A 54,300-nucleotide genomic window follows, 5' to 3' on the forward strand; every position below is an offset into this window, starting at 1 on the left:
CGCGCTGGGCAGGTACGAAGAGGCGCGGGCGCTGCTCTCCAAGGGCACGCAGGGGCCGCTGGCCATGGACTTCGAGCTGGCGCTCGGGGCCGCGGGTCGCGCGGCGGGCAAGCTGGAGGCCGCGCAGCAGGCCTATGAGGCCGCGCTGAAGCTGCAGCCCAAGAGCGAGGCCGCGAAGGAGGGACTGGGACGCACGCTGCTGGACCGCGACCGCGAGCGTGAAGCGCTGCAACGGCTGGACGCGGACAGTGGGCGCAAGGTGTCGCTGGTCCGCGGTGCGGCGTACGCGCGGCTGGGGGACTGGAAGCGCGCCCGCGTGGAGCTGGGCCGCACGCGCGTGAACGACCGCTATCCTCCGGAGGCCGTCGCGTGGCTGGCGCTGGCGGATGCCAACGAGGGCAACGGCGCCCAGGCGCGCGACGTGCTGGAGAAGGCGCTGGCGAAGAAGCCCCGCACCGACCTGCGCGTGGCGCTGGGGCAGGTGTACTGGCGTGAGCGCGCGCTCGACAAGGCGCAGGGCCAGTTCGACGAAGCGCTGAAGGATCCTCGGGACTACGAAGGTGCGTGCTCGCTGGGGCGGCTGCTCCTGTCGCGCGGCCTGCCGGACATGGCGGTCAAGCCGCTGACGCAGGCGGTGGAGCGCAATGGTTCGCACGGCGAGGCCCTGGACGCGCTGGGCCGCGCGCTCCTGGCGCTGGGGCGCACGCCGGAGGCACTGAAGCAATTCGAGGCGTGGCAGTTGGACAACCCGGGCAACGCCGCCGCGCAGAAGGGCTTCGCGCTGGCCCTGTACCAGTCCGGCCGCCGCAAGGAGGCCGAAGGGGCGTCGGGCCGGGCGGTGAAGCTGGCCCCGGACGACGCGGAAGGGCAGCGGCTGCGCGCGGCGCTCCTGTTCTCCAACGGCGACGCCAAGGGCGGCTTCGCGGCCCTGGAGCGTGCCAACAAGCTGGACTCCAAGGACCCGGACACCTTCTGCGAGATCGCCCAGGCGTTCCTGCGCCAGGGCCAGGTGGAGAGCGCGGACGCGGCCTTCGCGGCGGCGCGGCGCGAGGGGCCGGATGCGACGTGCGGCCGCGTGGGCGAGCTGTACACGCAGCTGCCCGGCGGTGGACGTGGCGCGGCGCGCACGCTGCAGGACCTGGCCGACAAGGCGCACACCGTCTGGGACAAGGCGTTCGCCCAGGTGACGCTGGCGCGCGTGCTGCTAGGCGCGGGGGCGATGAAGGAGGCCCGCGCGGCGGCGGACGAGGCCGTGCGGCTTGCCCCCTACAGCGGGCGCGCGTACCTGGCGCTGGGACTGGTGGCCTTCAAGCAGCGGCAGGAGGCCCCTGCCCGCGAGGCGCTGGCCAAGGCCGTGGAGCTGGAGCCCACGGACGGTCTGGCGCATCTGGCGCTGGCGGACGTGCTGGTGCGCGAGTCCTCGGAGCTTCCCCGGGCCGTGGAGGCCTACGAGGCCTTCCTGCGGCTCGCCAGTGGGGCGCCGGACGCGAACCGGGTGAAGAAGGCCCTCCCGCTCCTCAAGCGACGGGCGTCGCGGTAGCGTGCCTCAGGTGAGAGAGCGGCCCCCGTCGTCCCCCTTGTTGCAGGTCATGTGGGGCAACGCCTTCCTGCTGTCGGTGCTCTATCTGCTGACGGGCATCGTCGTGGAGGCCATCCGGCGGTGGGACTCCTCGCCCTTCATCGAGCGCCTCTCCATGGCGCTCGACTCGCTGCCGGCGAGGGCGCTGGAGCTGAGCCACACCATGGAGCCGCTGCGCCAGGCGTACACCAACGGGCAGATCTCCGAACTCGGTGTGCGCGCCGTCTTCGGTGTCGTCACCGTGCTGGTGATCTTCCTGCTCGCGGTGGTGGTGGGCGCCCTGATGGCCGTGCTGCGGTGGGCGGCCCTGCGCGCGACTCGCGGCGACGGCCCCCCGCCGGGCTGACCGGCTAGTGGCGCGTCTTCGCCTTGCGCACGCGAGGGGCCACCGGGGCCACCTGCGGCTCATGGCCCGCAGCGCGCGCCATCAGGCAGATCTCCACCACCTTGGGACCGAAGCGCTCCCAGCGGCTCTCTCCGGTGCCCTTCACCCCGAGGAAGGACTCCCGGTCCACGGGCAGCGCGGAGGCCAACCCCAGCAGCGTCGCGTCGTTGAAGATGATGAAGGGCGCGACGCCCAGGTCCTTCGCCAGGTCCTTGCGCCAGCGGCGCAGCTCCATGGAGGCCAGCTCGCTGTAGACCGTCACCGGCGCGCCAGCGGCGGCCGGCGCGGAGCGCGAGGCTGAGCCCGACGGCTTGGGCATCATGCTGCCCGCGCACCGGTCGCACGTGCCGCACACGGCCGCCGCGTCCGCCTGCCCGAAGTAGCGCAGGATGAACGCGCGCCGGCACTTGGGGGTGTACGCGTAGTCCGTCATGCTCTTGAGCATCAGCAGGTTGCGGCGCTCCTGCTCGCGCACCCGGCTCAGGTCCAGGGACAGCTCGCGGAAGGGGACGCGCTCCAGCGCGCGGATGGAGCGCCCCGCGAACGGCCGACGCACCCGCACCACGCCGGACTTCTCCAGCAGGCCCAGCGCGTGCCGCAAGTCGTCCTCCGACAGCGCCGTGCGCCGCGCGAGGATGGGCAGCTCCGTGGTGGCCTGCCGCCCCACGGGGAAGGTCTCCAGCAGCGAGCGGAGCAGCTTCTGCGCGTCCGCCGCGTGCGGCTGGGCGCTGGCGGCCTTGTCCGTCAGCGTGAGCCCGTACTCGCCCTCGCCCCGGCCGCCGCGCTCCAGCTTGCCCTCGCGCTCGAAGACCTTCAGCGCGGCGGAGACCTCGAACTCGCTGGTGCCCACCATGCCGGCCAGGGCGTGCACGCCCCGCTCGAACTCCTCCACGGCCTGCAGCTGCGCCCACACGTCCGACAGCACCGCCTCGGACGGGTTGCTGCTCTGGATGAGGCGCTCCTGCGTGTACACGTCCGCGTGGTTGAACAGGAGCACCGCCGTGGCGGCGTTGCCGTCGCGGCCCGCGCGGCCAATCTCCTGGTAGTACGCCTCCACGGCCCGGGGGATGTTGGCGTGGGCGACGAAGCGGATGTCCGGCTTGTCGATGCCCATGCCGAAGGCGTTGGTGGCCACCGCCACCGCGTCCTTCGCGGACATGAAGTCCTCCTGCGCCTGGCGGCGGGCGTCGTCCTCCATGCCCGCGTGGTACAGCACCGCCTTCACCTTGCGCGTGACGAGCGCGGAGTGCATCCCTTCCGCCGCCTTGCGCGTGGAGCAGTAGATGATGCCGCTGCCCCCCTTCGCCGCCAGGCTCGCGCACGCCTCCCGGCGCTCCTCGTCCCCGCCGACGTTCACCACGTCCAGGAAGAGGTTGGGCCGGTCGAAGCCCTGGGCGAACACGTGCGGGTCCTTCATGAGCAGCACGCGGACGATGTCCTCGCGCACCAGCGGCGTCGCCGTGGCGGTGAGGGCCACCGTGCGCGGGGGCCGCAGGCGCTTGCGCACCTGTCCCAGCAGCGCGTAGTCCGGCCGGAAGTCGTGGCCCCATTGGGAGATGCAGTGCGCCTCGTCCACGGCCAGCAGCTCCACGCCCAGCTCCGACACCAGCTCCAGGAAGCCGCCGCTGCGGAAGCGCTCCGGCGCGACGTAGAGCAACTTGTACTCGCGGGCGCGCAGCTTGCGCAGGCGCTCCGCCCGCTCCACGTCCGACAAGGACGAGTTGATGTACGTGGCCGGGATGCCCCGCGCGGTGAGCTGCTCCACCTGGTCCTTCATCAGCGCGATGAGCGGTGACACCACCAGCGTGATGCCCGGCAGGAGCAGCGCCGGGAGCTGGTAGCACAGGCTCTTGCCCGCGCCCGTGGGCATCACCACCACGGTGTTGCGGCCGCTCAGCACGGAGCTGATGACGGGGGCCTGGCCGGGGCGGAACTCCGAGAGGCCGAAGTGCCGCACCAGTCCCCGCTGGGCATCTTCGAGGAAGGGCAGGGACTCCGTCATCGCGCGCATGTTCATCATCCTGGGTTGGCCGTCAACGCCAATCCCTTCCGTGGGCACCGGTGCCCCCAGCTCACAGCTCGAGCCCCGGAGGAAGGGGAACCGCCAGCTGGGCCCGTTTCCGCGCGACCTCGCGCCGCAGGGCCTCCGTCCGCTCCAGGTCCAGGCGGCCATCCACGATGACGTCCCCCTCGCGAGCGCCCGGCGGCAGCCGCCAGCGCTCCACCGTGCACGCCTGCCCTCCGTCCGCGCGCACCACCAGGGCTCGCGTGTCCTCCAGCAGCTCCACCCGCACGGGACTCGCCCCCAGTCCCAGCAGCGCCCCCGCTCCCATCACCACCCCCCACCTGGCGTGCCGCACTTGCGTCGCCCCTCCCGCTCGCTGTCCGGCAACAGGCCCCGCTCCAGCATGGACACGTACGCGCCGTCCCCCACCACGACGTGGTCCAGCAGCTTCACGCCCAGCAGCCCCGCTGCCCGCGCCAGGTGCTCCGTGAGGCCCACGTCCTGGACGCTGGGCTCGGGGTCTCCCGATGGGTGGTTGTGCGCGAGCACGATGGCCGTCGCCCGCGACGACAGCACCGCGGAGAACACCTCGCGCGGATCCACCGGGCACGCGCTCAACGTTCCTTCCGCCACCCGGGCGTCGTGCACCAGCACGTTGCGCGCGTTGAAGCACAGCACATGGAACACCTCTCGCCGCAGCGCGCTCAGCGTGGGGTACAGGTATCCGTGAACGTCCTTCGGCGTGCGCAGCCTCGGGCGCTTCTCCGGCGAGCGCTGCGCGCGCCGTCCCAACTCCAGCGCCGCCAGCAGCCGGGACGTGCGGGACGGCCCCACGCCCTTTCGCGCGCACAGCACGCGCGGGTCCTCCTGCACCAGCGCCCTGAGCCCACCCCGGGCCACGCCGTCCGCCGCGTCCTTCAAGCCCCGGGGCCCCTCCGTCCACAACAGGCCCAGCAACTCCAGGTCGGTGAGGGCCTCCGCGCCCAGCCGGAAGAGGCGCTCGCGCGCATCCTCCATGCCGGTGCCGCGTACCCTCACCGACCCTCCGCTCGTGGCCTCCCCACCGACCGTTCCCACCCACGCCTCGCCGCCCTGTTCCATCCCGCCTCCGTCCACGCGGCGGGGGCTTCAGCAAGGCATGTGCCCTTCATGGCGCACTCCGAAGACACGGGACGTGGCCCGTCCAGACCCACGCGAAGAGGCCTCGCGGCGGGACGGACAGCGATGCTCCACCCGCACTCTTGGCGTGCGAGGCGGCAGCGGACCGCAGGCACCCGTCAGAAGCGGGAGATGGCGAAGAAGCCCTTGATCTTCTCGTTCGTCTCGCGAAGCCGCTCGCTCAGCGTGCGGACGAACGTCCAGAGAAGGACGTAGGCCAGGTCCTTGTCCGTGAACATCAGCTGGTCCAGCTTCGCCCGCTCGATGACCCACACCGTGCAGCCGCTGTGGGCGATGGCGTCCGCGGAGCGGGGCGAATCCTCGATGACCGCCATCTCCCCGAAATACTGGCCGGCTTCGAGGATGGCGAGCGCCTCCTCGCCGATGCCCGGCACGGATTTGGAAATGCGAACCTTGCCGTCGGTGAGGATGAACATGTCCTGCCCGGTGTCGCCCTCGCGGAAGAGGTAGTCACCGGCGGAGTAGGTCCTGGACGAGGCAATCCGGGCGACCTTGGCGAGCTGGCCCTGGGTCAATCCCTCGAAGAGCGCAACCTTCTTGAGGACAGCGGCATCCATGGGGTCCAGGTTCGTATCATGGTCAGGACGGCGGTGTCTGGTACGGTCCGGGCCCGTCAACGTATGAGCGCAGGAGGCGCCGTGTCGCAGGACAAGATCCAGAAGGTCACCATCATCGGCTCCGGCCCGGCGGGCTACACGGCCGCCATCTACGCGGCGCGCGCCAACCTGGAGCCCGTGGTGTTCGCCGGCGGCCCCACCCTGGAGCACCCCCAGCGCGTCCCGGGCGGCCAGCTCATGGTCACCACCGACGTGGAGAACTATCCCGGCTTCCCGGAGGCCATCACCGGCCCGGAGTTGATGGAGCGCTTCCAGAAGCAGGCGGAGCGCTTCGGCACCGTGCTGCACATGGAGAACGTCACCAAGGTGGACTTCTCCCAGCGGCCCTTCCTGCTGGAGAGCGAGAGCGGCCTCCAGGTGCGCTCGGAGACGGTCATCATCTCCACGGGCGCCACCGCGAAGTGGCTGGGCGTCAAGGGCGAGGACACCTACAAGAACCGCGGCGTGTCCGCGTGCGCCACGTGTGACGGCGCCTTCTTCAAGAAGCAGGACGTGCTGGTGGTGGGCGGCGGCGACACGGCCATGGAAGAGGCCACGTACCTGGCGAAGATCGTCAACCACGTCACGCTCATCCACCGACGCGACAGCCTGCGCGCGTCCAAGGTGATGCAGGAGCGCGCCCTCAACAACCCGAAGATCTCCTTCCTGTGGAACTCCGCGGTGGAGGAGGTCGTGGGCAACGCCAAGGGGATGACGGGCGCGGTGGTGCGCAACCTCAAGACCGGCGACAGCCAGCTGCTCAACGCGCACGGCCTGTTCGTCGCCATCGGCCACACGCCGAACACGGAGCTGTTCCAGGGCATCCTGGAGACGCACCAGGGCGGCTACCTCAAGACGCAGCCGGGCACCACGCGCACCAACATCGAGGGCGTCTTCGCCTGCGGCGACGTGCAGGACAGCTACTACCGCCAGGCCATCACCGCCGCGGGCACCGGGTGCATGGCCGCCATCGACGCGGAGCGCTGGCTCATCGAGCACGGCGAGTAGGTCCCTACCGGTCCCAGCGAGACGACACGCGCATGAGCAAGAAGCAGAAGACGGTAGCGGTGCACGCGGGCTCCCGGCTCACCGGGAGCAAGGCGGTGCCCGTCATGCCGCCCATCTTCCCGGCGGCGGTGAACTGGTTCGACAGCAGCGACGACCTGTCCGACGCGCTGGACGGCAAGGACTACGCCTACGCCCGCATCAGCGCGCCCAACGCGGCCCTGCTGGAGGAGGCGGTCGCCGCGCTGGAGGGCGCCGAGTCCTGCGTCGCGTACGCCAGCGGCATGGCCGCGCTGCGCTCGCTCTTCGACGCGCAGCCGTGGAAGGCCGGGGACGTGCTGGTGGTGCCGACGGACGGCTACGGCGTCACCCGGCTGCTCTACAAGAACCTGTGCGCTCGCTGGGGCGTGGAGCTGCGCCCGCTCAACCAGACGGAGGCGGACGCGCCTGCCCGCATCCGCGAGTGGCGCCCGCGCATGGTCCTGGCGGAGAGCATCTCCAACCCGCTGCTGCGCGTGCCGGACATCCGCGCGCTCGCGGAGGCGTGCCGCGACGCCGGCGCCGTCTTCGCGGTGGATGCCACCTTCCCGTCACCCTTCGGGCAGCGCGCGCTGGAGCTGGGCGCGGACTACGCGGTGCAGTCCACCAGCAAGTGGCTCAACGGCCACAGCGACGCGCTGGGCGGCACGGTGAGCGGCTCCAAGTCGCGGATGGACCCGCTGCGCTCGGCGCGCGTGCTGTCCGGCGACGTGCTGGGCCCCTTCGAGGCGTGGCTCACCCTGCGCGGGCTGCGCACGCTGCCTGTCCGCATGAAGGCCCACAACGAGCATGCCCTCCACGTGGCGAAGCGTCTGTCGGAGTCGCCGCTCCTGGAGCGCGTCATCTACCCGGGCCTCGCCTCCCACCCGGACCACGCGGTGGCGGGGCGGGTGCTGGAGGGTGGCTTCGGGCCCATGGTGGCCTTTGAAATCAAGGGCGCGGGGCAGCAGGAAGGGGACCGGTTCCTGGAGGCGCTGCGGGTGTGCAAGCCCGGGCCGTCGCTGGGGGACGTGGGCACGCTGGTGATGCACGCGGCCAGCGCCAGCGCCCGCCGGATGACGCCCCAGGAGCGCGCCCAGGCCGGCATCCGCGACAGCCTCATCCGCGTGTCCGTGGGGCTGGAGGACCCGGATGACGTGGCCGACGACCTGCTCGCCGCCGTGGCGAAGGGGGCCGGCCGGTGAAGATGGTGGACGTCGGCGACAAGCCGAAGACGGACCGCGTGGCGGTGGCCACCGCGCGCCTGCGGATGCTGCCCGCCACGCGCGAGCGCATCCTCGCGGGGCAGGTGGAGAAGGGGGACGTGCTCGCGGCGGCGCGGCTCGCGGGCATCATGGCCGCCAAGCGCACCCCGGACTTCGTGCCCCTCTGCCACCCCATCGCGCTCGCGGGCGTGGACGTGACGCTCACGCCGGTGGAGGAGGGCCTGGAGGTCCGCGCGCGGGTGAAGACGGTGGACCGCACCGGCGTGGAGATGGAGGCGCTCACCGCGGCGTGCGCGGCGGCGCTCACCGTCTATGACATGTGCAAGAGCGTGGACCGGGGCATGGTCATCGAAGCCGTGCAACTGGACCACAAGTCCGGCGGACGCTCCGGCACCTGGGAGCGCGAGGCCCCTGCCGCGCCTTCGAAGCCCGCCCCCGCGCCCCGGCCCGGCCGCAAGACGTCCCGGCCTCGCGCCGGGCGGTAGTCCCTAGCGCCGGGCGTCCGCGCGCAGCCGCTCCAGGAAGAAGGCCACCACCACCAGCGAGTGCGTGATGTGGCCCTCCAGGATGAGCCGGGGCACGTCCGAGCGCGGATACAGCTCCACGGCGATGTCCTCGCCGTCATCCGGATGGCCGTCGCTCACGCGCTCGCAGTCGAGCGCCAGGAAGCTGAAGCACCGGTTGGCCTGGAAGGCCGGATTGGGGTGCACGGCGCCCAGCGGCTCCAGCCGTCCGGCGCGGTAGCCCGTCTCCTCCTCCAGCTCCCGCGCGGCGGCCGCGGCCGGGTCCTCGCCCGGATCCACGCAGCCGCCCGGCACCTCCAGCGTCGCCGCGTCGATGCCGAAGCGGAACTGGCGCACCATCACCAGCTGGTCCGCCTTCGTCACCGCGATGACGTTCACCCAGTCCGCGCACTCCATCCGCACGCGCGGGTGCTCCAGGTTCGTGCGCGGGTCGGCCACGATGTCCTCGCGCACCTTCACCACGCTGAAGTCGTGCTCCAGCCCCCGGCGCAGGCGCGTCCAGGGCTTCACCTTCGGTTCGGGCGCGGACGACACGTGCGGGCTTCCTTTCAGTTGAGCAGCTCGGCGCGTTCGCGCAGCTCCCGCGCGGACAGCTCCAGGCGCTCGCGGTCCGGCGCGTCCGGGGACAGCTCCAGGCACCGCTCCACGTCCTTGAGGGCCGCGCGGTAGGCGCCCATGGTGGTGAGCAGCGTGGCGCGCGTGCGCAGCTCGCCCGGGTGGTCCGGCGCCAGCAGCAGCAGCAGGTCCACCACCGCCAGCCCCTGCTCGCTGTCGTCCCGCCCCAGGTACACGCGGCGCAGGTTGGACAGCATCCGGTAGGCGATGAGCTCCACCGGCGCGGGCGCGAGCATCGCCCGGTCGAACTTCAGCTGCGGCGCCACGCGCTTGAGCAGCTCCTCGCAGCCGTGCTCCGTGAGGATGTCGCCGTGGTGGAAGGGGTCCATCACCAGCTTGTGGTCCCCCGCGTCGCACGCCACCAGGAAGTGGCCGGGGAAGGGGACGCCGTACAGCGGGATGCCCGCGCGGCGCGCGACCTCCAGGTAGAGGACGGACAGCGTGATGGGCAGCCCCACCTTCCGCTCCAGCACCCGGTCCAGGAAGCTGTTGTCCGGGGCGTGGTAGTCGTCCTCGTTGCCCCGGAAGCCCTCGATGTCCGCCAGCACGTGGCGCAGGGCGCGCAGCGGCGCCAGGGCCTCGCCCTTCTCCGTGAGCCGCTCCGCCTCCAGCTGGACCCTCACCGCGAGCGCGTCCAGCGTGTGCAGGCACGCCGGGGCGTCCAGGTCCTCCCGGCCCAGCGTGGCGATGGCCAGCGCCGCCAGGTCCAGCCGCGGGGGATCCGCGGCCAGGGAAGACACCAGCCGCTCGCGCGCCAGTGGAGGGCCGAATCCAGAGGGAAAGCTCACGGTGCGCACCAGTACCCCACGGAAGGTCCCCACGGCAAAGGCAGGCAACCGGGCATCATGCCCCTGGCGGCGTCGCGGGCAGCCGGCCCTTGATTTCCGCCCGGATGGCCATGTGCGCGGAGATGAGCCCCGCCAGGATTCCGTCCTCGAATTCGAAGGAGGGGTGCTCCTTCAGCTGGGGGAAGTCGTGCGGGTTGCGCATCTCCTCCGGCCCGATGTTGGGCACCGCCTCGCGCGCCAGCCGCAAGACCTTCGCCTGCTGCTGGGTGATCATCCGCTCGTAGAGCGAGGTGGCCAGGTCCAGGAACTCGTTCGCCGTGTCTTCCGTCATGGTGGTGTGCCTACTCCTGGGCGATGTCCCATTTCATCCGCCGGTAGGTGTAACGGAAAGCGTCCGCGTTCGCTTCGACGGCGTCCCCCTGGGTCTCCCGCCCGTCCAGGAAGGCCACGAAGTCGAACTGCCGGTCGGGCTTGCCGTACTCGGCATCGAAGACGCGCACGATTTCATTCGCCGGCAGCGTCCGCCGCCCCGCCACGCTCACCAGGGGGATGTCCAAGCCCTTCATGTCCTTGGAGGGCGCGTACGACTTCCAGACGAGCTCCGTGCACACCAGCGTCTGGTCGGAGAAGAAGTCGAAGTTGAAGTCGTAGGGCCGGCCCTGGAAGGTGAAGGCGCGCAGGATGGCGCGCGCCTTGTCCACGGCCGACAGGCGCGGGCGCAGCACGCCCAGGTAGTCCACGTGCATGCCGTGCTCCACGCCGGTGAAGCTCACGCCCTCGCTGATGGCCTCGATGATGCGCACCGGGTCTCCGTGCGCGTCCTGGCCGTTGTACTCCTTCCACTTGGCGGGGAACGCCCGGGCCAGGTGGGCGGTGAACGTCTCCGGATGGCCGGGCAGGGTGGCCACCCAGGCCTTCACTTCGGGATCCGCGTCGAAGGCCTGGGCCAGCTCCTGGGCGGTGCCCAGGTAGAGCTCCGCGTGCGGCCAGAAGCCCGGCAGGCCGATGTTGGACAGGAACCAGTTCTGGCGCGCGACCATCACGTCGCCCGGGGCCATGCGCGGAAGCAGCGCGAGCGTCTGCTCGCGGGAGATGAGCGGCCGGCCCACGCGGTACACGCGCGTGTCCCCCATCCACTCCGCCACCGTCTTCTGCACCGGGAACACCGCCCGGGCGGTGGACTCCTGGGTGAGGTCCGCGGCGGCCTTGGCGAAGAGCACCGGGCCGCGCAAGAGCAGCCGCGAGCGCGCGCTCTGGCTGTCCTGCTTCATCGCCTGGAGCAGCGCGGGCACACCGGGCTCGTTCAGGATGCCCGCCTTCGCCAGCACGGGGTTGAGCGTCGCGCGGTAGCCGTCGCCGGTGAACAGCTGCGTGGTGGTGCCCACGTGGACGACCTTCTCCTTGAAGCGGCTGAAGGCGCGCGCGGGCAGGCCGTATTCGGGGCCCGGCTCGTCCAGGAGGACGTTCAGCTGCGCCTGCCCCCCGGCCAGGTCCGCGAAGGCCAGCCCCTGGGCCAGCTCCGAGGCGAGCGCGGCGTGGGTGAGCAGGAAGCCCCAGGCGTGCTTCTTCGGCTGCAGGAGGGAGGGCGCCTTGAGGAAGTCCCAGTAGCGCTGGCGCACCACCTCCGTGGAGAGGAAGCAGTCGAAGAAGGCGGCCCAGGTGGACACCAGCAGCTGCTTCTCCTCCGGGGTGTACGGCACGCCCTGCTCGCGCCGGTACAGCGCCTTGGAGCGGAAGGCCTCCTCGCGCAGCCGGCGCAGCCCCTCCGTGCCCTGGCGCAGCGTCTCCAGGTCGCGGCGGGCCTGGGCGACGAAGGCGGCGTCGTCCAGGGCGTAGACGTCGGCCGGGGCTCGGGTGGGAGGAGGCGTGGGGACGTCGGAGGGCTCGCCGGCCGGTGGGGTGGCGAGCGTGAGCCAGGCGAGGAGCAGGGAGGCAGGGGACATCGGGAGACTCCGGCGGGCGTTGGCGCCGGGGGACTCTACCCTGAAGCGGGCGCGGGCAGGACGGCCGCTCCCCCGCCCGCCCGGCGTCGAAGGGGGTTCGGCGTCAAGCTGGCCCGGGGCGGCCGCCGTCCCCACGTTGTCTCGTGGACGTCGTCCGGGCCTGGGGGCCCGGGCAGAGAAAGGTGGAAGGCACGATGGCTTACGGACTGGCGGAGGATCCGGCGCGCTCCATCACCCCGCATCTGGATGGGGTGGAGTACCCCGCGACGCGCGAGGAACTGGTCGAGGCCGCCGCGGACAACGAGGCCCCGGTCGACATCATCAACATCCTCAAGTCCCTGCCACAGCAGGAGTACATGTTGCGCGAGCACGTGCTGCGCGACCTGGCGGAGGCGGAGCGCCGCTTCGCGATGAACGGCCTCCGGGACGACGACGGCGTGGACCGCGACCGGCGCAACATCGGCCGGGACCGCATCGAGGGCGAGGAAGGCGACACCCGCCACCCGTAGTGTCACCCGCGCGGTGACACCGCGCTTGGACCTTGCAAGACGCTCGCGGGCGCGCCGGCTTTCTGCCAGCGTTCGCGAGCGCATGCGTCCTGGTCCCCTGTGGTGGTGTCTCGTGCTGTCGCTGGCCGCCGGGTGCAAGTCCCGGTATCCGCCGCTCAACCCCGCGCCGGGGCTGCCCCCACCGGTGCGCCTGGACTTCAAGCCCCCCGTGGACCGCCTGCTCACCGAATCCGTGCGCGCCACCCGCGCCGTCCAGCGCCCGGGGCAGCCGGAGGCCCGCGACGAGGCCGCCTTCACCACGGAGACGCGCTTCACCCCCTCCGACGGCGGCTGGCGCGTGACCCAGGCGGTGCGCACCCCGCGGCAGGTCCACGCCGGACAGGACGTGCCGTCGCTGGCCGGCGCCGTGCTGGAGCGCTTCACTTTGCGCATGCAGCTGGCGGCGGACGGCACCTTCGTGAAGCTGGTGGGCGCGGAGGCCGCGGAGGAGGCGCTGCGGCAGGTGGCGCCCTCCGGGCCGGGCGTCGCGGAGGTGGAGCGCTTCTTCGCGCCGGAGGCGCTGGAGATCCGCACGCGCCGCGAGTGGGAGGCGAAGTACTCGGGGCTGCTCCAGCGCAACCTGGTGGAGGGCCAGCGCACGTGGGCGGTGGACTTCGTGTCCGTGGACGGCGTGGAGCGGGCCTACCTGCTGGAGCGCACGGTGGACGGCACGCGGCCCACGATGTTCGGCGACGCGGTGGCGCTGAGCCTCACGTGCCTGGACGCGCTGCCCACCAAGGCCCCGGCGGAGATGCGGGCCGCGTGGTCGGAGGCCGGGTCCCCCGAGCTCTTCAAGGGCGTGACGTGTGAAGGCGAGCAGGTGATCGCGCGCGGCCGGTTCGTGCCGGTGCGCCGGCTGCTGAAGGTGAAGGCGGTGGGGGAGGGCGGGACCGTGACGCTCACCACCGAATCGCAGGCGGAGACGCTTCAGGAGGAAGGGCCATGAATCACGCGGAGTACCTCATCGAGGACGAAGCGGGCGTGAAGCGCGTGGTGCAGGACGCGCGGCGGGTGGCGGTGCTGGGCATCAAGACGGAGGACCACTCCGCCCAGCCCGCGTACTACGTGCCCGAGTATCTGGCGAAGGCGGGCGTGGACGTGGTGCCCGTGCCCGTCTACTACCCGGACGCGAAGAAGATCCTGGGCAAGCCCGTGTACCGGCGGCTGGTGGACATCCCGGGCGACATCGACGTGGTGGAGGTGTTCCGCAGGCCGGGCGACATCGACCAGCACGTGGACGACATCATCGCGAAGAAGCCCAAGGCGGTCTGGTTCCAGTCCGGCATCCGCAACGACGAAGCGGCCCGGAAGCTGGCGGCCGCGGGCATCCGCGTGGTGCAGGACCGCTGCCTGATGGTGGACCACCGCCGCTACAGCGGGCACTGAGGCGAAGAGGGCCCTCCGCACCCGAAGGTCCGGAGGGCCTGGCTTGCGACAGGGACGCGAGAGGCGCCGGCTCAGAAGTTGCCGGAGATGACCTTGGGCAGGACCTTCTGCAGGTCGGGCAGCGGGCCAATCTGCCGCGAGTCCGGGGCCTGGGCGGTGCCGTTGTTGCGCAGGAGGCTGCGCATCTGGACGGACGTCAGCACCCGGCCGTTGGCGCGGGCCACGCCCTGCGCGCTGAGGGCGGTGCCCACGACGATGGGCGACGCGCTGGACGTGCCGCTGAACGTGGACGTGTAGTACCGGTCCTCGCCGGAGGCGCTGCCGAAGCGGTCGCCGTAGCCGGTGGTGACGACGGACTCACCCCAGCCGTGCACGTTCACGCGCTGGCCGAAGTTGGTCCAGCACATGGGCGTGCGCGGCGAGCTGGCGGTGCTGGCGCCCACGATGATGGCGCCCGAGTCGCGCGTGGCCGGGTTGAAGAGGCCGCCGTAGGCCGCCGCGTCCAGGTTCGCGCTGCCGTTGCCCGCCGCCTCCACCACGATGACGCCGTTGGCGGTGGCGTTGCGGATGGCGTCGAAGTTGTCCTGCCAGTACTCCATCGCGATGTAGTTGCACTGGGACGTGTTGCACGTGCAGGCCGTGCCGTCGTTGGGGCCGCCCGCGTGCAGCTCGATGAGGATGACGCCGCCCGCGCCCGCCGCCGCCGCCGCGTTGGTGATGGCGCTCGCGGTGCTCTGCTGGCCAATGGCCTCCACGCCCGCCGTCGCCCCGTTGGCGATGCCCGTCACGCCGATACTGTTGGCCACGCCGATGATCTCACCCAGCACCGCGGTGCCGTGGTTGCGCCAGCCCAGGTCGTTGATCTGCGCGCCGCCCTGGCGGAAGAGCGCCGGGAGGTCCTCGTGGGTGGTGCGCCAGCCCCCCTCGATGTCCACGAACCTCACGTTGGTGCCCCGGCCGCCGTTCACCGTCCACGCGTACGTCGCGTTGACGCCGCCGGGCGCCGCGTTGAGGTAGCCCTGGTTGCCCTGGTACAGCGGCGTGACGGGCGGGTCCGCCGCCAGCAGCGCGCGCAGCCCCGCGTCCATCCCGAAGTTCACCATCGCCGGCTCCGCGGGCGGCGCCGCGTAGGCCGTCTCCACGCTGGACACGCGGTTGAGCGCCGCCACCAGCTCCGCGACGCCCTCCGCGGTGGTGCCGGGCAGCAGCGGGACCTCGTAGTACAGGTTCAGGTCCGCCAACTGCTCGCCGCCCTGCTTCTCACCGGACGCCTTGCTCGCGTCCAGTGCGGCCTCCTCCGCCTGGAACACCCGGTCCAGCGAGCCGATGCGCGGCGCGCGCTCCAGCAGCGCCGCCACCTGCGCCACGTCCGCCTCCAGCCGCGCGTCGTCCAGCCGCAGGCCGGACAGCAGGTCGCGCTCGGCCACGCTCCGCTCCGACGCGAGCACGCGCAGCGCGTCGCCGCGCAGGCGCACGTGGCTGCCTTCATGGAACTTCACCACCAGGCGCTCCACCAGCGTCCCCGCGGGCAGCTCGCGCCCCGTGGGCTTCGCGGTGAGCGCGCGCGGCGCGAGCTTCGGCGCGGCACCCGCGACGGGGGCCAACGCCAGCAGGGACACAGCCATGACCGCGCCCCGCGGGGGGCGCAAGGACAGCGTCGACTTCAGCATGGACTTCCTCCGGGATGGACTGCCACCCCACCATCGCATGCCGGTCTGTCATTTAAGTCTGACTATTCTGCTATTTCTGTCCTGTTGTTTTATTCGCGCTTCGCTGAAGCGGGGGGGGGATGCAGGCGTCTCAGGTGCTCTGCTCGAAGAAGGGAAGGGGCGGCCGGGCGAGGGAGCGCTCGGCCGACAGCTGGGCCTGGTCCAGCGCGTCGAAGCCGCGCTCCAGCGTGGCGGGCGTCACGGGCGGCAGGTTGGAGACGACGACGTAGACGGGCACCTGGCGCTGCTGGAGCACGGTGAGCTGGAGGCGGAAGTGGTCGCGCCGGAGCGCGGCGGACCCGGCCGCCAGGCCCTGGGGATAGGCCATGGGGCCGCCCACGACCTTGCGCGTCCGGCTGGGCAGGTAGTGCACGAGGATGGCGTCCAGGTCCTTGCCAATGGCGCTCTCGTGCAGCGACAGCGCGGGGGCCTTGTCCACGAGGCCGCCGTCCCAGAACAGCTGTCCGTCCAGCGGCACCGCGCGGAAGAGGCCGGGGTAGGCACAGGTCGCGTGGACGCGCGGGGCCAGGTCCCCGGTGGTGAAGACCTCATGCGTGCCGTGGGTGAGGTTGGCCGCGGTGAGCAGCAGCGGGTGCGGCAGGTCCTCGAAGGTGGGGACCGGCAGCGTCTCCTCCAGCAACCGCCGGAAGCGCTCTCCCTTGAGCAGGCCGGTGAAGCCGTGCCCCTGGGCCGCCACGTTGAGCATCGCGCCCAGCGGGTCCGGGTCCCAGAAGTTGGCCCGCGTCTGGCGCAGCACCAGCTCCTCCAGCGCCGGCATGGCCATGCCCGCCGCCGCGTACGCCGCCACCATGCCGCCCGCGGACGTGCCCGCGTACGCGTGCGGCTTCAGGCCGGAGCCGTGCAGGCCCTTGAGGAAGCCCGCGTGGCCGTAGAAGCCGAAGTAACCCGCGGAGAGGACCAGCCCGAACCGCTTGCCTTCGAGCAGGGTGTGAAGCGTGGAAGAGGGCGCCATATCGGATTTTTACGGGATGGTTGCGACCCAAGGCAACGCAATGCGTTGCCGGGGCCATTGTCTGGATGTCAGAGCATCGATATATGTTGATGGCTCGATATGGACATCCTCTCCCAATCCTTCCGTGTCCTGGGGGACACGACGCGGCTGCGCATCCTCCGGCTGGTGGCGCAGGCGCCGCTGAACGTGACGGAGCTGGTGTCGCTGGTGGGGGTGGCGCAGTCGTCGGTGTCGCACCACCTGGCCAAGCTGAAGGGGCTGGGGCTCATCCGGGAGGAGCGGCAGGCGGGCTTCACCTACTACTCGCTGGCCCTGGAGCCGGACGACGCCCGCTGGCCGCTCGTCCGGCTGGCGCGCGAGGCGGAGGACGCCGCGGGGGACTCCGCGCGGCTCAACGACCTCTTGCGCGCGCGGGAGGACCGGCAGGCGCTCAACGAGCGGCTGTTGGAGCCGGGCCAGTCGTGGTTCCTCTGGGCGGGGGCGCTGGCGTCGCTGCTGCCGCCGCTGGACGTGGCGGACTTCGGCTGTGGCACGGGGGTGTTCAGCCGGGCGATGGCGCGGTGGGCGCGGCATGTGTGGGCCATCGACCAGAGCGAGGACGCGCTGGGGCAGGCCCGGGTGCTGGCCCAGCGCGACGCGCTCACCAACATCACCTTCCTGCGCGAGGACCTCCACCGGCTGTCGCTCCAGGGCGGGCGGATGGACCTGGTGGTGATTTCGCAGAGCCTGCACCACGTGGAGTCGCCGACGGCGGTGGTGTCTGAAGCCGCACGGCTGCTCAAGCCCGGCGGGCGGCTGGTGGTGTTGGAGCTGATGCCGCACGAAGAGAAGTGGGTGCTGGACCGGCTGGGGCACCGGCACCTGGGCTTTTCGCCCGAAGTCCTGGAAGCGGCCCTTCGCGAGGCCGGCTTCACGTCGTTCACCCGCGAGACGCACGCGCGCGACGGGGCCAGTCCCTTCCGCGTCTTCCTGCTGACCGGAGTCAAACCGTCATGACGAGCCACATCGCCCACCCCCTGCCGCTCCCCCCCGGGGAGCACGGCCAGCGCGTGGAGGCGCTCAAGGCCGCGATGCGCGAGCGCATCCTGGTGCTGGATGGCGCCATGGGCACGCTGCTGCAGGGGCACCAGCTCGTCGCGGCGGACTTCGGGGGCCCGGAGTTCGAGGGCTGCAACGAGCACCTGGTGCTCACGCGCCCGGACGTCATCGAAGGCATCCACGCGAAGTACTTCGCCGCGGGCGCGGACGTGACGGAGACGGACAGCTTCGGCGGCACGCCGGTGGTGCTGGCGGAGTTCGACCTGGGCCACAAGGCGATGGAGATCAACATCGCCGCGTCCCAGCTCGCGCTGAAGGCCGCGAAGGCCGCGGAGGCGAAGGACGGGCGGATGCGCTGGGTGGCGGGCTCCATCGGGCCCACCACGAAGGCCATCAGCGTCACGGGCGGCATCACCTTCGAGGAGCTGGTGGACAACTTCGCCGTGCAGGCGGAGGGGCTCGCGGTGGGCGGCTCCGACTACCTGCTGGTGGAGACGGCGCAGGACACGCGCAACGTGAAGGCGGCGCTCCTGGGCATCGACCGGGCGTTCAGGAAGCTGGGCTGGGCGCTGCCGGTGGCGGTGTCGGGCACCATCGAACCCATGGGCACGATGCTCGCGGGCCAGTCCGTGGAGAGCCTGGCCACGTCGCTGGAGCACACGGAGCTGCTCTACCTGGGGCTCAACTGCGCCACGGGTCCGGACTTCATGACGGACCACATCCGCTCGCTGTCGTCCATGAGCTCCTTCCCGGTGTCGTGCGTGCCCAACGCGGGCCTGCCGGATGAGAACGGCCAGTACCTGGAGTCGCCGGAGATGATCTCCCGGTCGCTCAAGCGCTTCTGTGACAGCGGCTGGCTCAACGTGGTGGGGGGCTGTTGTGGCACGCACGCGGGCCACATCGAAGCGCTCGCCGCGATGGTGAAGGGCCTCAAGCCGCGCACGGAGGTGCCCAAGCCGCGCTCGTCGCTGTCCGGCGTGGACTACCTGGAGGTGACGGACGAGCAGCGCCCCATCATCGTGGGCGAGCGCACCAACGTCATCGGCAGCAAGAAGTTCAAGGAGCTCATCGTCGCGGGCCAGTTCGACGACGCGTCGGAGATCGCCCGGGCCCAGGTGCGGCGGGCGGCGCAGGTCATCGACATCTGCCTCGCGAACCCGGACCGGGACGAGCTGGAGGACATGCGCCACTTCCTGGAGGTGGTGGTCAAGAAGGTGCGCGTGCCGCTGATGATCGACTCGACGGACGAGAAGGTCATCGCCATGGCGCTCACGTATTGCCAGGGCAAGGCCATCATCAACTCCGTCAACCTGGAGGACGGCGAGGAGCGCTTCGAGAAGGTGGTCCCGCTCGCGAAGGCGTTCGGCGCGGCGCTGGTGGTGGGCTGCATCGACGAGGTGGGCATGGCCGTCACGCGCGACCGCAAGCTCGCCGTGGCCGAGCGCAGCTACGCGCTGCTCACCCAGAAGTACGGCATGCGCCCGGAGGACCTGTACTTCGACCCGCTCGTCTTCCCCTGCGCCTCCGGCGACGCGCAGTACACCGGCAGCGGCGTGGAGACCATTGAAGGCGTGCGCCTCATCAAGCAGCGCTTCCCCGAGTGCCGCACGGTGCTGGGCATCAGCAACGTGTCCTTCGGCCTGCCCACCGCGGGCCGCGAGGTCCTCAACTCCGTGTTCCTGTACCACTGCGTGCAGGCCGGCCTGGACATGGCGCTCGTCAATTCGGAGAAGCTGGAGCGCTACCCGTCGCTGCCGGAGGAGGAGCGCAAGCTGTCGGAGGACCTCATCTACAACCGGGGCGCCGACCCCGTGACGCCCTTCGCGGCGCACTTCCGTGAGCGCAAGCCCGCGCGCGCCCAGGTGAGCAGCCTGCCGCTGAACGAGCGGCTCCAGCGCTACATCATCGAAGGCACGCGCGACGGGCTCGTCGCGGACCTGGACCTGGCGATGAAGGAGATGGCGCCGCTGGAGATCATCAACGGGCCGCTGATGAAGGGCATGGACGAGGTGGGCCGGCTCTTCGGGGCGAACGAGCTCATCGTCGCGGAGGTGCTCCAGAGCGCGGAGTCGATGAAGGCGGCGGTGAGCCACCTGGAGCCGCACATGAGCAAGACCCAGGCGGCGTCGCGCGGGAAGATCGTCCTCGCCACGGTGAAGGGGGACGTGCACGACATCGGCAAGAACCTGGTGGAGATCATCCTCGCCAACAACGGCTTCCAGGTGGTGAACCTGGGCATCAAGGTCCCGCCGGAGCAGCTGGTGCTGGCGGTGCGGGAGCACCGGCCGGACATCCTCGGGCTGTCGGGCCTGCTGGTGAAGAGCGCGCACCAGATGGTGGCCACCGCGGAGGACCTGAAGCGCGCGGGCGTGGAGACGCCCATCCTGGTGGGCGGCGCCGCGCTCAGCCGCAACTTCGTGGACCGCAACATCGCCCCGGCCTACGGCGGCGGCACGGTGGCGTACGCGCAGGACGCGATGAACGGCCTGGAGCTGGCCAAGCAGATCGTCGAACCGGGGGCTCACGCGAAGCTGCGGGACGACCTGGCCGCGCGCCGCTTCAAGCTCGCGCAGGAGGTGAAGGAGCGCCCCGCGCCCGCGGCCCCGGTGCGTCGCTCGCGCAGCGCGGAGGTGCCGCTGCTGGACGCGGTGCCCCCCGCGCCGGACTTCGCGCGGCACGTGCTGACGAACACGCCGCTCGACCACATCTGGAAGTTCATCAACCCGGTGATGCTCTACGGCCGCCACCTGGGCCTGCGCACGTCGTCGCGCGCGCTGGGCACCCCGGCGGAGGCCGACCTCGCGAAGACCGAGGAGGGGCGCAAGGCGCTGGCGCTGAAGGAGGCGGTGGAGGAGCTGAAGGCGCTGCTGCGCGGCGGCGTGATGCAGGCCCGCTCGGTGTTCCAGTTCTTCAAGGCCGGGAGCGACGGAGACCGCGTGCTCCTCTTCGACGGCGCGACGGGCGAGCCCGTCACGTCCTTCGACTTCCCCCGGCAGGACAAGGACAACGGCCTGTGCCTGGCGGACTACGTGAAGCCGCTCCAGGGCGGGAAGCCCGTGGACGCGCTGTCGCTGTTCGTCACCACGGCGGGGTCGGGCATCCGCGAGCTGGCGGACGGCTTCAAGGCGAAGGGCGAGTTCCTCAAGATGCACGCGGTGCAGGCGCTGGCGCTGGAGACCGCGGAGGGCTACGCGGAGCTGCTGCACACGCAGCTGCGCAGCATGTGGGGCTTCCCGGACCGGCCGGACATGTCGATGCTGGAGCGCTTCCGCGCGGAGTACACCGGCAAGCGCTACTCGTTCGGCTACCCGGCGTGTCCCCGGCTGGAGGACCAGACGAAGCTGTTCGCCGCGCTCAAGCCGGAGGAGATCGGCGTGCAGCTCACCGACGGCTGCATGATGGAGCCGGAGGCGAGCGTGTCCGCCATCGTCTTCCACCACCCGAACGCCACGTATTTCTCCGTGACCTGACGCGTCGGGGCCGAAGCCTGGGCCCGGTCGCGCCGGAAGGGATAGATTGCCGCCATGCCTTCGCCCGCCATCCGTCGCGCCGTCCAGCTCCTGCCCGCGTGTGCCACCACGGGCATCGGCAGCCTGCCGCACACCCAGGTGGAACTGGGGCTCCAGGTCGCGCTCGCCATGGACATCCCGTTCCTGCCGCAGCTGCCGGTGGGGCATCCCTCGGAGCTGATGATCCCCGCGGCGCTGGAGGGCCTGCCGGGCCTGCGCTTCGACGAGGACGGGGTCTGCACCGTGGACGTGGAGGCCTGGGCCGCCGGCCGCGCGGCCTTCGAGGCGCGGCTGGAGTCCGCGCTGGCCTCCGGGGACCTGGAGTCCTTCGAGCCCACGGCGGACGCGTGTCGGGCGTGGAAGCCGTTCCTCTGGGAGGTGGAGCACCGCAAGCTGGCGTTCGCGAAGGCGCAGCTGGCCGGCCCCTTCACGGTCCGCTCGGTGGTGCGCACGGCGACGGGGGAGCCGGTGCTGGCGGTGCCCGGCCTGGACGCGGCGCTCTACCGGCTGGTGATGGTGCGCGCGCTGGCCATGGTGCGCGCCCTCAAGCGCACGGGCACCACGCCCCTGTTCTACCTGGATGAGCCCGGGCTCTACGCCTACGTGCGGATGAACCCCCAGCACCTGCTGGCGCAGCAGGAGCTGCGGCTCCTGGTGGTGGCCCTGCAGCGCGAGGGCGCGCTCGTGGGCGTCCACTGCTGCGGCAACACGGACTGGGGCGTGCTGCTGGACGCGCAGGCGGACCTGGTGTCGCTGGACGTGCGGCTGTCACTGGACGCGATGCTGGAGGAGACGGACGCGCTGGAGCGCTTCCTCGCGTCCGGCGCCACGTTCAGCCTGGGCGTCATCCCCACGGACCTGGCGTCGACGTACTCGGTGGAGGAGCTGGCGGATTCGGTGGAGGCGTCGCTGAAGGCGGCCCTGCCCAGCGACATCGGCTTCGCCCGCGCGGTGTCCACGGTGCTGCTGACGCCCGCGTGCGGGCTCGCGATGCGCTCGGTGGTGGACGCCGAGCGCATCCTGGAGGAGTTGAAGCAGGCGCAGCGCCGGCTGAAGCGGGCGCTCGAGTCGGAGCGCCCGGTCCTTCAGGGACTGCCCCCCGCGCACTGAGCCGCGCGGGGCTTGAGCGGCTACTGACGGCCCAGCTTCAGCTCGCGTTCGGCCTGATGCCAGTCATGCTCGGGGTTGCCATGGGTGCCGCCCCGGGCCTGGAAGATTTCGAAGGCGCGGCGGGCAATCTGGTCCTGCGTGGGCGCGCCCACCGGCTTGCTCACGGGCGCGCTGGCCGTGGCCACCGGCTTCTTTTCCTCGGTCCGCTCCGGAGCGGCCTTGGGAGCCGGGTTCGGTGGGGACTTCTGCGCGTTTTGTCGGGCCATCGAGGCTTCCTCCTGGAAAAAGCGCCCGGGAGCTTCGGTTGCGCCTCTTCTCCGTGGAAGTGACCCACGAAACGGGAGGTTGCCGGAGCGACATCGCGGGCCGCCAAGTGTCCAGGTCCAAACGGCCCGTGGCAGGAGGAAAATCCACGCTCGGAGCCCCGCCTCGGCGCGGTCCGGAGGTTGAAGAAGCGCCCGGCGGCTCAGCGGCCAGCCGTCTTCCTGGCACCCCGGCCCGTGGCCTTCTTCGCGGGCGGCGCGCCGCCCTCCATCACGCCATGCCCCAGGGCCGCGTCGAGCGCGCGCTGCATCGCGGTGCTCATGCCCAGCGCCTCCGCCTCCTGGGGCGTGCACCAGCGCAGCTCCTGGAACGCGGAGGCCCGCGTGGGCCGCGAACCTCCGCGGACGCGCAGGAGCCGCAGCGTGAGGTCTCGGTGGGTGAGCTGACGCCGCACGCTGTCCAGCGTCGCCTCCAGCGTGAGCGCGGTGCCGAGCGCCGTGGCCAGCCGCGCGGTCGCCTCCGCCTCTGGCGTGTCCTCCTCCACCTCCACGGCGGGCAGCTCCCACAGGCCGCCGAAGAGCCCCTTGTCCGCCCTGCGCGCGAAGAGGAGGGTGCCCTCGTGCGGCCACACCGCCAGCGCCAGGAACAGCTTGCGGGGGGCGGCGCGCACCTTGGCCGGCGGCAGCTCCTCCACGCGGCCCTTGCGGTACGCGAAGCAGCCGTCGCGCACGGGGCACAGCAGGCACAGGGGGGACTCTGGCCGGCACACCGTGGCGCCGTGCTCCATCAGCGCCTGGTTGAAGTCGCCGGGGCGCTCGCCCTTCACCAGCGCGGAGGCCAGGGCCCACAGCGTGGCTTCGCGCTCTCGGTCTCCGGGCACGCCCTCCACTTCGAAGAGGCGCGACAGCACGCGCGCGACGTTGCCGTCCACGATGGGCGCCTGCTCGCCGAAGGCGATGGAGGCCACGGCCCCGGAGGTGTAGCGGCCGAAGCCGGGCAGCGTGAGCAGCTCCTCCGCCGTGGCGGGGAGCTTCCCGCCGAAGCGCTCCACCACCTCCCGCGCGGCGCGGTGCAGGTTGCGCGCGCGCGAGTAGTAGCCCAGCCCCTTCCACCCGGAGAGCACGTCGTCCAGGGGCGCGGAGGCCAGGGCCTTCACGCTGGGAAAGCGTGCGAGGAAACGCTCCCAGTACGGGATGACGGTGGCCACCTGGGTCTGCTGGAGCATGACCTCGCTGAGCCAGATGGCGTACGGGTCGCGCGTGCGGCGCCAGGGCAGGTCGCGCTTGTTCCGGTCGTACCAGGAGAGCAGCGGGCCGTGCAGGGCGGCGTGGCGTTCAGGGGAGACAGGGGCGGGGAGGGCCGCGGGTTCAGTGCGCTTGCGTGGGCTCATGTGATTCTTCGCGGTGGCGGCGCGAAACCCTCCCCGGGAGGTCGGGCGCGCGCGAGCGTCTTTACCTACGGAGGGGGGCGGTTGTCTCCCTGTCCGTCCCCCTTCTGGCGGGCCGGGCGATCGCCTATAGGATGCCGCGCGTCCATGGCCCGCCCTCCCATTCACAACGACTTCTCCTGGTCGAAGAGCCGCCACGAGAAGTTCTCCGAGTGCCTTCGGGCCTACTACCTCTACTACTACCGCTCCTGGGGCGGCTGGGAGGCGGACGCGGCGAAGGACGTGCGCGAGCTGTACGTGCTCAAGAAGCTGCACAACCGCTACACCTGGGCGGGCAGCATCGTGCACGAGTCCCTCAAGGACGTGCTCCTGGACTGGCGCGCCGGCCGCGAGGTGGACCCCGCGAAGGTGGAGGCGCGCACGCACAAGCTGATGCAGGACGACTTCCGGCACTCGCGCTCCAAGGCCTACTGGACGCAGAAGTACCGCAAGCCCTTCACCGGCCTCGCGGAGCACGAGTACGCGGAGGACGTGCCCAACGAGGCGTGGAAGCAGAACTTCGAGACGGTGCGCTCGGCGCTCGCGTGGTTCTTCCAGTCGCGCTGGCCCGCCGTCGCGAAGGGGCTCAAGCCCGCGCAGTGGCTGGAGGTGGACGCGGGCTTCGACTTCGCCCACTTCACGTTGGATGGCGTGAAGACCTTCGCCATCCCGGACTTCGCCTACGTGGACGCGGACGGCTCCGTCGTGGTGGTGGACTGGAAGACGGGCCGCTCGCGGGACGGCTACGACGAGCAGGTGCTGGGCTACGCGCTCTACATCTCCCAGCGCTACCGCTACCCGCTGGAGAAGGTGCGCGCGTCGCTCGTGTACCTCAACGAGGGCCTGGAGCACGACGTGACGGTGGACCCGTCCGCCATGGACTCCTTCCGCGAGCACTTCGCCAGGAGCGTGGCGGGGATGCGGGCGCTCCTGCTGGACCCCGCGGCCAACACGCCGAAGGAGGCGGAGGCCTTCCCTCGGACGGAGAAGCTGGATGCCTGCGCCCGCTGCGTCTTCCGCCGCCCGTGTGGCCGCGAGCCGGCGGTCGCGGAAGCCCGTGCCCGCGTGGCCTGACGGCTAGCGCGCCGCCGCCAGCCTGCGCACCACCACGCCCGCGGCGTTCATCCCGAACGCGGAGGTGACGAACGCCACGCTGCCGTCAATCTGCGTGCGGTGGTCGCAGGTGTGGAACTCGTTGTCCTGCGGGCAGACGCAGAGGAAGCCGTCGGACGCGTCGTCGTAGTTCAGCGCCACCGGCTGGCGCCGCGTCTCGATGGAGTACACGGCGGTGATGCCCGTGTGGCGCTCCGTCTCCACGCCGTACTTGCGCTTGAGCAGCTTGCGGATGTCCTTGGCGAAGGGGTCCATGTGCGTCTCGCACAGGTCCTCCACGCGGATGGCCGTGGGGTCCAGGCGGCCCGCCGCGCCCATCGAGCTGACCACCGGCAGGCCCAGCGTCACGCACCGGTGCAAGAGGTGCAGCTTCGCCTTCACGTTGTCGATGGCGTCCACCACGAAGTCGTAGCGGCCCGGCGGCAGCAGCGTCTCCGCCAGCTCCTCGCGGTAGAACTCGCGCAGGGCCTCCACCTTCGCCTGGGGGTTGATGTCCTGGCAGCGCTGGGCCATCAGCTCCGCCTTGGACTTGCCCACCGACTTCACCGTCGCGTGCAACTGGCGGTTGGTGTTGGTGACGCACACGTCGTCGTGGTCCACCAGCGTGAGCCGGCCCACGCCGCTGCGCACCAGGCCCTCCGCGGTGAAGCTGCCCACGCCGCCCAGGCCGAACACCACCACGTGCGCGTTGGCCAGCCGCTCCATGGCGGTGTCGCCCAGCAGGCGCGCCGTCCGGTCGAAGCGGCGCGACAGCTTGAAGGGCTTCGCGAGCGACGTCGCGACGGCGTCCGAAGCGGCCGGGGAGGCGGGCGGCGCGTCGGTCTCGGCGGTGGGGGTGGGGGTGGGCTGCGGGTTCATGAAGGGCTCCTCTATCACGCGACGCTCGCCTACCGCGAAGGGGTGGGGAAAGCTTCCCGGAACAGGCGCCGGGCGTTCTCGGTCGTCCGCTGGGCGAGCGCGTCCACGGGCTCCCCCAGGGCCTGGGCCATCCCCGCGAGGATGTGGGGCAGGTAGCCCGGCTCGGAGCGCTGCCCCCGGAAGGGCGTGGGCGCCTGGTCCGGCGAGTCCGTCTCCGCCACCAGCCGCTCCGGCGGAATCACGCGCAGGGCGTCCAGCGGCTTGCGCGCCTCCGCCCAGGTGACGGGGCCCGCGAAGGAGAAGTGGCAGCCCCGCTGGACGTAGAAGCGCGCCAGCTCCGCGCCGCCGCTGTAGCTGTGCATGAGGATGCCCGCCTCCGGCCACGCCTCCGTCTTCAGCAGGTCGATGAGCGCGGGGTGGAGCCGGTGGCAGTGCATCAGCACCGGCAGCCCGTGCTTGCGCGCCAGGGCCAGGTGCCCGCGCAGCACCGCCACCTGCCGCTCCAGCGGGGCGCCGGTGACGGAAGGGCCATCCAGGCCGCACTCGCCCACCGCCACCGCGCCGCCCTTCGCGAGGAGCGCGTCCAGCCGCTCCAGGTTCGCGCCGTCGTCCTCGGCGGGGAGGTCCGGCAGGAACTGGGGGTGGATGCCCAGCCCCACCTGGATGCGCGCGTCCCGGCGCGGCAGCTCCAACAGCGGCTCCCACGTGTCAGGTCCTACTGCGGGAATGAGGATGCCTTGCAGGCCCGCGGCCCAGGCCCGTGTGACAACGCTGTCGCGGTCCGGGTCGAAGCGGGAGGCGTCCAGATGGCAGTGCGTGTCTATCATTGAGCACCCTTCTTCACAGAGCCGTTCAATCAGCGACAGGCTCGGATCATCTGCCCTTCAGGGCATCTCTGCTCACATGGATGGAAAGCTATGACCCGCCCCCTGACATGGGAGGCATGGGAATGACCAAGCGAGTGGTGTGGGGTGTGCTGTTCGGGGCGCTGGCGATTCTGGTCACGGGGTGTAGCGACGAGTGTGTCGATCGATTCGACTGCCGTGACAAGGGGACTCCGCCCGAAGGCCAGGAGTTCATCTGCAACGCGGATAACAAGTGCGAGCTGGTCACGATCAACCTCTCCCCCGAGGTGGACGCGGGGACGGAGGAGGACGCGGGCACGGAGGTGGATGCGGGCACGGAGGTCGATGCCGGCACGGAGGACGCGGGGACGGAGGAGGACGCGGGCACGGAGGTGGACGCGGGCGTCGACGCGGGCACGGTGGACGCGGGCATGACCGTGGGCAAGGGCGGCGCGTGCACCGCGTCCGCGGACTGCATGGCGGGCCTGCGCTGCGAGGCCGCCACCTGTCAGTCGCTCCTCATCGCCGTGACGGGCGTCGACGGGGGCACCCGGGCGCTGGTGACGGCGTTCGACGTGCCGGGGCCGATGTCGCTCAGCGCCGAGGGCGTCGCCAGCGCGTACCCGCGCTTTGGCCCGGGAGGCGCCCAGGTCGCCTTCGTCCAGGGGAACGTCACCGCCCCCACGGGCGAGCTCGCGGTGGCGGCGTTGCCGCTCGCGGCCGTGGCGCCCACGGTGCTGACGACCGGCACGGCCGCCGGCAACGCGCGCATCCGCTACATGGAGTGGGATCCCGGCAACCTGATTGCCTGGGTGCGCGGGGCGTCGGGCATCTCCACCATCGCGCCCACGGGTGGCGCGCCGACGCAGATCACCGTCAACGGCACGTTCCCGGACTTCGGCCCCAACGGCACGGACCTCGCGTACAACGTCTCGGGCACGGGCATCCTCGTCTCCCTCAATGGCGGCGCGCCGACTCCGCTGGCGGGCACGCCCACGTCGGCGGAGCAGCCGCACTTCAACCGCGTCACCTCGCAGCTGTTGTTCCTGGCCAACCCGGACAACCGCACGGTGCTCTTCGGGACGGAGTCCACCCCGGTGCTCCGGCTGTACTCGCTGCCCGTGACGGGCGGCGGCACCCCGACGCTGCTGGCTGACAGCACCTCCGAGGCCGTGGCGGGCGGCACCATCGATTCGTACATCGCGAACCCGAACTGGGCGCCGGACGGCAGCTGGGTGGCGTATGTGCGCGCCTACTACCAACTGGTCGGCACCGCGGCCGTGCTCTGTGGCAACGCCGCCGCGACCCTGTGCGCCAACCGCCCTGGCAACGTCATCTTCCTCCAGCACGTCAACACCGCCACCGGCGCGCCGGAAGGGGATCCGGTGTCCCTCAAGGAGAACGCCACGCTGCCGTCATTCTCTCCGGACGGCCAGCTCGTGGCCTTCATCCTGAGCGGTCAGCTCAACGTGCAGCCCATCGACACGACCACCGGTCAGCCGAACGGCGCGCTCATCACCCACCCGAAGGACACGTACACCGTGCTGACCAACGAGGGCGACGACCACCGCCCGCGCTGGCAGCCCCGCTAATCGTCGCCCCACAGAGCCCTGGCCACCGGGGCTTCCCGGCCCGTGTTCCCCGTTTCGCTGGGGAATGCGGGCCGTCGTTTTTTCGGGTGCGAAGCGTGGAGCCCACCTGTGCGAAGTGACGAACGCGGGCACCAAGGGGTCCGGATGAACCCGCTGGGCGCATCCATCCCGCGCACCCGTGGGTCCGGGTTCCAGGACGAAGAGAAGTGGAGGGGAGGGGGCTCCACCGCGCTCCCGCGAAACGCGGCGACAGGTGGAGGAAGGCTGACAGCCGTGTCGCGACCTCTGGCGCCCGCGCGCTCCGTTTCCGGAGCACGGTCTGGGGCGCGCGAAAGGGGACGGCTGCTCTCAGCCCACGACGACGATGCGGCGGCCCAGCGCGCGGGCCATCTGCGGAGAGGTGACGAGCTCCAGCGCACCGCTCATCTCACCGCCCGCCGTGTCGAACGCCGCCGCGATGACCTCGCCCACGGTGAGCTGGGCCTTCTGGGCCGCCACGCGCGCGCGCTTCGCCGTGCGGCGCAGCGCCGGCATCACCCGCCGACCCTGCCGCCGCACCGTGCCACCCTTCGTCTTGCCTGCGGTCTGCTTCGCCATGGTTCCTCCCGCCACTTCATGCTGCGCGGGTGAGTACACCGTGGGTCTGACACCATGCAGGCGAGGTGCCAGGGCTCAGCCTCCCTGTCAGGTCCCTGAATCCAAGGGTTTCCCTGCCAGATGGTGGGTTGCCGAGGGGTGAAGGCGCCCACTTTCTTTCAGCCCTTCAGGGTCATTCCTCGTTCTGTCGAGTTTTCCGTTCAGCGAGTGCAGTGATTTCCACGCATCGTTCAATGGCTCGCACCTCGGGAGGAGCCCTGGGACACCCAAGGCTGGGTCAGGTGTCACCCTGTGGCCACGGTCCTGCGGCCAGGCGACCGCGGTCGTGTTGGGGCCGGCGGGGAAACGGGGTAGAGGGCGGACCGCCATGCGAGTCCAGGTCCTCTTCCACGACAATTGTTTCGACGGCGCCGCCAGCGCCGCGGTCTTCACCCGCTTCTACCGGGAGCGGGTGCGCGGGGACGCGACGTTCAGCTACCGGGGCCTGTCCCACAAGCCGGGGGCGGAGGGGATCGACCCGGCGGTGTTCACCGGGGACGAGAACGTCATCGTCGACTTCCGCTACAGCCAGGACGCGCGGCTCACCTGGTGGTTCGACCACCACGCCTCCGCCTTCCAGCAGCCCGGCGACGAGGCCCACTTCCAGCGCGACGCCAGCGGCCGGAAGTTCCACGACGCGCACCGCAAGAGCTGCACGCTGTACCTGGCGGACGTGGCGCGCGAGCGCTTCGGCTGGGACGCGTCCTCGCTGAAGGACCTGCTGCACTGGGCGGAAATCATCGACGGCGCGCAGTTCCCCAGCCCGCAGATGGCCGTGGCGCTGGAGGAGCCCGCGCTGCGCATCATGACGGTGCTGGAGGCCACCAAGGACGACACGCTCATCCCGGAGGTCATCCGGCGCATGCAGTCGGAGTCGCTCGCGGACATCGCCGCCTCGCCGCTCATCGCCGCCCCGCTGGAGCCGCTGCTCTTCCGGCACCAGCGCAACATCGACCTCGTGCGCGAGAAGGCCCGGTACGAGAACGGCGTCGTCCACTTCGACCTCGTGGACGAGGGCGTGGACAGCCTCAACAAGTTCATCGCCTACGCGCTCTACCCGGACGCGCGCTACACGCTGTGGGTGGGGAAGGGCGCTTCCCGCGCCAAGGTGTCGCTGGGCTCCAACCCGTGGAAGCCGGAGACGCGCAAGCACGACCTGGCCGCCATCGCCGGCCGCTACGGCGGAGGCGGGCACCCGGTGGTGTCCGCGGTGAGCTTCAAGGCGGATCAAGCCGACAAGGCCCGCGCCGCGTACCAGGAGATCCTCGCGGAGCTGTCCAGCGCGGGGTGAGCCCTCGCTCCGGCGCGTCAGGGGCGGGCGAAGAAGTCGAAGCCCGCCTGCCGCAAGAGCCGCACCACCGACAGCATGGGCAGTCCCTGCACGTTGGTGCGGTCCCCCTCCAGCTTCGCGAGCAGCGCTTGACCCCGGCCCTCCACGCGGTAGCTGCCCGCGCAGCCCTCCCACTCGCCGGTGTCCAGGTAGCGCTCCAGCTCCTCCGGGGGCACGTCGAAGAACGTGAGGCGCGTGTCCTCCGCGGTCTCCGTGTGGTGGCCGCCGGGCCCCACCAGGCACACCCCGGTGTGGATGACGTGGGTGCGGCCCAGCAGGCGCTTCAGTTGTGCCCGCGCCGCGTCCCGGTCCCGGGGCTTGCCCAGCACCTCCTGTCCCACCTCCACGAGCTGATCCGCGCCCAGCACCCAGGCGTCCGGGTGGCGCTCCTGCACCGCGCGGGCCTTGCGCACCGCGAGCATCCGCACGGCCTCCTCGGCGGACAGGTGGGCGGGGACCTGCTCGTCCACGCCGGGGACTTCGGTGCGGTAGGGCAAGCCCAGGCCCTCCATCAGGGCCCTTCGCGCGCTGGAGGTCGATGCCAGGATGAGCGTTCGCATGGGAGCGACAGGGTAATGCAGCCGGAGCGGGCGGGGGACCCTTCAGGCGGGCAGGCACGTCCGCGCTTCCGGTGGATGGGGCGGATGCCATAGCCTCCCCGCCCATGTCGCGGCGCTGTCTGCTCGCTGTTTGTCTGCTCCTGCTCGTCTCCTGCAAGCGAACCCCTCCGGCGGCCGCCGACGCGGGGACGGATGCGGGCGGGCCGGACCTCGCCGCGAGCGCCGACGCGGGGAGGCCCGCCCCGTCGCTGGTGGACGCGGGCCTCCAGTCCTCGGTCGCGCCGCCTGACGACGCGGTGATGGGGGAGGTGCACCCGCTGGCGGTGTGCGACGCGCGGGGCGAGTCCCCCCTGGACGCGGCCCGTCGCTACTACGACGAGAGCCACTACGAGGAGGCGCTCTCCTGCGCCGCGCAGGCCGCCGCCCTGGAGCCGGACCTCGCCGCGGCCCACGCGGAGCGGGGCTCCGCCCTGGCCGCGCTCCACCGCGAGCCCGAGGCCCAGCTCGCCTTCGCCCGCGCGCTGGCCATCGACCCGGGGGACCCGGACGCGCTCCTGGGCGCCGCGCACCTGTACGCGGTTCAACTGCCCTCCACGCGCGAGCGGGACGAACTGGGGGCGCTCTACGCCGAGCGCGGCCTGTCCCAGCCCTCCACGCCTCCGGAGCTCATCCCGTCCCTGGCGCTGGTGGCCGCCATGGCCTTCAACGACCTGGGGCAGGCGGACCAGGCGCTGGACCGGGCCACCCTCGTCCTCGCCCGCGAGCCGGACAACCACGAGGCGAAGTACGAGAAGGCCCTGGCCCTCTTCGAGCTGTGCCGCTTCCGCGAGGCGAAGACGGCCTTCGCGTCGCTCCTGAAGGACAAGGAGCGCGCGGCGCACGCGCACCAGCACCTGGGGCTCCTGCTGGAGCGCGAGGGGCAGTGGGCGAAGGCCGAGGAGCACTTCGCGAAGGCCCGCGCGCTGGAGCCGGAGGACTTCCCCCCGCCGCCCCTGCCGTCCGCGGACGAGTTCAAGGCCCAGGTGACGCGGGCGCTGGCGGACCTGCCGGCGGACATGCGCCGCGACCTGGCGGGCGTGCCGGTGGCCACGGAGGAGATTCCGTCCGAGGACGACCTGCTCGCCAACCAGCCGCCCCTGTCCCCCACCATCCTGGGCCTGTTCCGGGGCCCGTCCCTCCAGGAGCCGTGCGACGGTTCGGAGACGCCCTGCCGGTCGGTGGCCCTCTACCGGCGCAACCTGGCCCGCGCGGTGCGGACGCCCGAGGAGCTGCGCGAACAGATTCGCGTGACACTGCTGCATGAAATCGGGCATCTGCGAGGGGAAGACGACGAGGAACTGGCCGCGCGCGGCCTGGAGTGAACCCCGACATGCCTTCCCTTCCCACCGCCCGGGTCAGTCTGAAGGGCGCCAAGACGCTGCGTCGCGGCACCCCCTGGGTCTACCGCACGGAGCTCACCGAGCCCCCGGCCACCGACACGCCGGGCGCGGTGGTCGCGGTGGTGGACCCCCAGGGGAACCCCATCGGGCAGGCGCTCTACGCCCGCCGCTCCCCGCTCGCCCTGCGGCTGCTCACGCGCAAGGGCCCCAACGAGGAGAAGGTGGATGACGCCTTCTTCATCCGCCGCGTGGAGGCCGCGCTGGCCCGCCGCGCGGTGCTCCCCGGCAGGGACGGCCTGCGGCTCGTCCACGGAGAAGCGGACCTCCTGCCCGGCTTCTTCGTGGACCGCTACGGCCAGGGCCTCTCCGTGCAGACCCTGTCGGAGGGAATGGACGCGCGCAAGGAGATGCTCGCGCGGGCGCTGGTGGAGCGCACGGGCGCGAGCCACGTGGTGTGCCGCGACGACGCCTCCGGCCGCGACTTCGAGAGCCTGCCCCGCGAGGTGCGCCTGCTGCACGGCGAGGGGGCCGCGCGCTTCACCTACCATGAGGGCGACACGCGCTTCGAAGTGGACCTCCTGGGCGACATGAAGACCGGGGCGTTCCTGGACCAGGTGGACAACCACCTGCGCGCGGGGGAGCTGGGCCGGGGCGAGGCGCTGGACTGCTTCAGCTACCACGGCGGCTTCGCGCTCGCGCTCGCGAAGCACTGCACGTCGGTGCTCGCGGTGGAGCAGGACGCGAAGGCCGCGGCCCGCGCCCAGGCGAACGCGGAGGCCAACGGCCGCGCCCACGTGAAGGTGGAGAACGCCAACGCGTTCGACGTGCTGCGCCGCTTCGACCAGGAGGGGCGCCGCTTCGACACCATCGTCCTGGACCCGCCGGGGCTGGCCAAGCGCCGCGAGGGCCTGGCCACCGCGCTGCGCGCCTACCACGAGCTGAACCTGCGCGCCCTGCGCTGCCTCAAGTCGGACGGGCTCCTGGTGACGTGCTCGTGCTCGGGGAAGCTGGACCGGGAGGGCTTCGAGTCCATGGTGCTGGACGCCGCCGCGGACGCGAAGCGCCCGGTGCAGATCCTCGAGCGGCGCGGCGCCGGGCTGGACCACCCGGTGCTCGCGGGCCTCGCGGAGACGGAGTACCTCAAGGCCCTCTACGTGCGCGCCCTGTAGTCCAGGGCGCGGGGGTAGGCCGCGCTAGGGAATGCCCAGGTCCTTGCGCAGCCTGCCCACGACCTTGAAGTACTCGGTGCGGGAGAAGCCCACGTTGAGGATGTGGAAGTCCTTCTTGGACAGGCCCACGCAGCCGAAGCAGTAGTTGCAGTCCTGCAGGTTCTTGCTCAGCACCACGTACGCGCTGCTGGAGCAGTTCTCGCTCTGCACGCAGTAGGCGCACGCGTGGCAGTTCTTGCACTCCACGCAGTGCGAGCAGTTGGTGCACAGCTCGCACCGGGTGCAGTGCGTGCACTGGTGGCAGCTGTCGCAGTCCTTGCAGAACATGCAGTTGGCGCAGCGCTGGCAGCCCTCGCACGCGTAGGAGCCGGGGTTGCCCGGGTCCACCGCGTAGCTCTTGGACAGCTTCTGGAACTGCTCCAGGAACTCGCGCTTGCCCAGGGACGACACGCCCAGGCGCGCCGCCTTCTCCTGCTCCAGCAACTCCTGGGTCGTCTGGGGCCGGGACCCCTTCTCCTTCACCGCCACAAACGCTCCTTGGACTCTGGAATCACTGCAGCCGGGACAGCCCGGCCAGGTCGATGCCTCGCGCCACCCGCCGCACCTCCACCGTGCTGGGGAAGCCGCGGCTGGTGACGGCCACCACGAACCGGTCACCCACCAGGAGGTTCGCCTCCGCGACGGCCTCGTCCGCGTCATAGCGCACGAAGCCCACCGCCTCCTTCCACTGGATGGGGGCCGTGGGGTCGCTGGCCGCGCGCCCCCGCGCCTTCTGCGCCGCCTCGCGGATGGCCTGCCCCAGCTTCAACCCCATGGTGGTGTCCACGATGCGCACCTTCACCTCGCGGCCCTCGCCCCGGGTGTAGGTGCGCTCCGCCTCCGACACCGACACGTCGCCGTACTTGCCCGTGGAGCCCGCGGTGGAACCCACCGTGAAGCCCTCCAGCGTGTCCGGCAGGAAGGGCGCCAGGTCCTTGAAGTACACGCACGGCGCGGCGGTGGTCACCACGTCGCGCGGGGTGGGAGAAGTCGTGCGTTCGCCGTCAAGGCATCCGCCGCCCACGCCGAGCGCGAGCATTGCGGTGGCCAGCCGTAGGAATTTGTCGCGCACGAACGAATCAAAGGGTATCCCTGGCCCGCGCGCAATGGACCTTTCGAAGCTCAATCCTCCTCAGCGCGAGGCAGTGCTGACGACCGAGGGCCCGCTGCTCGTGCTGGCGGGTGCCGGCAGCGGCAAGACGCGGGTCATCACCCACCGCATCGTCCACCTGCTCAACGAGCGGCCGGGCCACATCGTGGCCCGCAACATCCTCGCCGTCACCTTCACCAACAAGGCCGCCACGGAGATGAAGGAGCGGCTCATCCACATGGCCGGGCCGCGCGCCCAGGGCGTGCTGGTGTGCACCTTCCACGCGTTCGGCGCGGAGGTCCTGCGGGAGGACATCCACCGGCTGGGCTGGCCGAAGAAGTTCGCCATCGCGGACATGGGCGACCAGCTGGCCATCATCCGCCGCGCCATGCGCGAGAAGCGCATCGACGACCGCGCCTTCGACGCGCGCAAGGTCCTCACCCTCATCTCCAAGGCGAAGAACTCCGGCGAGGCGCCCCAGCCGAAGCCGGAGGGGCTGGGGGACGACTACGACCTCATCACCGCCATGGTGTTCGCGGACTACCAGCTGGCGCTCAAGGCGCAGGGCTCGGTGGACTTCGACGACCTGCTGGTGCTGCCCGCGCGCCTCTTGCGCGAGCACCCGGACCTGCACCGCAAGTACACCCAGCGCTTCCGCTACCTGCTGGTGGACGAGTTCCAGGACACCAACCACGCGCAGCTGGACCTGCTCAAGCTGCTCGCGGGCGAGGCGCGCAACGTGTGCGCGGTGGGGGACGACGACCAGTGCATCTATTCGTGGCGCGGCGCGGAGGTGCGCAACATCCTGGACTTCGACCGGCACTTCCCGGGCGGCAAGGAGGTGCGGCTGGAGCAGAACTACCGCTCCTCCCAGCGCGTGCTGGACGCGGCCAACGCCGTCATCGCCAAGAACCCGGAGCGCAAGGACAAGCGCATGTGGACCGACCGCAAGGGCGGCCCGCTGGTGAAGGTGGTGGCGTGTCCCAACGACGAGGAGGAGGCCCGCTTCGTCGCGCACGAAATCCAGAAGCACCTCTCCCAGGGCATCCCCGCGGACGACATCGCGGTGCTCTACCGCACCAACGGCCAGGCCCACCCGGTGGAGGAGACGCTGCGCGAGAAGAACATCGCCTACGAAGTGGTGGGCGGCAGCGAGTTCTTCGACCGCAGTGAGGTGAAGGACGTCATCGCGTATTTCAAGGTCCTGGCGAACCGGCTGGACGAAATCTCCCTCATGCGCATCGTCAACGTGCCGGCGCGCGGCATTGGCGACGTCACCATGGAGCGGCTGCACGCGCACTCCCGCGCGGAGGGCGTGACGCTCTGGACGGTGATGCGCCGCGCGGACACCTACGAGGACCTGCCCGCGGGCGCGGGCGGCAAGGTGCTGGAGTTCGTGGAGATGGTGGAGCGCTACCGCGACGCCTTCACCCAGACGCCCCGCCTGTCGGAGGCGACGCACAAGCTGCTGGAGGAGATCGGCTTCCGCGAGGCCACCCGCGCCAAGGCCGTCTCCGGCACCGCCGCGGACAAGAAGCTCAAGGGCGTGGACCAGGTGCTCGCGTCGCTGGAGAAGTTCGAGAAGCGCGAGGGCCCCAAGGCCAGCCTCCTCACGTACCTGAACCGCCTCAGCCTGGACACGCGCCAGGAGGAGGAGGACGTCCCCGGCCAGAACCGCCGCGTGACGCTGATGTCGCTGCACGCCTCCAAGGGCCTGGAGTACCGGCTCGTCTTCTTCCTGGGCATGGAGGAGGACCTGATGCCCCACGGCGGCATGCAGGGCGAGGCGCAGAACCTCGAGGAGGAGCGCCGGCTCTGCTACGTGGGCATCACCCGCGCCAAGGAGCTGCTCTACCTCACCCGCTCCACGGTGCGCGTGAAGCGCGGCAAGGAGGTGCCCCGCACCCCCTCGCGCTTCCTGGAGGACCTCCCCCCGGACGCCTTCGAGAACGTGGACATGGACGCGCCGCGTCAGGGGCCCCCGGACGAGAAGGAGAAGAACTTCTTCGCCAACTTGAAGGAGCGCTTCAAGAAGCCCCCGCCCGGCAGCCCGGGTCCTGGCACTCCGGGCCAGGCGCCCTGACGCGGGCCGCCACCAAGGTCCGGATTCCCGGTCGATGTACGCCCAACCTTGACTTGATCGCGGCGTCCGACTAGGAGGGTCGGCCTTTCCGGGCTTCTGTCGGAGTTTTGGCAGAGGACCCGCGGTTGGTTTCGCACGAGCACGCGGCCTCTGGCATGCACCTGGGCGCCGCGCCGAAGTCTGGAGTGCACGAAATGTCGCAGAAGACCTACAGCGCCAAAGCTGGGGACATCAAGCGCCAGTGGCACGTCATCGACGTGTCCGACAAGGTGCTTGGTCGCGCCGCCAGTCAGATCGCCACCCTCCTGAAGGGCAAGCACAAGCCCACGTACACCCCGTCCATCGACACGGGTGACCACGTCATCGTCATCAACGCCGAGAAGGTGAAGGTGACGGGCACGAAGGAGACGGACAAGCAGTACTACCGTCACCCGTACGCCGGTTTCCCGGGCGCCCTGAAGATCACCAACCTCCAGAAGCTGCGCCAGCGTCACCCCGAGGACATCATCCTCAACGCCGTGCGCCGCATGCTGCCCCGCAGCGCCCTGGGCCGTCAGATGATGACCAAGCTCAAGGTGTATGCTGGTGACACCCATCCGCACACCGCGCAGAAGCCGGTGGCGTACAAGGTCGAGGCGTAAGGAACAGCCATGGCGATCAATCCTGAACTCGGTTTCTACGCCACGGGCCGCCGCAAGGAGGCCACCGCTCGCGTCTGGGTGCGTCCCGGCAACGGCGCTGTCGTCATCAACGGCCGCGACATCAACGAGTACTTCGGCCGTGAGACGTCGAAGATGGTGCTCAACCAGCCGCTGGAGATCCTGGAGCAGAAGGGCAAGCTCGACGTCACGGTCAACGTGCGCGGCGGCGGTCTCTCTGGCCAGGCCGGTGCCATCCGTCACGGCATCGCGCGCGCGCTGTGCGCCTTCAACCCGGAGTTCCGTCCGGCGCTGAAGAAGGCCGGCTTCCTTACCCGCGATGCTCGCGCGGTCGAGCGCAAGAAGTACGGCCAGCCCGGCGCCCGTCGTCGGTTCCAGTTCTCCAAGCGCTAATCGCGCTTGTCGGCCAGCGGTTCGGCCGCTCTTCGGCGGGGGTTTCCTTCGGGAAGCCTCCGCCGTCGTGCTTTGCGGGCTCGTGAAGGGGGCGTGCCCCATCGCGGCGGGCGCGGGCGTTCTGCTACCATCCGGGCCCTCCCATGGAACTCAACGAAATCCTGCAGATCGCCCTGCGTGGCGGTGCCTCCGACATCCACCTGAAGGCGGGCCTGCCGCCCATGTTCCGCGTGGACGGTTCGCTGGTGCCGCTCAAGGACGGCCGCCGCCTTCCGCCGGAAGAGGTGGCGCGCATGGCGTTCGGCATCATGAACGAGTTCCAGAAGGAGAAGTTCAAGGTCAGCAACGAGGTGGACCTGGCCTACGGCGTGCCGGGCCTGGGTCGCTTCCGCGTGAACGTCTTCCAGCAGCGCGGCACGGTGGGCGCGGTGCTCCGCGTCATCCCCTTCAAGGTGATGACGATGAAGGACCTGCTCCTGCCCACGGTGCTGGAGAAGGTGTGCGGCGAGGAGCGCGGGCTGGTGCTGGTGACGGGCACCACGGGCTCCGGCAAGTCCACGACGTTGGCGGCGATGATCGACTTCATCAACTCCAACGAAACCAACCACATCATGACCATCGAGGACCCCATCGAGTTCCTCATCCGCGACAAGCGCTCCATCGTGAACCAGCGCGAAGTGGGTGTGGACACGATGAGCTTCTCGCAGGCGCTCAAGAGCGCGCTGCGCCAGGACCCGGACGTCATCCTGGTGGGCGAAATGCGCGACCACGAGACCATTGAAACGGCGCTCCACGCCGCGGAGACGGGCCACCTGGTGATGTCCACGCTGCACACGCTGGACGCGACGGAGACCATCAACCGCATCGTGTCCGCCTTCCCCCCGCACCAGCAGAAGCAGGTGCGCCTGCAGCTCTCCAGCGTGCTGCGCGGCGTGGTGAGCCAGCGCCTCGTGCCGCGCGCGGACGGCAAGGGCCGCGTGGCGGCGGTGGAGGTGCTGCGCGTCACCGCGCGCGTGCGCGAGCTGATTGAAGACAAGGACCGCACGAAGGAGATCCACGACGCCATCTCGCAGGGCACGGACTCCTACGGGATGCAGACCTTCGACCAGTCGCTGATGAGCCTGGTTCGCAACGGGCTGGTCACGTACGACGAGGCCCACCGTCAGGCCAGCAACCCGGACGACTTCGCGCTGCGCTTCTCCGGCATCAGCGGCACGTCCGACTCGAAGTGGGACAACTTCGACGCCAAGGCCGGCGAGGAGCGGCCCATCCCGGGTTCGGCGTCCTTCGCGCAGAAGGGGGCGCCCGCCCAGGCCCAGGCTCCCGTCCAGGCGCCGCCCGCGCCGGTGGCCCAGGCCCCTCGCCCCGGAGCGCCCATGGCCGCCCGGCCTGCGACGCCTCCGCCCGGTGTCGCGGCTCCTCGCCCCGCGGGGCCTCCGCCGGGTGTCGTCCAGGGACGGCCCCTGCCTCCGCAGGCGCCTCGTCCGCCCGCGCCCGCCCCGGTGCCCGCGCCCGCTCCGGCGGCCGGGGGCGACGACGACTTCCAGATCGAGCGCTTCTGACGCGCCCGAGGGGGCGGAGGATCCGACAGCGGCTCAGGACCTGACTCGAGCGCTTCTGACGCGCCCGAGGAGGAGAAGGGTCCGACGGCGGCTCACGGCCTGCCCTGCGTGTCCCCGGGCCTTGTGCCCGGGCAGCGGCTCAGGCGTCGTCGTCACCCAGCTGCGCGCGCAGCCGGGTGAGGCGCAGCGGCCCCACGAGGCCCTGGTGCGCCAGCGTCTGCAGCAGCGACACGGTGGCGCGCACGCGCGCGTCCTGCACCTCGTCGGACTCCTGGACGACCTCGTTGTCGAGCAGCGTCTCCAGGTGCTCCGGGTTGATGGACGTGGGGCCCTCCGACCAGGCGATGTCGAACAGCGCCCGCGCGACGTGCTCGCGCGCCTTGCGGTCCGCGTCGTTGGGCGCCGCCTTGGCGAAGGCCAGGAACAGCGCGTCCACGGACTCCTTGGACAGCGCGGCCAGGGCGGGCACCTCGCCCAGGGACTCCTTCACGTAGTCCGCGTCGAAGTGGTCCACCTCCTGCTCGTACCCGAAGGCCTCCTCCAGGAGGATGGAGGCGATGAAGGCGTCCGACTCCTCGTCGCTCGCGCCTTCCTCCTTCAGCGCCTCGCGCGCCTTCTGGAGGGCGGGCGCCAGGCTCGGGTCTTCCAACAGGGCCCGGGCGGAGGCGTGCGCGGCCAGGAGCACCAGCGCGGCCTGGGCGTCCGAGGACAGCGCGCGACCACTCACGCCCTGCAGCATCGCGCGCTGCTTGGGATGGGCGTCCGCGGCGGCCACGAAGTGCTGCTCCTCGGGAGTCAGCGGTTCACCCGCTTTCTCCTTGCGGAGCGTCTCCCTGGCGGCATCGGCGGTGAGGAAGCGGGCGAGGATGGGGTGCATGGCGGGGCCTGTTACCACATGGTAGGGACTCCGCGATGGTTGACGAGCCCGAAGGACCGGAGGCTGTCCAGCGCGCCACCGACGCCTGCCTTCGCCTGCTCAAGGCGCGGGGCCGCAGCCGGCATGAGCTGACGCTCGCCCTGGAGCGCAAGGGCTACCCCGCGGCCGTCCGGGACGCGGTCCTCGCGCGGCTCTCCGAGTGGGGCTACCTGGACGACGCGAAGTTCGCCCGCGACCGCGCCACGGCCCTTTTGGGCAAGGGCAAGCTGGGGCCGCGCGCCGTGCTGCAGCGGCTGCAGGCGCACGGGCTGGAGGGCACCCAAGCCCGTCGGGCGCTGGCCGAGGCGAAGGACGCGGTGGGCTTCGACGCGCTGGCCGCCGCCCGTCAGGTGCTGGAGCGCCGGCGCCTGGCTGGCCGCCCGCTGGACGCGAAGGAACAGGCACGGGCAGGGCGGCTCCTCCTCAGCCGGGGTTTCGCGCCGGACATCGTGACCCAACTGGTGGGAGAACCTTCGCTGGACCCCTCCGGGCAGGACGAATAGTTTGGGGGAGTGATGCGCTCCGCCGTCCTCGTCCTGTCCGTCCTGTTGCTGTCCGCTTGTGCCTCCCTCACCCAGGGGCCCGCGGGTGAGCCGAACTACGCCAACCAGGCCGCGGAGAATCTGGCGCTGGGGGAGGCCGCCCTGGAGGACAAGGACTTCCTCAAGGCGGAGAAGTACTTCGACCACGTCCGCACCAAGTTCCCGTACCTGGAGGCGGCCCGCGAGGCGGAGCTGAAGCTCGGCGACCTCGACTTCGCCCGGGAGATGTACGCGGAGGCGCGCGAGAAGTTCGACTCCTTCATCAAGCTGCACCCCACGCACCCCAAGGTGGACTACGCCGCCTACCGGCTGGCCCTGTCCTACGTGCAGGAGTTCCCCTCGGAGTTCTTCGCCCTGCCGCCTTCGTACGAGAAGGAGCAGAAGCCCATGTACGACGCGCTCCGGGCCATGAACCTCTTCCTGCGCCAGTACCCGGATTCGCAGTACGTGAAGGACGCCAAGGTGCACGCGGACGACGCCCGCCAGCGCCTCGCGCGCCACGAGCTGTACGTCGCCTCCTTCTACGCCAAGCGCGAGCGTTGGAAGGCCGTGGCCCAGCGTCTGGAGGGGCTGCTCAAGGACTACCCGGGCACGTCGCTGGAGGAGGAGGCCCTCTTCGACCTCCATCAGGCGTACGTGAAGCTCAACGACACGGAGCGCGCGCAGAACACGCTGCGCGAGGTCCTCAAGCGCCTGCCGGGCACGCCCGCCGCCCAGCGCGCCCAGAAGATGCTGGGCTCGTGAGACGGCTGGAGGACTGGGGGCGGCTGGGGGGCATCGGCATCGCCGTGCTCGCGGCCGCTGGGGTCCTCCTCTTCCTGGGGCCGCGCCTGCTGGGCGCCGCGGCCGGGCCCGAGGCGGAGATCATCACCGCCCTCAAGGAGGCCGAACACGACGGGGTGTCGCTCGCCGTGCCCGGCTCCGCGCTGCCGCTCGTCTCCCGGAAGCTCCAGTACGCCCGCATCGCGGTGTCGGTGGATCCGGCGGGACAGCGCGCGGAGGCCTTCGCCACCCTGGACTTCGAAGGCACCCTGGGTGTCACCACCGTCAGCACCGCCGGTGTGGAGGTCGTGCCGTTCACCCGCGAGTCCGGACGGTGGAAGGCCTCGCCCTCGGTGGCGCCCCGGCTGGTGGCGGTGGTGGCCGCGCTGGAGGCGCGCCGGCAGGCCCTGGCGGCGGGCCGGCCGGAGGCGCTGTCACGGCTGGCGGGACCGGGTTCGGACGGCGGGGCGGGGCGGACGTGGGAGGAGGTGGCCCCCTTGAGCCGGCGGCGCGTGACGGCGCAGGCGTGGTACGCGCGGCTGGAGCGGGACGAGGCGGTGGTGACGGAGCACTACCGGGTGGAAGGAGACCTTCCGGCGCGGCCGGTGGACACCCGAGGAGAGCGTCCGCTTTTGCTCGTGCGCGAGGGCGATCAATTCTTGTTTTCGCCCGGGCTCATGTAGGCTACCCGAGGAGGCAGGGGCCCGCGCGGGGCCGAGTCATGGACGAAGCCCTCAAGCAGCTACTGACCCTCGGGCGAGGCTCCTTCGAGAAGAAGCAGTACGCCCAGGCCGAGCAGTTCCTGACGAAGGTGGTCGAGCAGAACCCGACCTTCGCCGACGTCTACAACATGCTTGGCATCATCTACCACGACCAGGGCCAGTTCGCCCGGGCGCAGCGGGCCTTCGAGTCCGCGCTGCGGCTCAACCCCGCGTACACCGAGGCCGCGCTCAACCTGGCGGTCATCTACAACGACATGGGGAAGTACGCGGAGGCGAAGGAGGTCTACCAGGCCGCCTTGTCCCGCCAGAAGGGCGCCCCCGGCGAGCTCGACCCCTACGTCATGAAGAAGGTGGCCAACATGTACGCCGACATCGGCGACGTGTTCGCCTCCAGCGGCGTGTGGCAGAAGGCCATCGACGAGTACCGCCGCGCGCTGGCGCACTTCCCCGAGTTCGTGGACATCCGCCTCAAGCTGGGCAACGCCCTGCGGGATGCCGGGGACAACGCGGCGGCCCTGGCGGAGTACGAACAGGTCATCGCGCAGAATCCGTCGTACATTCCCGGGCGGATCAATTATGGAATCGCCCTCTACTCGGCGGGTCGCCGTGACGAGGCGGTGAAGGTCTGGGAAGACGTGCTCGTGCGCAGTCCCGGCAACAAGAGCGCGCAGATGTACCTCAACCTGGTGAAGGACCCGGGTAAGGCGGAAGTGACGGGTTGAGCACCATGGCAACTTCCATCATCGAGGTCGCGGCACCGTGAGCACTCCTGGCGGTACGGCGAAGTCCTTTGCCCTCAAGTTCATCTCCGGGAAGTACCAGGGCGGTGAGTTCCCGCTGAAGGCCAACAAGCAGATCGTCGTCGGACGGTCGAGCGAGTTGGACATGGTCCTCGTGGAGGACATGGTCTCGCGCAAGCACGCGAAGATCATGTACTCCGACGGGGCCATCACCATCGAGGACCTGGGCTCCACCAACGGCACCTTCGTCAACGGCGAGAAGGTCAAGCAGGCCAAGCTGAAGGAGGGAGACCGCATCCTCATCGGGACCTCCATCCTCAAGCTCGTGCACCAGGGCGCGGAGAGCGCCGCCGTGGACGAGAGCGTGGTGAAGCAGAAGCTGGAGGAGGCCGCCGCCGCCCAGGCCGCGCGCACCACCAAGGCCAGCTCCATGACGGGGAAGATCGAGGAGATCCCCCTCCCGGACCTGCTCCAGCTCTTCCACACGTCGAAGAAGAACGGCGTGCTCGTGGTGAACAACGCCCACGAGGGGAAGATCTACCTGCGCCAGGGACGCGTGTACTACGCGGTCATCGACGACAACCACAACCTGGGCCCGCAGAAGAGCTTCAACCGCATCGTCACCTGGGAAGAGGGTGACTTCGAGCTGCGCGCCGCGGACAGCCAGGAGTTCATGGTGGAGCTGGACTCGTCCACCGAAGCGCTCCTGATGGACGCGCTCCGGCAGCTGGACGAGTTCAAGCGCCTGCAGCCGCAGCTTCCTCCCATGGCCACGGCGCTGCGGATCGCGCAGCCGTTGACGGTGCCGCTCAAGGAGCTGACGCCGGAGCTGATGGACGTGCTGCAGCTGGTGCACAACCATGGCTCGCTGGGCGGAGTGCTGGACCACTCGGACGGCGACGACGTGCTCACCGCCGAATCGGTGGTGCAGCTCATGAAGCGCGACTACGTGCGCGCGGAGTAGGGCGGGGAACACCATGGCGGGTGACAAGTCGGTGAAGCCGAAGCGCCTCACCGAGATGAGCCACTGCGCGGGCTGCGCGGCGAAGCTCAAGGCGGGGGACCTGGCGAAGGTCCTGGGCGGCCTCAAGAAGGCCGCCCCCCGCGAGGCACTGGTGGGCTTCAACACCAGCGACGACGCCGCCGTCTACCAGGTGGCGCCGGGCATGGCCGTCGTGGAGACGGTGGACTTCTTCCCGCCGCTCGTGGACGACCCGTTCCAGTTCGGCGCCATCGCCGCGGCCAACGCGCTGTCGGACATCTGGGCCATGGGCGCGCGTCCGCTGTTCGCGCTCAACCTGGTGTGCTTCCCGGACGAGCTGCCGCTCAAGACGCTCCAGAAGATCCTCGCGGGCGGCCAGTCCAAGGCGGACGAGGCGGGCATCCCCATCCTGGGCGGCCACAGCATCCGCGACCCGGAGCCCAAGTTCGGCATGGCCGTCACCGGCGTGGTGCACCCGAAGAAGGTGCTCACCAATGCGGGCGCGAAGCCGGGGGACGTGCTGCTGCTCACCAAGCCGGTGGGCACGGGCATCGCCACCACCGCCATCAAGCGGGGGCTCGCGTCCAAGGCGCTGACCCAGCGCGTGACGGCGCAGATGGCCACGCTCAACAAGGCCGCGGGTGAGGTGTTCGCCTCGGGCGCCTTCAAGGTGAACGCGCTCACGGACGTGACGGGCTTCGGGCTCCTGGGGCACCTGCTGGAGATGATGACCGGCGCGAAGACGCGCGCGGCGGTGGACCTGGAGCGCATCCCGCTCATCGCGGAGGTGCCGGCGCTGGCGGAGGCCGGCGTGATTCCGGGCGGGACGAAGACGAACCTCGCCCATGTGAAGAAGCACGTGCGCTTCCCGGACGGGCTGCCGGAGCACATCCAGTGGTTGCTCGCGGACGCGCAGACCAATGGCGGCCTGCTGGCCAGCGTGCCCGCGCGCCATGCGCTGAAGGCCCTCCAGGCGTTGGAGAAGGCGGGCGTGGACGCGGCCCTCATCGGCGAGGTGCAGGCGGGCCGTCCCGGCATCGACGTGGTGGGCTGAGCGGGCCGGATTTCGCCTCCGGCCCGGGGCTCCGTTAACATCCGGGGCGCGAATGTCGCCTCGCCGCTCCCCCATCTGTCTCCTCGCGCTCGCGTGTCTCCTTCCGGCCCTGGCCGGGGCAGGGGAGCGCGTCGCGCGCATCGTCATCGACCCGGGACATGGCGGTGCGAAGGAGGGCGCGAAGGGGCCGGGGGAGCTCTGGGAGAAGGAGGTCGCCCTCCAGATTGCCCAGCGCCTGCGCGACAAGCTGGAGGCCGCGGGCAGCGAGGTGTTCCTCACGCGCGACCGCGACACGCTGATGGCGCTGTCGGAGCGGGTGGAGTTCTCCAACGTCCAGCGGCCGGACCTCTTCCTCTCCATCCACGCCAACTCCATGCCCACGAAGCGGCTGCGCGAGCGCACCGAGGGCATCGAGACGTACTTCCTCTCCGCCAACGCGTCGGGTGAGGCCGCGCGGGCGGTGGCGGACCGCGAGAACGCGGAGGCGCCCACGGCCCGCTCCGCGCGCGGACACTCCACGCTGGCCTTCATCCTGGATGACCTGGCGCGCACGGAGGCGCACTCGGATGCGTCCCGGCTGGCCTACGCCATCCACCCGCGGCTGGTGTCCAAGAGCGGCGCGGCGGACCGGGGCGTGCAGCAGGCGCCGTTCTTCGTCCTCACGGGCGTGGAGGCGCCGGCGGTGCTGATTGAGGTGGGCTTCATCTCCCACCCGCAGGAGGGCGCCCGGCTGGGGAGGGCCGCGTACCAGGAGACGTTGGCGGAGGCCATCTCGGAGGGGGTGCAGGCCTTCCTGCGGGAGACGCGCCGACGGGACACCTCGCCCTCGCAACCGGTGGCCGGATCCACCGGGCCCTGATAAAGCGTGGGGGCTTCACGTCCCCTCCCGTCAGGAGCTTTCCCTCGTGCGTTCCTTCCAACGTGGTGCGCTGGAGCTTCGGCCTGTCACCCTCACGCCCAACGTCAACCGCTACGCGGAGGGCTCCGTGCAGGTGGAGTTCGGCCACACCAAGGTGCTCGTCACCTGCTCGGTGGAGGACCGCGTCCCGCCGCACCTGATGGGCAAGGGCTCCGGCTGGGTGACGGCCGAGTACGGCATGCTCCCGCGCGCCACGCACACCCGCGGCTCGCGCGAGGCGGCGAAGGGCAAGCAGTCCGGCCGCACCATGGAGATCCAGCGCCTCATCGGCCGGGCCCTGCGCGCGGCGGTGGACCTGCCGTCGCTGGGGGTTCGCACCTTCACGCTGGACTGTGACGTCATCCAGGCGGACGGCGGCACGCGCACCGCGTCCATCACCGGCGCGTACGTGGCGCTGGTGATGGCCCTGCGCTCGCTCAACAAGCCGGGCCTCTTGAAGAACCTCACGCCGCTGGCCGCGGTGTCGGTGGGCGTGGTGAACGGCGAGGTGCGCGTGGACCTGGACTACGACGAGGACTCCACCGCGGAGGTGGACCTGAACCTCGTGGCCACGGGCGACGGCCGCATCGTGGAGGTGCAGGGCACCGCGGAGCACAAGCTCTTCGACCGCAAGGCGATGGACGCGATGCTGGACGGGGGCCTGGCCGCCATCCAGCAGCTCACGGCCGCGCAGGCGAAGGTGCTGGGATGAAGCCGAAGCTGCTCTTCGCCACTGGAAACGCGGGCAAGCTGCGCGAGCTGCGCGCGCTCGTGGGCGACGCCGTGGAGGTGGTGTCCCTCAAGGACCTGCCTCCCGTGCCGGAGCCCGAGGAGGACGGCGCCACCTTCGAGGACAACGCGGTGCTGAAGGCGCGCGCCTACTCGAAGGCCACGGGGTTGCCCGCGCTGGCGGATGACTCGGGGCTGTGCGTGGACGCGCTGGATGGACGGCCCGGGGTGCTCTCCGCGCGGTACGCGCCGGGGGATGATCGGGCCCGGTACGAGAAGCTGCTCGGGGAGCTGGAGGGCGTGCCGGACGGGAAGCGGACGGCTTCCTTCTACTGCGCCCTGGCGCTGGTGACGGGGGAGGGCGAGCCCCGGGTGGAGGTGGGCCGCTGCGAGGGCACCATCCTGCGCGCGCCGAAGGGGACGAACGGCTTTGGCTACGACCCGGTGTTCCAGGTGGCGGACGGCAGCGGACGCGCCATGGCGGAGCTGGCGCCGGAGGAGAAGGCGCGGGTGTCTCACCGGGCGAAGGCCTTCGGGCTGATGCGGCGCCATCTGTTGGCGCTTTGACCGGGCGGACGGGCGTCAGGAACTGCGAGCTTGCGCGTCCGTCCGCGTTAGGCGAAGAATGCAGCACTTCTCGGGGCGTAGCGCAGCCTGGTAGCGCACCTGCCTTGGGCGCAGGGGGTCGGAGGTTCGAATCCTCTCGCCCCGACTTGAAGTGCCGTGTTGAAGCAGCAGTCGTCGTGGAACGACCAGCTCCAGTAGCTCAGCTGGATAGAGCACCGACCTTCTAAGTCGGGGGTCGCAGGTTCGAGCCCTGCCTGGGGCGCCAAATCTGCAGGCTGGGGGGTGTATTTGGGCCTTGTACGGCCTCGGTTTCCACGGTAGGAGACCGCCGCATCAAAGCCGTGACGTGCGAAGTGACGGCGAATGTAGCTCAACTGGTTAGAGCGCCGGACTGTGACTCCGGAGGTTGCCGGTTCGATCCCGGTCATTCGCCCTTCTTTGCTTCCCGCGCCTATAGCTCAACTGGATAGAGCATCGGCCTTCGAAGCCGAGGGTTGGGGGTTCAAGTCCCTCTGGGCGCACTTCCTCAACCCCCCGTGTTCACACTGGAAAGTCGGCCCGTCGCCGCTCCAGTAAACGGGACCTTCCCGGACGCACCAACGATTTACCAATGAGCTCCTCCGCGCCGCGCTTTCGTGCGGCGCGGATGGTCGGGGGCTCATCCTCCAGCCGTTGGAGTGCCAGGCTGTCCTGGACGCGCTGGCTTACGCTCGCCAACGTCTGGGCCTTCAGGACCTGGATGACCCCTTGGGGCACCGGCTCGACGCCGCATCGCTCTGGTGGCTCCTTTCCACGAAGAGGGTCAACCGCGTTTCGCTTCCGGTGCGGATGCAGGAGTGGTGAAGATCCGAACGCTCGGTTTGTGCCGCATCAGTGAGGGGTGACAGTGGGGGCTCGTCGGTTCTTCTTCTTTCTTCCCAACGCGGGCGTGCGTCTGGATTTTGGTGCCGCTATCGCGGTGTTGGATGAGGCTGGCCTTGAGTTTGATTCGGGTACGGTTGTTGCCGGGTTCGACGAGCAGGGGGTGGCTGTTGAGTCGCGCCGGATTGAGACGACGAGAATTGATGGTCGAGTGATTGAGCAGTGCGTGAAGAGCGGGCTCAGTCTTGAGGCCGAGTGTCGAGACCCGTCATTGTTCATGACCTGTGTATTCGGTTCTCCGCACCCGAACCCCATATTTTCAATGATTGTCTCGCTTCGGGTCTGGAGGGGGCTTGGTGTGATGGCGTCAGATAGGTATGAGAAATTGCTGGTTCGTGTGGCCAAGGACTCCGGAGCTGCGAGCGTTCTGGTCGTAGATGACCCTTCGGATGACTTCCTGGCGCGACTGGTCGTTGTTGATGATCAATGGGTGATGGATCCTTGTCGTTTGAGCGGGGTAGAGCTGGAGGCGTTGAGCATCCTCATTGCTCCAGACCAAGCGCATTTCCCGGTGATGAGGTCGCTCAGGCCCACTGGGCGGTGCGTACTGGGGTATTTGGAGTACCGGGAGACGATTGATGGTGATCCATCAAGAAGCTGAGAGGGAACTGGCTGTTGGTGTGCCTCCATGATCGTTGAGCGGATCCTGAAGGGCGCCAAGCCAACGGAAATCTTCCACGAGATGTTGGCTCGGACTCCAGAGCTGACCAACGTCGAACTTGGAAGGGCGTTCACGGACTGCTTTGAGGATGTTGACTGGCTCGCGAAGACTTTGATCTGGAAATGGAATCGTTCCGGCACGCGAAGCGGAATCGCTGATGAGAGGCTGGATGCGCTGCTCATCGAACTGCTCCGCGCGGCGGGATATGCGGTTCCCGACATGCCGTGAACGCTCCGCACTCCCACTGGCCGCAATAGAAACGCCCGCGCCCCCAGACAGGGAACGCGGGCGTTGTTCATTTCGGGGATACGGCGACCTTCAGGCCTCCGGATTCGTCCCGGTGCCGTCCTTGGCGGACGGCACGCGGCACCGCGACTCCGTCTCCGCCTCCAGCGCGGTGAGGTTCTCGCGCATGGCCTTCGCCCACCGGGCCCGCGGCTGCTCCATCAGCTTCTCGTGCGCCAGGTCGATGGTCTCGCTCAGCTCGTCGTCGGACAGCTCCGACGTCGTCTTGCCCTTGTACGGACCGAACGCCACCACCACCGCGCTCGCCTTCGGCCGCTCGGGCGTCTGGGCCAGGGGCGCCAGCGGCACGTCGACGTCGAGCCTCGGCTCCTCCTTCTCAGGGGGCCGGGACTCCATGGCGGCTGGCGTGGGCGCCAGGGTGGGGAAGGACGCCTTCATCTGGCCCGGTCTCGCTCCCAGCACCTCGTAGGTCCCGGACGCGGGGGCCGGCTCGTCGTGGGCTCCGTGCGCGTCGTACTCCTCGGCCGGCATCTCCTCGCGCACGTACAGTCCGCCGAAGGCCTCCGGGTACGCCTTGCGCAACGCCGCCACGCGGGCGCACTTCTCGATCATCGTCGTGGGGATCTTGGCCCAGAGCGGCGTCTGCTGGACGTAGCCGGCGAAGTCCAGCCACACCACCACCGGCAGCTTCCCCTCGCGCACCACCCGCGACCAGGCACCCACCAGGGCGCCCTTGCGCTTGGCCGGGTTGAAGCGGTGCACCACCTCCCCCTTGCCCTGGTCCACGACGATCTCGTCCTCGGCGAACACCGCGCTCGCCTGGATGCCCTTGAAGTCCGGGAAGCGCTCCGCCCGGGCCAGCATGCCAGCCTCCGAGGGCTGGAACTCGTACTTCGTCACCCAGTTGGGCCGCTCCCGGTTGCCCACGTTCTGCCGACGCGCCACGCAGAACGCTTCCTTCAGGAGTGGATCCAACCCGCTGCGCTTGCACTGCTCGATGAAGAGCGCGAACTCGTCCTCGCTGATTCCCCGGGGGCAGATGGTCCGCTTCACCAGGTCCACCCGCTCCCGGTTCCAGGCCGCGCCCTGCGGCGACGTCGTTCCATCCGCCTTCACGTTGGCTTCCATCACTGTCTTCTCCCGCACCACTCGAAAAGGACGGGCGACCCTCGCCCGCCCACCTGGTTGCCCGGGACGCACCCCTGACCCGAAGCAGGGGCCAGACGAACCTCTGCTACAGGCCTGAAGCGCGAACCGCGGCGTGGATCAACATGCGGGCCGGATGGACCCTTCGCATCGCTTCCAGGACCGTGGACCGGCCGGCAGCAGGGCGGGCATCCGCCCACGACGCGGGGAATGAACGGGGGTTTGCAAAAACGTTTTGACAGGGCGGGCGGCGCCCGGTATTCACCGCGCCACCTCGGACGTCGCGCAGCCAACGCGGCCCCAGCAAAGCCGGGAGCGTAGCTCAATTGGCAGAGCAATGGACTCTTAATCCATAGGTTGTGGGTTCGATTCCCTCCGCTCTCACTCGCAGGGCCCCTTCTGGAAACGGAAGGGGCCCTGTTTCTTTTCCGGCATCCGCCCCGCCGGCAAGCCCCGGAGGGCGCGCGGGAAAGCCCCTGTTGCCCACGGACGTTTCGCGGTAGGACGGTCGCGCGACGCGTCGGGCGGGTGGCGAAACTGGTAGACGCGCCAGACTTAGGATCTGGTACCGCAAGGTGTGAGGGTTCGAGTCCCTCCTCGCCCATTTCGCGTTGACCCGTTCGTGCCTATCCCCTAAAGCCGCACGTCCCACTTTCCGGTTGCCGCCCCGGGACGCGTAGGCCCGTGGAGGCGGCGAGCGAGGCCCGCATGAAGGTCCAGGTCGAGGAGCTTTCTCCCATCGAGAAGAAGCTCTCCATCGAGGTCGACAACGCCCGCGTGGCGGAGGAGCTCAACCGCGCGTACGCCGCGCTCAGCGGCCAGGTGAAGCTGCCCGGTTTCCGCCAGGGCAAGGTTCCCCGCCGCATCCTCGAGCAGAAGTACCGCGAGCAGGTGGAGGACGACGTCATCCAGCGCGTCGTCCAGAAGGCCTACCTGGACGCCGTCCGCGAGCACAAGGTGGAGGCCGTCGCCTCTCCCCAGGTCACCAACTCCGGCCTCAAGCCCAACGCCCCCTTCAACTTCGAGGCCCGCGTGGAGGTGAAGCCGCGCGTGGAGGCGAAGGACTACGAGGGCGTGGGCCTGTCGAAGATCGACACCGCCATCTCCGACGACGCGGTGAACGAGCAGATTGAACGCATGCGCCAGAACCAGGGCCGCATCGAGCCCGTCACCGACCGCGACACCGCGGCCGCTGGCGACCAGGTGACCATCGACTTCGAGGCGAAGGTCGACGGCAATGCGTTCCCCGGCAGCAAGGCGGACGGCATTGGCGTGCGCGTGCAGGACGGCGACCTCATCCAGGGCAACATCCCGCAGCTGGCGGGCGTGAAGGTCGGCGACTCCAAGGACGTCGAGTACACCTTCCCCCAGGACTACCAGGCGGAGGAAGTGCGCGGGAAGGCCGCCATCTTCCACATCACCGTCAAGGAGCTGAAGAAGCCGGTGGTGCCGGAGCTCAACGACGACTTCGCCAAGGAGACCGGCGTCGCCCAGACGGTGGACGAGCTGCGCGCGAAGGTCCGCTCGGACCTGGAGAAGGCCAAGAAGAACCAAGCCCAGGTGGACGAGCGCGACGGCCTCATCAAGGCCCTGCTGGAGAAGAACGCGTTCGACGTGCCCCGCGCCATGGTGGAGCGCGCCATCGACTCCATGATGGAGGGCGCCTTCCGCCAGATGCAGCGCCAGGGCATCGACCCGCGCCAGCTCAACCTGGACTTCAACCGGCTGCGCGACGAGATGCGCGAGAAGGCCGTCCTGGAGGTGAAGGGGACGCTCCTGTTCGAGGCCATCGCCCAGCAGCAGAACATCCAGGCGTCCGACGAGGACGTGGAGAAGCGCATCGAGGACCTCGCCATCGAGGCCAACCAGCCCGTCGCCCAGGTGAAGAAGTACTTCAAGGGTCCGGACGAGCGCCTTGGGTTGTCTCTGCGACTCCGCGAGGAAAAGACGATTGAATTCCTCAAGGGCCGGGCGAAGTATTCTTGAGGCTTTTCCTTCAAGGTTCCTGAGTCCCTTCTCGAGGTCCATCCGACATGCCCTTCATGCCCGTCCCCTACGTCATCGAGCAGACCCACCGGGGTGAGCGCTCGTACGACATCTACAGCCGGCTCCTGAAGGACCGCATCGTCATGCTGGGCACGGAGATCGACGATGACGTGGCCAACGCCATCGTCGCGCAGCTCCTGTTCCTGGAGTCCGAGGACCCGGACAAGGACATCAACCTGTACATCAACTCGCCGGGTGGGTCCGTGACGGCGGGGCTCGCCATCTACGACACGATGCAGTACGTCAAGGCGCCTGTGTCCACCATCTGCGTGGGGCAGGCGGCCTCCATGGGTGCCGTGCTGCTGCTGGCCGGGGCGAAGGGCAAGCGCTACTCGCTGCCGTCCAGCCGCATCATGATCCACCAGCCCCTGGGCGGCGCGCGCGGCCAGGCGACGGACATCGAAATCCAGGCCCGCGAAATCCTCCGGATGAAGGCCAAGCTCAACGAGCTCATCGTCAAGCACACCGGGCAGACGATCGAGCGCGTGGAGAAGGACACGGACCGCGACTACTTCATGGGCGCCACGGAGGCGAAGGCGTACGGCATCATCGACGCCATCCAGGACCCCCGGAAGGTCGTGGGCGTGAAGGCGGAAGAGAAGAAGTAGACAGCGGGAAAACCCAACGGACCGGGGTGGCAGGGACTCGGCCGGTGGCCGGGGGTGCTGGGACTCTCTCCCGCGCCTCCGGCCTTCTCGTTTCTGTCGTCGCCGGCATTTTCGCCTTGTTAAGTACCCCGAAGGTGCGTGGACGTTCCGGATGGGGGCTGACTAGATTGGCGAGAGCAGGGGACCGGACGCGAAGCGGGTTGGGGCCTTTCAGGCGCAGCGAGGGATTTCATGGCGGGTAAGAACGTGGAGAAGCGAGACAACCAGACCCTCTGCTGCTCCTTCTGCGGAAAGTCGCAGAAGGAGGTCAAGAAGCTCATCGCGGGCCCGACGGTCTACATCTGCGACGAGTGCATCGGGCTGTGCAACGACATCATCGCGGAGGAGATCGACCGCGAGGAGACCAAGGACACCAAGCTGCGCATCCCCCGGCCCTCCGAAATCAAGGCCGTGCTGGATGAGTACGTGGTGGGCCAGGAGCGGGCGAAGAAGACGCTGTCGGTGGCGGTGCACAACCACTACAAGCGCATCGAGTCCAAGGTCGCCATGGACGACGTGGAGCTGCAGAAGAGCAACATCCTGCTCCTCGGCCCCACGGGCTCCGGCAAGACGCTGCTGGCCCAGACGCTCGCGCGCATCCTCAATGTCCCCTTCACCATCGCGGACGCCACGTGCCTCACGGAGGCCGGCTACGTGGGCGAGGACGTGGAGAACATCATCGTCAACCTGCTCCAGGCGGCCGACCACGACATCGAGCGCGCGCAGCGGGGCATCGTCTACATCGACGAAATCGACAAGATCGCCCGCAAGTCGGAGAACCCCTCCATCACCCGTGACGTGAGCGGCGAGGGCGTGCAGCAGGCGCTCCTGAAGATCATCGAAGGCACGGTGGCCAATGTCCCGCCCAAGGGCGGCCGCAAGCACCCCCAGCAGGAGTTCCTGCAGGTGGACACCACCAACATCCTCTTCATCTGCGGCGGCGCCTTCGGCGGCCTGGAGCAGGTCATCGAGCGGCGCCTGGGCGGGCGCAGCCTGGGCTTCGGAGCGGAGATCCAATCGCGCAAGCAGCGCAACCTGAGCGAGCTGCTCAAGCACGTGGAGCCGGAGGACCTGCTCAAGTTCGGCATGATTCCGGAGTTCATCGGCCGTCTGCCCATCATCACCGCGCTGGAGGAGCTGGACGAAGGCGCGCTCGTGAACATCCTGGGCGAGCCCAAGAACGCGCTCACCAAGCAGTACCGCAAGCTCTTCGAGCTGGACGGCGTGTCGCTGAAGTTCACCGACGGCGCGCTGAAGGCCATCGCGTCGGAGGCCATCCGCCGCAAGGCCGGCGCGCGCGGTCTGCGCTCCATCCTGGAGACGGCCATGCTGGACGTGATGTACGAAATCCCGTCCCGCAAGACGGCCCGCGAGGTGCTCATCTCCGAGGAGGTCATCCTCAAGAAGAGCGAGCCCGTCGTGCTGCACTCCCAGGACAACAAGGAGACGCCGGAGCCCAAGAAGGAATCGGCGTAACGCCGGAGCCTCATCGGGCATGACGGGGCGCGTCATGGGCGCCGCGACACGGGTCGCGGACCCGGGCGCGCCCCTCGTCTTCGCGGGGCAGCCCAGGCGTGGGAGCGGGCC

Annotated in this window: 53 protein-coding genes, 6 tRNA genes and 2 pseudogenes (1 of these 61 only partly in view); 41 read left to right on the plus strand and 20 right to left on the minus strand. The window is 70.2% G+C overall.

Translation table 11 applies throughout. The features are described from left to right. Positions 1 to 1,540, plus strand: the final stretch of a protein-coding gene (locus GTY96_RS32265; RefSeq protein ID WP_201756607.1) for a tetratricopeptide repeat protein. The gene continues 2,348 nt to the left of window position 1, outside the view; only the last 1,540 of its 3,888 coding nucleotides appear in the window; the start codon falls outside the window, past its left edge; the stop codon is at positions 1,538 to 1,540. A 49-nt stretch (positions 1,541 to 1,589) separates the two neighbouring features. Beyond that, on the plus strand, positions 1,590 to 1,925 hold the full coding sequence (locus GTY96_RS32270; RefSeq protein ID WP_143899135.1) for a hypothetical protein: 336 nt from the start codon (positions 1,590 to 1,592) through the stop codon (positions 1,923 to 1,925). Between the two features lie 4 nt (positions 1,926 to 1,929). On the opposite strand, the gene GTY96_RS32275 is transcribed toward GTY96_RS32270, so the two are convergent. From GTY96_RS32275 to GTY96_RS32290, 4 genes are all read right to left on the minus strand, one after another. Further along, a complete protein-coding gene (locus GTY96_RS32275; protein WP_143899049.1) occupies positions 1,930 to 3,984 on the minus strand; it encodes a RecQ family ATP-dependent DNA helicase in 2,055 nt (684 codons plus the stop codon). A 52-nt stretch (positions 3,985 to 4,036) separates the two neighbouring features. Further along, the gene (locus tag GTY96_RS32280) at positions 4,037 to 4,297 is read right to left on the minus strand and encodes a DUF3006 family protein (RefSeq protein ID WP_143899136.1); all 261 of its coding nucleotides are present in this window, start codon (positions 4,295 to 4,297) and stop codon (positions 4,037 to 4,039) included. After that, entirely contained in the window at positions 4,297 to 5,070 is a 774-nt protein-coding gene (radC, locus tag GTY96_RS32285) for a RadC family protein (protein WP_161666721.1), read from the minus strand. The genes GTY96_RS32280 and radC overlap by 1 nt, the downstream gene beginning before the upstream one ends. Positions 5,071 to 5,246: 176 nt before the next feature. Continuing rightward, positions 5,247 to 5,705: a cyclic nucleotide-binding domain-containing protein gene (locus GTY96_RS32290; RefSeq protein ID WP_143899051.1), complete on the minus strand. Its 459-nt coding sequence runs from the start codon at positions 5,703 to 5,705 to the stop codon at positions 5,247 to 5,249. 63 nt (positions 5,706 to 5,768) lie between these two features. On the opposite strand from GTY96_RS32290, the gene trxB reads away from it, so the two are divergent. From trxB to moaC, 3 genes are read left to right on the plus strand one after another with little or no spacing between them, the layout of a single operon-like run. Beyond that, on the plus strand, positions 5,769 to 6,752 hold the full coding sequence (gene trxB / locus GTY96_RS32295) for a thioredoxin-disulfide reductase (protein WP_201756608.1): 984 nt from the start codon (positions 5,769 to 5,771) through the stop codon (positions 6,750 to 6,752). A gap of 32 nt (positions 6,753 to 6,784) precedes the next feature. Beyond that, positions 6,785 to 7,972, plus strand: coding sequence for a trans-sulfuration enzyme family protein (locus tag GTY96_RS32300; RefSeq protein WP_143899053.1), 1,188 nt, complete (start codon positions 6,785 to 6,787; stop codon positions 7,970 to 7,972). Then, a complete protein-coding gene (gene moaC / locus GTY96_RS32305) occupies positions 7,969 to 8,478 on the plus strand; it encodes a cyclic pyranopterin monophosphate synthase MoaC (RefSeq protein WP_143899054.1) in 510 nt (169 codons plus the stop codon). The genes GTY96_RS32300 and moaC overlap by 4 nt, the downstream gene beginning before the upstream one ends. 3 nt (positions 8,479 to 8,481) lie before the next feature. Here the strand turns inward: moaC and GTY96_RS32310 are convergent, their stop codons facing one another. From GTY96_RS32310 to GTY96_RS32325, 4 genes are all read right to left on the minus strand, one after another. Next, the gene (locus GTY96_RS32310) at positions 8,482 to 9,051 is read right to left on the minus strand and encodes an NUDIX hydrolase (RefSeq protein WP_161666722.1); all 570 of its coding nucleotides are present in this window, start codon (positions 9,049 to 9,051) and stop codon (positions 8,482 to 8,484) included. A 14-nt stretch (positions 9,052 to 9,065) separates the two neighbouring features. Continuing rightward, positions 9,066 to 9,890: a SirB1 family protein gene (locus GTY96_RS32315; protein ID WP_201756620.1), complete on the minus strand. Its 825-nt coding sequence runs from the start codon at positions 9,888 to 9,890 to the stop codon at positions 9,066 to 9,068. Between the two features lie 85 nt (positions 9,891 to 9,975). After that, positions 9,976 to 10,251: a hypothetical protein gene (locus GTY96_RS32320; protein WP_143909424.1), complete on the minus strand. Its 276-nt coding sequence runs from the start codon at positions 10,249 to 10,251 to the stop codon at positions 9,976 to 9,978. A gap of 10 nt (positions 10,252 to 10,261) precedes the next feature. Continuing rightward, a complete protein-coding gene (locus tag GTY96_RS32325; RefSeq protein WP_143909426.1) occupies positions 10,262 to 11,863 on the minus strand; it encodes a YiiX/YebB-like N1pC/P60 family cysteine hydrolase in 1,602 nt (533 codons plus the stop codon). Between the two features lie 194 nt (positions 11,864 to 12,057). Here GTY96_RS32325 and GTY96_RS32330 point away from each other — a divergent pair, with 194 nt between their 5' ends. The 3 genes from GTY96_RS32330 (at position 12,058) to GTY96_RS32340 (ending at position 13,797) form a co-directional block, all read left to right on the plus strand. Beyond that, positions 12,058 to 12,372, plus strand: coding sequence for a DUF2795 domain-containing protein (locus GTY96_RS32330; protein ID WP_143909428.1), 315 nt, complete (start codon positions 12,058 to 12,060; stop codon positions 12,370 to 12,372). Positions 12,373 to 12,454: 82 nt separating this feature from the next. Further along, a complete protein-coding gene (locus GTY96_RS32335) occupies positions 12,455 to 13,357 on the plus strand; it encodes a hypothetical protein (RefSeq protein WP_161666724.1) in 903 nt (300 codons plus the stop codon). Next, a complete protein-coding gene (locus tag GTY96_RS32340; RefSeq protein WP_143909431.1) occupies positions 13,354 to 13,797 on the plus strand; it encodes a CoA-binding protein in 444 nt (147 codons plus the stop codon). Before GTY96_RS32335 ends, GTY96_RS32340 begins: the two co-directional genes overlap by 4 nt. Positions 13,798 to 13,868: 71 nt before the next feature. On the opposite strand, the gene GTY96_RS32345 is transcribed toward GTY96_RS32340, so the two are convergent. Beyond that, a complete protein-coding gene (locus GTY96_RS32345; RefSeq protein WP_161666725.1) occupies positions 13,869 to 15,467 on the minus strand; it encodes a S8 family peptidase in 1,599 nt (532 codons plus the stop codon). A 130-nt stretch (positions 15,468 to 15,597) separates the two neighbouring features. Further along, positions 15,598 to 16,479: a patatin-like phospholipase family protein gene (locus GTY96_RS32350; RefSeq protein ID WP_161666726.1), complete on the minus strand. Its 882-nt coding sequence runs from the start codon at positions 16,477 to 16,479 to the stop codon at positions 15,598 to 15,600. Between the two features lie 99 nt (positions 16,480 to 16,578). Here GTY96_RS32350 and GTY96_RS32355 point away from each other — a divergent pair, with 99 nt between their 5' ends. From GTY96_RS32355 to GTY96_RS32365, 3 genes are read left to right on the plus strand one after another with little or no spacing between them, the layout of a single operon-like run. Then, positions 16,579 to 17,475, plus strand: coding sequence for an ArsR/SmtB family transcription factor (locus GTY96_RS32355; RefSeq protein ID WP_143909437.1), 897 nt, complete (start codon positions 16,579 to 16,581; stop codon positions 17,473 to 17,475). After that, complete coding sequence (gene metH, locus GTY96_RS32360) at positions 17,472 to 20,987, plus strand: methionine synthase (RefSeq protein WP_143909439.1); 3,516 nt, start codon at positions 17,472 to 17,474, stop codon at positions 20,985 to 20,987. Before GTY96_RS32355 ends, metH begins: the two co-directional genes overlap by 4 nt. Positions 20,988 to 21,041: 54 nt before the next feature. Continuing rightward, complete coding sequence (locus GTY96_RS32365; protein ID WP_143909441.1) at positions 21,042 to 22,136, plus strand: uroporphyrinogen decarboxylase/cobalamine-independent methonine synthase family protein; 1,095 nt, start codon at positions 21,042 to 21,044, stop codon at positions 22,134 to 22,136. A gap of 20 nt (positions 22,137 to 22,156) precedes the next feature. Here GTY96_RS32365 and GTY96_RS32370 read toward each other — a convergent pair whose 3' ends face one another. Both GTY96_RS32370 and mutY read right to left on the minus strand, forming a co-directional pair. Beyond that, positions 22,157 to 22,402 carry a DUF2934 domain-containing protein gene (locus tag GTY96_RS32370; RefSeq protein ID WP_143909444.1) on the minus strand — a complete coding sequence of 82 codons (246 nt, stop codon included), beginning with the start codon at positions 22,400 to 22,402 and terminating at the stop codon, positions 22,157 to 22,159. Positions 22,403 to 22,602: 200 nt separating this feature from the next. After that, a complete protein-coding gene (gene mutY, locus GTY96_RS32375; protein WP_161666727.1) occupies positions 22,603 to 23,790 on the minus strand; it encodes an A/G-specific adenine glycosylase in 1,188 nt (395 codons plus the stop codon). Between the two features lie 144 nt (positions 23,791 to 23,934). On the opposite strand from mutY, the gene GTY96_RS32380 reads away from it, so the two are divergent. Continuing rightward, positions 23,935 to 24,900, plus strand: a complete 966-nt coding sequence (locus tag GTY96_RS32380; RefSeq protein WP_143909445.1) for a PD-(D/E)XK nuclease family protein — start codon at positions 23,935 to 23,937, stop codon at positions 24,898 to 24,900. Between the two features lie 3 nt (positions 24,901 to 24,903). Here the strand turns inward: GTY96_RS32380 and GTY96_RS32385 are convergent, their stop codons facing one another. Then, positions 24,904 to 25,797, minus strand: coding sequence for a tRNA threonylcarbamoyladenosine dehydratase (locus GTY96_RS32385; protein ID WP_143909203.1), 894 nt, complete (start codon positions 25,795 to 25,797; stop codon positions 24,904 to 24,906). 29 nt (positions 25,798 to 25,826) lie between these two features. Next, the gene (locus tag GTY96_RS32390) at positions 25,827 to 26,624 is read right to left on the minus strand and encodes a TatD family hydrolase (RefSeq protein WP_161666728.1); all 798 of its coding nucleotides are present in this window, start codon (positions 26,622 to 26,624) and stop codon (positions 25,827 to 25,829) included. A gap of 122 nt (positions 26,625 to 26,746) precedes the next feature. On the opposite strand from GTY96_RS32390, the gene GTY96_RS32395 reads away from it, so the two are divergent. After that, positions 26,747 to 28,234, plus strand: coding sequence for a TolB-like translocation protein (locus GTY96_RS32395; RefSeq protein WP_143909207.1), 1,488 nt, complete (start codon positions 26,747 to 26,749; stop codon positions 28,232 to 28,234). A 348-nt stretch (positions 28,235 to 28,582) separates the two neighbouring features. Here GTY96_RS32395 and GTY96_RS32400 read toward each other — a convergent pair whose 3' ends face one another. Continuing rightward, positions 28,583 to 28,831, minus strand: a complete 249-nt coding sequence (locus GTY96_RS32400; protein WP_143909209.1) for a hypothetical protein — start codon at positions 28,829 to 28,831, stop codon at positions 28,583 to 28,585. Positions 28,832 to 29,198: 367 nt separating this feature from the next. Between GTY96_RS32400 and GTY96_RS32405 the strand changes: the two genes are divergently transcribed. Then, entirely contained in the window at positions 29,199 to 30,161 is a 963-nt protein-coding gene (locus tag GTY96_RS32405; RefSeq protein ID WP_143909211.1) for a DHH family phosphoesterase, read from the plus strand. Positions 30,162 to 30,178: 17 nt separating this feature from the next. On the opposite strand, the gene GTY96_RS32410 is transcribed toward GTY96_RS32405, so the two are convergent. After that, positions 30,179 to 30,760 carry a Maf family protein gene (locus GTY96_RS32410; protein WP_161666729.1) on the minus strand — a complete coding sequence of 194 codons (582 nt, stop codon included), beginning with the start codon at positions 30,758 to 30,760 and terminating at the stop codon, positions 30,179 to 30,181. Between the two features lie 104 nt (positions 30,761 to 30,864). Between GTY96_RS32410 and GTY96_RS32415 the strand changes: the two genes are divergently transcribed. Both GTY96_RS32415 and GTY96_RS32420 read left to right on the plus strand, forming a co-directional pair. Continuing rightward, entirely contained in the window at positions 30,865 to 32,121 is a 1,257-nt protein-coding gene (locus GTY96_RS32415) for a metallopeptidase family protein (protein ID WP_161666730.1), read from the plus strand. A gap of 8 nt (positions 32,122 to 32,129) precedes the next feature. Next, positions 32,130 to 33,308: a class I SAM-dependent rRNA methyltransferase gene (locus GTY96_RS32420; RefSeq protein ID WP_161666731.1), complete on the plus strand. Its 1,179-nt coding sequence runs from the start codon at positions 32,130 to 32,132 to the stop codon at positions 33,306 to 33,308. Positions 33,309 to 33,332: 24 nt separating this feature from the next. Here the strand turns inward: GTY96_RS32420 and GTY96_RS32425 are convergent, their stop codons facing one another. Both GTY96_RS32425 and GTY96_RS32430 read right to left on the minus strand, forming a co-directional pair. Then, positions 33,333 to 33,830 (minus strand): caib/baif family protein, encoded by a 498-nt coding sequence (locus GTY96_RS32425; RefSeq protein ID WP_143909219.1) that lies wholly within the window; start codon positions 33,828 to 33,830, stop codon positions 33,333 to 33,335. Between the two features lie 28 nt (positions 33,831 to 33,858). Next, positions 33,859 to 34,419, minus strand: coding sequence for a hypothetical protein (locus GTY96_RS32430; RefSeq protein ID WP_255443026.1), 561 nt, complete (start codon positions 34,417 to 34,419; stop codon positions 33,859 to 33,861). A gap of 34 nt (positions 34,420 to 34,453) precedes the next feature. Between GTY96_RS32430 and GTY96_RS32435 the strand changes: the two genes are divergently transcribed. The 4 genes from GTY96_RS32435 to GTY96_RS32450 all read left to right on the plus strand — a co-directional run bounded on the left by GTY96_RS32435 (position 34,454) and on the right by GTY96_RS32450 (position 39,134). Next, positions 34,454 to 36,520, plus strand: coding sequence for an ATP-dependent helicase (locus tag GTY96_RS32435; RefSeq protein WP_143909221.1), 2,067 nt, complete (start codon positions 34,454 to 34,456; stop codon positions 36,518 to 36,520). A gap of 194 nt (positions 36,521 to 36,714) precedes the next feature. Next, a complete protein-coding gene (rplM, locus tag GTY96_RS32440; protein WP_143909223.1) occupies positions 36,715 to 37,161 on the plus strand; it encodes a 50S ribosomal protein L13 in 447 nt (148 codons plus the stop codon). A 9-nt stretch (positions 37,162 to 37,170) separates the two neighbouring features. Then, positions 37,171 to 37,572 (plus strand): 30S ribosomal protein S9, encoded by a 402-nt coding sequence (rpsI, locus tag GTY96_RS32445; protein ID WP_120526842.1) that lies wholly within the window; start codon positions 37,171 to 37,173, stop codon positions 37,570 to 37,572. A 143-nt stretch (positions 37,573 to 37,715) separates the two neighbouring features. Next, positions 37,716 to 39,134 carry a type IV pilus twitching motility protein PilT gene (locus GTY96_RS32450; protein ID WP_143909225.1) on the plus strand — a complete coding sequence of 473 codons (1,419 nt, stop codon included), beginning with the start codon at positions 37,716 to 37,718 and terminating at the stop codon, positions 39,132 to 39,134. 139 nt (positions 39,135 to 39,273) lie between these two features. Here the strand turns inward: GTY96_RS32450 and GTY96_RS32455 are convergent, their stop codons facing one another. Further along, positions 39,274 to 40,011 (minus strand): hypothetical protein, encoded by a 738-nt coding sequence (locus GTY96_RS32455; protein ID WP_161666732.1) that lies wholly within the window; start codon positions 40,009 to 40,011, stop codon positions 39,274 to 39,276. A 35-nt stretch (positions 40,012 to 40,046) separates the two neighbouring features. Here GTY96_RS32455 and GTY96_RS32460 point away from each other — a divergent pair, with 35 nt between their 5' ends. The 16 genes and pseudogenes from GTY96_RS32460 to GTY96_RS38740 form a co-directional block, all read left to right on the plus strand. After that, positions 40,047 to 40,553, plus strand: coding sequence for a regulatory protein RecX (locus GTY96_RS32460; protein WP_143909229.1), 507 nt, complete (start codon positions 40,047 to 40,049; stop codon positions 40,551 to 40,553). 12 nt (positions 40,554 to 40,565) lie between these two features. After that, a complete protein-coding gene (locus GTY96_RS32465; RefSeq protein ID WP_143909231.1) occupies positions 40,566 to 41,336 on the plus strand; it encodes an outer membrane protein assembly factor BamD in 771 nt (256 codons plus the stop codon). Further along, positions 41,333 to 42,037 (plus strand): hypothetical protein, encoded by a 705-nt coding sequence (locus tag GTY96_RS32470; RefSeq protein WP_143909233.1) that lies wholly within the window; start codon positions 41,333 to 41,335, stop codon positions 42,035 to 42,037. The genes GTY96_RS32465 and GTY96_RS32470 overlap by 4 nt, the downstream gene beginning before the upstream one ends. A gap of 38 nt (positions 42,038 to 42,075) precedes the next feature. Then, positions 42,076 to 42,798: a tetratricopeptide repeat protein gene (locus GTY96_RS32475; RefSeq protein ID WP_143909235.1), complete on the plus strand. Its 723-nt coding sequence runs from the start codon at positions 42,076 to 42,078 to the stop codon at positions 42,796 to 42,798. Positions 42,799 to 42,835: 37 nt separating this feature from the next. Beyond that, a complete protein-coding gene (locus GTY96_RS32480) occupies positions 42,836 to 43,780 on the plus strand; it encodes an FHA domain-containing protein (RefSeq protein ID WP_143909237.1) in 945 nt (314 codons plus the stop codon). A gap of 13 nt (positions 43,781 to 43,793) precedes the next feature. Next, positions 43,794 to 44,852: a selenide, water dikinase SelD gene (gene selD / locus GTY96_RS32485; protein WP_143909239.1), complete on the plus strand. Its 1,059-nt coding sequence runs from the start codon at positions 43,794 to 43,796 to the stop codon at positions 44,850 to 44,852. Between the two features lie 52 nt (positions 44,853 to 44,904). Beyond that, positions 44,905 to 45,711, plus strand: coding sequence for an N-acetylmuramoyl-L-alanine amidase family protein (locus GTY96_RS32490; protein ID WP_161666733.1), 807 nt, complete (start codon positions 44,905 to 44,907; stop codon positions 45,709 to 45,711). 46 nt (positions 45,712 to 45,757) lie between these two features. After that, positions 45,758 to 46,462, plus strand: a complete 705-nt coding sequence (gene rph / locus GTY96_RS32495; protein WP_143909243.1) for a ribonuclease PH — start codon at positions 45,758 to 45,760, stop codon at positions 46,460 to 46,462. Then, positions 46,459 to 47,046: an RdgB/HAM1 family non-canonical purine NTP pyrophosphatase gene (gene rdgB / locus GTY96_RS32500; RefSeq protein WP_143909245.1), complete on the plus strand. Its 588-nt coding sequence runs from the start codon at positions 46,459 to 46,461 to the stop codon at positions 47,044 to 47,046. The genes rph and rdgB overlap by 4 nt, the downstream gene beginning before the upstream one ends. 71 nt (positions 47,047 to 47,117) lie before the next feature. Continuing rightward, positions 47,118 to 47,191, plus strand: a tRNA-Pro gene (locus tag GTY96_RS32505). Between the two features lie 43 nt (positions 47,192 to 47,234). After that, positions 47,235 to 47,311: transfer RNA gene (locus GTY96_RS32510), tRNA-Arg, on the plus strand. A gap of 94 nt (positions 47,312 to 47,405) precedes the next feature. Further along, a tRNA-His gene (locus tag GTY96_RS32515) sits at positions 47,406 to 47,479 on the plus strand. 14 nt (positions 47,480 to 47,493) lie between these two features. Beyond that, positions 47,494 to 47,567, plus strand: a tRNA-Arg gene (locus GTY96_RS32520). 365 nt (positions 47,568 to 47,932) lie between these two features. After that, the gene (locus GTY96_RS32525; RefSeq protein ID WP_161666734.1) at positions 47,933 to 48,568 is read left to right on the plus strand and encodes a hypothetical protein; all 636 of its coding nucleotides are present in this window, start codon (positions 47,933 to 47,935) and stop codon (positions 48,566 to 48,568) included. Between the two features lie 27 nt (positions 48,569 to 48,595). Next, positions 48,596 to 48,856 carry a hypothetical protein gene (locus GTY96_RS32530; RefSeq protein WP_161666735.1) on the plus strand — a complete coding sequence of 87 codons (261 nt, stop codon included), beginning with the start codon at positions 48,596 to 48,598 and terminating at the stop codon, positions 48,854 to 48,856. Positions 48,857 to 48,954: 98 nt separating this feature from the next. Beyond that, a pseudogene (locus GTY96_RS38740) lies at positions 48,955 to 49,029 on the plus strand (hypothetical protein); the annotation flags it as partial. A gap of 370 nt (positions 49,030 to 49,399) precedes the next feature. Here the strand turns inward: GTY96_RS38740 and bet are convergent. Beyond that, positions 49,400 to 50,002, minus strand: a pseudogene (gene bet, locus GTY96_RS38745) (phage recombination protein Bet); the annotation flags it as partial. Positions 50,003 to 50,331: 329 nt separating this feature from the next. Here bet and GTY96_RS32540 point away from each other — a divergent pair. From GTY96_RS32540 to clpX, 5 genes are all read left to right on the plus strand, one after another. Next, a tRNA-Lys gene (locus tag GTY96_RS32540) sits at positions 50,332 to 50,404 on the plus strand. A 138-nt stretch (positions 50,405 to 50,542) separates the two neighbouring features. Then, a tRNA-Leu gene (locus tag GTY96_RS32545) sits at positions 50,543 to 50,624 on the plus strand. Between the two features lie 104 nt (positions 50,625 to 50,728). Further along, positions 50,729 to 52,006, plus strand: coding sequence for a trigger factor (tig, locus tag GTY96_RS32550; RefSeq protein WP_161666737.1), 1,278 nt, complete (start codon positions 50,729 to 50,731; stop codon positions 52,004 to 52,006). Between the two features lie 47 nt (positions 52,007 to 52,053). Continuing rightward, positions 52,054 to 52,674 (plus strand): ATP-dependent Clp endopeptidase proteolytic subunit ClpP, encoded by a 621-nt coding sequence (clpP, locus tag GTY96_RS32555; protein WP_143909250.1) that lies wholly within the window; start codon positions 52,054 to 52,056, stop codon positions 52,672 to 52,674. Positions 52,675 to 52,905: 231 nt separating this feature from the next. Beyond that, the gene (clpX, locus tag GTY96_RS32560) at positions 52,906 to 54,189 is read left to right on the plus strand and encodes an ATP-dependent Clp protease ATP-binding subunit ClpX (RefSeq protein ID WP_014394869.1); all 1,284 of its coding nucleotides are present in this window, start codon (positions 52,906 to 52,908) and stop codon (positions 54,187 to 54,189) included. Positions 54,190 to 54,300 lie beyond the last annotated feature (111 nt).

The sequence above is a fragment of the Corallococcus silvisoli genome (assembly GCF_009909145.1).
Classification (GTDB): domain Bacteria; phylum Myxococcota; class Myxococcia; order Myxococcales; family Myxococcaceae; genus Corallococcus; species Corallococcus silvisoli.

Excerpts from the sequence above, each read along its gene's own strand:
- GTY96_RS32270 (WP_143899135.1), top strand. The coding sequence starts at position 1,590 with ATGTGGGGCAACGCCTTCCTGCTGTCGGTGCTCTATCTGCTGACGGGC.
- GTY96_RS32275 (WP_143899049.1), bottom strand. The coding sequence starts at position 3,984 with ATGATGAACATGCGCGCGATGACGGAGTCCCTGCCCTTCCTCGAAGAT.
- GTY96_RS32280 (WP_143899136.1), bottom strand. The coding sequence starts at position 4,297 with ATGGGAGCGGGGGCGCTGCTGGGACTGGGGGCGAGTCCCGTGCGGGTG.
- radC (WP_161666721.1), bottom strand. The coding sequence starts at position 5,070 with ATGGAACAGGGCGGCGAGGCGTGGGTGGGAACGGTCGGTGGGGAGGCC.
- GTY96_RS32290 (WP_143899051.1), bottom strand. The coding sequence starts at position 5,705 with ATGGATGCCGCTGTCCTCAAGAAGGTTGCGCTCTTCGAGGGATTGACC.
- trxB (WP_201756608.1), top strand. The coding sequence starts at position 5,769 with ATGAGCGCAGGAGGCGCCGTGTCGCAGGACAAGATCCAGAAGGTCACC.
- GTY96_RS32300 (WP_143899053.1), top strand. The coding sequence starts at position 6,785 with ATGAGCAAGAAGCAGAAGACGGTAGCGGTGCACGCGGGCTCCCGGCTC.
- GTY96_RS32320 (WP_143909424.1), bottom strand. The coding sequence starts at position 10,251 with ATGACGGAAGACACGGCGAACGAGTTCCTGGACCTGGCCACCTCGCTC.
- GTY96_RS32325 (WP_143909426.1), bottom strand. The coding sequence starts at position 11,863 with ATGTCCCCTGCCTCCCTGCTCCTCGCCTGGCTCACGCTCGCCACCCCA.
- GTY96_RS32330 (WP_143909428.1), top strand. The coding sequence starts at position 12,058 with ATGGCTTACGGACTGGCGGAGGATCCGGCGCGCTCCATCACCCCGCAT.
- GTY96_RS32335 (WP_161666724.1), top strand. The coding sequence starts at position 12,455 with ATGCGTCCTGGTCCCCTGTGGTGGTGTCTCGTGCTGTCGCTGGCCGCC.
- GTY96_RS32340 (WP_143909431.1), top strand. The coding sequence starts at position 13,354 with ATGAATCACGCGGAGTACCTCATCGAGGACGAAGCGGGCGTGAAGCGC.
- GTY96_RS32345 (WP_161666725.1), bottom strand. The coding sequence starts at position 15,467 with ATGCTGAAGTCGACGCTGTCCTTGCGCCCCCCGCGGGGCGCGGTCATG.
- GTY96_RS32350 (WP_161666726.1), bottom strand. The coding sequence starts at position 16,479 with ATGGCGCCCTCTTCCACGCTTCACACCCTGCTCGAAGGCAAGCGGTTC.
- GTY96_RS32355 (WP_143909437.1), top strand. The coding sequence starts at position 16,579 with ATGGACATCCTCTCCCAATCCTTCCGTGTCCTGGGGGACACGACGCGG.
- metH (WP_143909439.1), top strand. The coding sequence starts at position 17,472 with ATGACGAGCCACATCGCCCACCCCCTGCCGCTCCCCCCCGGGGAGCAC.
- GTY96_RS32365 (WP_143909441.1), top strand. The coding sequence starts at position 21,042 with ATGCCTTCGCCCGCCATCCGTCGCGCCGTCCAGCTCCTGCCCGCGTGT.
- GTY96_RS32370 (WP_143909444.1), bottom strand. The coding sequence starts at position 22,402 with ATGGCCCGACAAAACGCGCAGAAGTCCCCACCGAACCCGGCTCCCAAG.
- mutY (WP_161666727.1), bottom strand. The coding sequence starts at position 23,790 with ATGAGCCCACGCAAGCGCACTGAACCCGCGGCCCTCCCCGCCCCTGTC.
- GTY96_RS32380 (WP_143909445.1), top strand. The coding sequence starts at position 23,935 with ATGGCCCGCCCTCCCATTCACAACGACTTCTCCTGGTCGAAGAGCCGC.
- GTY96_RS32385 (WP_143909203.1), bottom strand. The coding sequence starts at position 25,797 with ATGAACCCGCAGCCCACCCCCACCCCCACCGCCGAGACCGACGCGCCG.
- GTY96_RS32390 (WP_161666728.1), bottom strand. The coding sequence starts at position 26,624 with ATGATAGACACGCACTGCCATCTGGACGCCTCCCGCTTCGACCCGGAC.
- GTY96_RS32395 (WP_143909207.1), top strand. The coding sequence starts at position 26,747 with ATGACCAAGCGAGTGGTGTGGGGTGTGCTGTTCGGGGCGCTGGCGATT.
- GTY96_RS32400 (WP_143909209.1), bottom strand. The coding sequence starts at position 28,831 with ATGGCGAAGCAGACCGCAGGCAAGACGAAGGGTGGCACGGTGCGGCGG.
- GTY96_RS32405 (WP_143909211.1), top strand. The coding sequence starts at position 29,199 with ATGCGAGTCCAGGTCCTCTTCCACGACAATTGTTTCGACGGCGCCGCC.
- GTY96_RS32410 (WP_161666729.1), bottom strand. The coding sequence starts at position 30,760 with ATGCGAACGCTCATCCTGGCATCGACCTCCAGCGCGCGAAGGGCCCTG.
- GTY96_RS32415 (WP_161666730.1), top strand. The coding sequence starts at position 30,865 with ATGTCGCGGCGCTGTCTGCTCGCTGTTTGTCTGCTCCTGCTCGTCTCC.
- GTY96_RS32420 (WP_161666731.1), top strand. The coding sequence starts at position 32,130 with ATGCCTTCCCTTCCCACCGCCCGGGTCAGTCTGAAGGGCGCCAAGACG.
- GTY96_RS32435 (WP_143909221.1), top strand. The coding sequence starts at position 34,454 with ATGGACCTTTCGAAGCTCAATCCTCCTCAGCGCGAGGCAGTGCTGACG.
- rplM (WP_143909223.1), top strand. The coding sequence starts at position 36,715 with ATGTCGCAGAAGACCTACAGCGCCAAAGCTGGGGACATCAAGCGCCAG.
- rpsI (WP_120526842.1), top strand. The coding sequence starts at position 37,171 with ATGGCGATCAATCCTGAACTCGGTTTCTACGCCACGGGCCGCCGCAAG.
- GTY96_RS32450 (WP_143909225.1), top strand. The coding sequence starts at position 37,716 with ATGGAACTCAACGAAATCCTGCAGATCGCCCTGCGTGGCGGTGCCTCC.
- GTY96_RS32455 (WP_161666732.1), bottom strand. The coding sequence starts at position 40,011 with ATGCACCCCATCCTCGCCCGCTTCCTCACCGCCGATGCCGCCAGGGAG.
- GTY96_RS32460 (WP_143909229.1), top strand. The coding sequence starts at position 40,047 with ATGGTTGACGAGCCCGAAGGACCGGAGGCTGTCCAGCGCGCCACCGAC.
- GTY96_RS32465 (WP_143909231.1), top strand. The coding sequence starts at position 40,566 with ATGCGCTCCGCCGTCCTCGTCCTGTCCGTCCTGTTGCTGTCCGCTTGT.
- GTY96_RS32475 (WP_143909235.1), top strand. The coding sequence starts at position 42,076 with ATGGACGAAGCCCTCAAGCAGCTACTGACCCTCGGGCGAGGCTCCTTC.
- selD (WP_143909239.1), top strand. The coding sequence starts at position 43,794 with ATGGCGGGTGACAAGTCGGTGAAGCCGAAGCGCCTCACCGAGATGAGC.
- GTY96_RS32490 (WP_161666733.1), top strand. The coding sequence starts at position 44,905 with ATGTCGCCTCGCCGCTCCCCCATCTGTCTCCTCGCGCTCGCGTGTCTC.
- rdgB (WP_143909245.1), top strand. The coding sequence starts at position 46,459 with ATGAAGCCGAAGCTGCTCTTCGCCACTGGAAACGCGGGCAAGCTGCGC.
- GTY96_RS32530 (WP_161666735.1), top strand. The coding sequence starts at position 48,596 with ATGATCGTTGAGCGGATCCTGAAGGGCGCCAAGCCAACGGAAATCTTC.
- tig (WP_161666737.1), top strand. The coding sequence starts at position 50,729 with ATGAAGGTCCAGGTCGAGGAGCTTTCTCCCATCGAGAAGAAGCTCTCC.
- clpP (WP_143909250.1), top strand. The coding sequence starts at position 52,054 with ATGCCCTTCATGCCCGTCCCCTACGTCATCGAGCAGACCCACCGGGGT.
- clpX (WP_014394869.1), top strand. The coding sequence starts at position 52,906 with ATGGCGGGTAAGAACGTGGAGAAGCGAGACAACCAGACCCTCTGCTGC.